Origin of the sequence: Arthrobacter sp. AG367, from assembly GCF_007828995.1 — a bacterium.
GTDB lineage: Bacteria > Actinomycetota > Actinomycetes > Actinomycetales > Micrococcaceae > Arthrobacter.
Map to the genome: position 1 here is coordinate 1 of NZ_VIVE01000004.1, position 55,825 is coordinate 55,825.

Here is a 55,825-nt window from a genome sequence, read left to right on the forward strand (position 1 = left end):
AGCAGTTCCGGATCAATCCGCAGCTCGTCCAGGGTCAGCTTGCCCTTGATGTCCGAACGTCCCAGCAGGGTCTGCGCCACGGCGTCGGGCTGGTCGTGGATTTCCTTCTCCATGAAGGAGGAGAAGCCGCCCTTTTCCGCGGAGGCCGGGTCCCAGTCCACGTGGTATTCCTTGCCCTGGGCCGGGTTGCCGTAGAAATCGGTGATCTCCACCGTGTCTGCGGTGATGGTCACGATCTGGTCCTGGCCCAGCTCCACCGCGCGGCGGGTGTAGTCGATGAACCCGGACACGTCCGAGCCCAGGAAGTTCTCCCCCTCGCCCAGGCCCACCACCAGCGGTGAGTTGCGGCGGGCGGCCACGACGACGTCGGGCTGGTCCGCGTGCACGGCCAGCAGGGTGAAGGCGCCCTCCAGGCGCTGGCAGGCCAGCTCCATGGCGCGGGTCAGGCCACCGTTCGCGGTGTCCCCGCCCAGCTTGTTCCGGAGGATGTCGGCCAGCAGCGCGGCAGCGACCTCGGTGTCCGTCTCGGACAGGAACGTGGCGCCCTTTTCAAGCAGCTCGAGCTTGAGCTCGGCGAAGTTTTCGATGATGCCGTTGTGGATCACGGCCAGCTTGCCGCCGTCAGCCAGGTGCGGGTGCGCGTTGCGGTCCGTCGGGCCGCCGTGCGTGGCCCAGCGGGTGTGTCCGATCCCGGTCACCGTCTCAGGCAACGGGCGGGCCTCCAGCTCGGCAATCAGGTTGCTCAGCTTCCCTGACTTCTTCCGCGACTCAATGGCGCCCTTGGACACCACTGCCACGCCGGCAGAGTCATAACCGCGGTACTCCAGGCGGCGCAGTCCTTCAAGGACAACATCCAGGGCACTGTGACCGTTAATTGCACCGTCAACCGGACGGCCTACGTATCCCACGATTCCACACATAGGCACAAGACTATCGGCAGCGTGCCTGTTGCTCTAAACCGGCGGCCCACCCGGCGGGGCTTTTACGGGGGCCTGCGTGACGGGCTCCGCCGCGCTGAGCAGGGCGCTCATTTCGTGATGGGCCGGGCGCGGGGCAGAATCTTTAGCGTGACTTCGCAACGCAATGAAGCGAACGGGGAGGGTGCCTCGCCGTTCGTGGAGCTGGACCGGCAAACCTGGTCCCGGCTCGCAGCCCAGATGGAACAGCCCCTTAATGAAGAGGATGTGCTGCGCCTTCGCGGGCTCGGTGACCCCCTGGACATCAATGAAGTCAGGGATGTCTACCTGCCGCTGTCACGGCTGCTGCACCTGTACGTTGAGGCGGCGGGGCAGCTGCACGCGGCCACTACCACGTTCCTGGGCGAGCAGACCCAGCGCACCCCGTTCGTGATCGGCGTGGCCGGTTCGGTTGCCGTGGGCAAGTCCACCATCGCCCGCGTGCTGCGTGAGATGCTCCGCCGCTGGCCGGGCACCCCCAACGTGGAACTCATCACCACCGATGGCTTCCTCTACCCCCTGGCCGAACTCAAGCGCCGGCAGCTGCTAGACCGGAAGGGCTTCCCGGAGTCCTACGACCGGCGGGCGCTGCTGCGCTTCGTGAGCGAGATCAAGGGCGGCGCCGAGGAAGTGCGCGCGCCCTGGTACTCCCACGTCACGTACGACATCGTGCCCGGCAAGGAAGTTGTGGTCCGCCGCCCGGACGTGCTCATCGTGGAGGGCCTGAACGTCCTGGCTCCGGCACGGCCCCGGCATGACGGCCGCCAGGGGCTGGCACTGAGCGACTTCTTTGACTTCTCCATCTATGTCGATGCCAAGACCTCCTACATTGAGGAGTGGTACGTGGACCGGTTCCGGAAGCTGCGCAGCACCGCGTTCGCGCAGCCGGAGTCCTACTTCCACCGCTACGCCACGCTGTCCGACGAGGAAGCCGAAACCACGGCACGCGACATCTGGAAGCGGATCAACGAGCCCAACCTGGAGGAGAATGTCCTTCCCACGCGGGGGCGGGCGCAGCTGGTGCTGACCAAAGAAGCGGACCACTCCATTCGCCGCATGCTCCTCCGGAAGGTGTAGCACAGGTGTGCTACCAATGCGGGTCCCCCAGCCGGCGCAGCTTCACCCGGTTCCTCGCAGCGGGGGCCGGGCTGACTGTCCTGGCAGCGTGCACACCTGAGGCACCCAAGTCCGTGCCGCCGTCGTCCGCTGCCGCTTCGGCGTCCCCCTCCCCTGTTGCCGTCACCGCTTCAGCGGGCCCGACGGCGGAAGCCGCCACGGTGGGCCAGTCACCGGAGGTGCCGTCCCCCGCACCGTCACCGTCGCCGTCGGCGGCCCCGGCGCGTCAGTTTTCGCTTGATGACCCGGCCAGCCAATGGGTCATCGTCAACAAGCACCGGCCCCTGAAGCCGGCGGACTTTGTGCCGGCGGACCTGGTGCGTCCCGCCGTCGCCATTTCCGCCGCGGGCGAGGCGGCGCTGTTGAACAGCACGACGGCGGCGGCGGCCGAAGCGATGTTCGCGGCCGCCGCGCAGGATGGCGTGGCTTTGGTCCTGGCCAGCGGCTACCGCTCGTACAGCACGCAGGTGACCACCTACAACGGGTACGTCGCGGCGCGCGGTCAAGCCGATGCCGACACGGCCAGTGCCCGGCCCGGCCACTCGGAGCACCAGACGGGGTGGGCGTTCGACATCGCGGACGGCGGGGGCGCCTGCAGCTTCCAGCCGTGCTTTGCCGACCAGCCAGCGGCGTCCTGGGCGAAAGCCAACGGCCACCGCTTCGGATTCGTGGTGCGGTATCCCTGGATGCTGCACCCCATCACGGGGTATTACTACGAGCCGTGGCACCTGCGGTACGTGGGCGTGGAGGCGGCCACGGACATGCTGAACCGGGGCATTGGCACGCTGGAGGAATACTTCGGCCTGGAGGCGGCACCGGCGTACCTGTAATGCCGGTGCGCTAGGTTGGTTTCCATGCTTAGTGGATTCAAAAACTTCATTATGAAGGGCAACGTGGTTGACCTTGCGGTCGCCGTCGTCATAGGTACTGCTTTCGGCGCCGTGGTGACGGCGCTGGTCAACAAAGTGCTGATGCCCTTCGTCTCAGGCCTGGTGGGTGCACCCAACTTCGACAGCTTTGGAAGGGTGGAGCTGAACGGCAACGCCATCGAGTTCGGGGTGCTGCTGACCGCGGTGGTGAACTTCCTGCTGATTGCGGCGGCCATCTATTTTGTGGTGGTGATGCCGATGAACATCATGATTGAGCGCCGCAACCGCCGGCTTGGGATCAACAAGGATGTGAAGAAGGACGCTGCAGAGGATCCGCAGGTTGCGCTCCTGACCGAGATCCGGGATGCATTGAAGGACCGGGTCTAAGCCTTTCCAACCGCAAAGTGGCCCGTCTCCCTGTTGGGAGGCGGGCCACTCTTTTTGCTGCGGTTGTTTTGAGCCGCGCCGGCTAGTTGGAGGCGAGCTCCAGCGCGAGTTCGGTGCGGACCACCTGGGCCAGGTGTTCGGCGATGGACTGGGCCGTCTCCTCGTCGGCGGCCTCCACCATGACGCGGACCACGGGCTCTGTGCCGGATGGGCGGAGCAGGACGCGGCCGGTTTCCCCAAGCGCTGCTTCCGCCGATGCCACGGCCTGGGCCAGGACATCGCTGCTGCCCACGCGGGTGCGGTCCACGCCCTTGACGTTGATGAGGACCTGCGGGAGCTTGGTCATTACGGTGGCGAGTTCCTTGAGCGGTTTCCCGGTCAGGGCCACCTGTGCGGCGAGCTGCAGGCCGGTGAGGAGGCCGTCGCCGGTGGTTGCGTGATCGGCGAAGATGACGTGGCCGGACTGTTCGCCGCCCAGGTTGTAGCCGCCGTCGCGCATGCCCTCCAGCACGTAGCGGTCCCCCACCGCGGTTTCCACGATGGTGATGCCGGCGTCGCGGAGGGCGATCTTCAGGCCGAGATTGCTCATGACGGTGGCTACCAGGACGTCATCCTTGAGCTTGCCGGAGTTCTTGAGCGCAACGGCGAGGATGGCCATGATCTGGTCGCCGTCAACCTCGTTGCCCTCGTGGTCCACGGCCAGGCAGCGGTCGGCATCGCCGTCGTGGGCGATTCCCAGGTTGGCACCGTACTTGATCACGGCTTCCTTGAGCGGGCCGAGATGGGTGGAGCCGACGCCGTCGTTGATGTTGAGTCCGTCCGGATCGGCGCCGATGACGACCACGTCAGCTCCGGCGTCCTTGAAGAGCTGGGGCGAGCAGCCGCTGGCCGCACCGTTGGCGCAGTCAAGGACCACGGTGAGGCCATCGAGGCGGTGCGGGAGGGTGCGGAGCAGGTGGACGATGTAGCGGTCCTCTGCGTCGGAGAAGCGCTGGATGCGGCCTACGTCGGCGCCGGTGGGCCGGACGGCTTCCTTGCCCATCTGGGCTTCGATGGCGTCCTCCACCTCGTCGGGCAGCTTCTGGCCGCCGCGGGCGAAGAACTTGATGCCGTTATCCGGTGCCGGGTTGTGGGAGGCGGAGATCATGACGCCGAAATCCGCGTCCAGGTCCGCCACCAGGTAAGCGGCCGCGGGGGTGGGCAACACCCCTGCGTCATAGACGTCGATGCCTGAGCTGGAGAGCCCGGCTTCCACGGCTGCGGCGATGAATTCGCCGCTGGCGCGCGGGTCGCGGGCCAGCACGGCGCGGGGCCGGGAGCCGTTGGAGTTGCGGTCGTGGCCGAGCACGACGGCGGCCGCCTGGGCCAACTGCAGGGCCAGTTCTGCTGTCAGCAGGCCGTTGGCCAGCCCCCGGACACCATCAGTTCCAAATAATCTAGACACCGGTCAAGTGTAGAGGATGGGTGTGGGGGGAAATGGAAACCGCTGCTTCCCAGGCACGCATTGCCGATCTTCAACCTGAATCAGAAGGCGCCCCAGCGCAATCGCAGGCATCGGGCCGACGATCTCCCGGCCGCTTAATTCCTGGATGGCTCCTTGTTTTGGATGCGGCTTTCCCGGCCCTGACTCCATAGACGTGGACGCCAGCTTGTCTTGTCGACCAGATCACCCACGGTTGACGCCAATCGAAGACTGGGTCGCTCCACCAAGGCGCTGAAAGCCACGGCCAAGGCGATAGAAAGCGGTACGGCGATGAGCCCGACTACAACGGGCTCATCAGAATGTGTCACAAGGGCGACGGACACAACCACGGGTTCGTGAGTCAAGTAAAGGCTAAAGGACAGTTTGCCCAGCCATTGGAGAGCCGGAGCACTCCCAATCATGCTGGTCCCCTTCGACCCGACGAACATGAACAGAAGAAGTACTCCGCCGACTGCAGACAGTGCATTGGCTGCAGGAATGCCAGGCAGAATCCAGCGCGACAACAAGAAGATGAGTGTGACGGTGAGAAGCCCACACCACGTGCTGGAACGGAACTTTGCCGCCCACGCGCTGAGAACCTCCACATGCGATGCCATGAGAACGCCGAGTCCAAACATGGGGAGGAATACCAGTACGTCCTCTTCCAGGATGTCTCCTAGGCCGATTGTCATGAGAAGGCCCGCCATGCGCAGCATCCAGGCTTGCCTGAATCGACAGACACCTATGCAAAACATCGGGAGCAACAATGAAAACAGAACTTCCCACCTCAGAGACCAGAGAGGTGAGTTCAAGCTACTTGCGCCGAAAAGCAAGGCTCCATCAATGAAGGCATTTGTGGGTTCTTGATGCTTATTGACCCAAGAACTTAGGTCAGGGTCTGCGATCCTGGGTGCAATCCAGACGGTAATGACAGCGAGACCGAGCGACGCCCACACGGGCGGAAAGATTCGAGCTATTCGCTTACAGTAATAAGCCGGCCAACTCTGAGGACGGCCTCGCAGCCGTGGCAGCGTGAGGACGAACCCGGACAGGATAAAAAACACAAAGACCGCCTCTTGGCCTGCCCAGAAAAGGTGAAGGGGCGAAAAGACGGTCCACCATGTCCACGGTTCGAAGGTGCCGCGTCCGTTGCTGTCCACCGCTTCCGCCAGCTCCGGGGAGACCAGGCAACAGTGATGAATCAGGACCACGCATGCGGCGATGCCCCTCAACCCATCGAGGGCTTGGTACCGCGCCACGCCTATCCCTTGCATGCGTCAAAGGTATGTAGCCGGCCCGGTCCTGCGCCTCAGTAGCAACTACCTGATTTCGCCGTCGCACCTCCCACACGGCCCGGAACCTAGTGGCTATCCGGGCTTTTCAGGCGGAACGGTGATTGGAGCTCCCTTTTGCAGCAAGAAGGCTTCCAACCGGCTACTTGGTCTTCCATCGCGATTACCTGCCTCAGCGAGAGTGCGGGACTTCCTGGCTACTTAGATCACGGTCCGGGTACCTGTCTTTACCTCAAACCCTCGCCGTGCCTACTTCGTGAACCCTACGATCCATGCATGACACCTAGCTATGGGGGCTTGGCGCTCGAAATTGTAGTACCGGTCTACAACGAAGAAGCGGTACTCGAAAACAGCATCACAAGGCTCGCCGATTATCTGACGCATGAAATGCCGTCGACGTGGAAAATTACCATCGCCGATAATGCAAGCACCGACGGGACACCGGTGATTGCCGCTCGACTCAGTGAGCAACATGAAAACATCGAATACCGACGCCTTGAAGCCAAAGGACGCGGCTTGGCACTGAGAGATGCCTGGACCGCTTCCGAAGCAAAAGTCCTCGCCTACTTGGACGTGGATCTATCCACCGATCTTGCGGCGCTTCCGCCCCTTGTCGCCCCCTTGCTGTCTGGTCATTCGGATATTTCGATAGGCACACGGTTGGGTCAGACCTCACGGGTGAGCCGTGGTCCGAAGCGCGAATTCATTTCCCGGTCCTACAACTTCCTGTTGCGTCGCACAATGCACGTGAGGTTCTCCGACGCACAGTGCGGGTTCAAGGCACTTCGGGCCGACGTAGCGAAACGCCTGCTCCCCCATATCGAGGACAACGGCTGGTTTTTTGACACAGAGTTGCTGATCATCGCTGAACGCTCCGGGCTCCGCATTCACGAAATTCCAGTCGATTGGGTGGATGATCCCGACAGCCGGGTCGATATCAAGCAGACTGCTCTGGATGACCTCAGGGGGATGGTGCGGGTAGCCACCTCCTTATTAAAGGGCGTGATTCCTGTTCAGGCAATCTACGCTGAACTCGGACGCCGGCCGATCGCGCCTCTGAACCGGCCAAGCTTCTTTGGGCAGGTACTCCGCTTTGGACTCGTGGGGGCGGCCTCGACTCTGGCGTTCGCTCTGCTGTACCTAATGATGCAGGGACCCCTTGGCTCTCAGGAAGCCAACTTCGTTGCACTACTGCTTACGGCGGTAGGAAATACCGCAGCAAACCGCAGATACACATTCGGTATAAGCGGGCCAGAGAAATTGTTCACCCAACAATTCCAAGGTTTCTTGGTCTTCTTGTTGGCCTGGGCTATCACGTCATCGTGTTTGCTGGTGCTCCACTCGGTGCATCCCGACGCTGCACCCAGAGTGGAACTTCTAGTTCTGACTGCTGCGAACGTCGTTGCGACATTGCTGCGATTCGTGCTCCTCCGCCTCTGGGTCTTCAGAGGCGGCCGTACTTCGGGCAGTGCGACAAGCATGCAAGTTGCGCATGCCGGAAAGTCTGGCCTGTGAAAGTCGCGGAAGAGCAGCGGGGCACTGCGGTCCTGAACGACCAGGTCCCTGTTCACCGGCACAGGGAAAAATGGGCTCTTGGTGCCCTAATGCTCGCGGCGGGGCTCGTGTACGTCTGGGCAGTTGACAGAAATGGCTGGGCAAATGCCTATTACTCTGCTGCGATACAGGCCGGACAGTACAACCTTGAAGCATTTCTTTTCGCTTCGGCTGATTGGGGCAACTTCATCACGGTCGACAAGCCCCCGCTAAGCCTTTGGATTATGGGAATCTCTGTTCGGATTTTTGGCCTCAACTCTTGGTCCATAATGGTTCCACAGGCAGTCATGACATTGGCCAGCACTTACATGGCGTTTCGGCTTTTGAGGCGGTGTTTTCCTTTCTCAACCGCCCTCCTCGCAGGAATCGCCTATGCTTTCGCCCCCATCACAGTCCTGATGGCTCGCTACAACAACCCAGACCCTCTTATGGTTCTTTTGATGGTCGCCGCCCTCTACGCAGGTGTTCGCGCATCCGAGAGCGGTCACTTCAGGTATATGCTCCTGGCGACCGTCTTCCTTATCCTGGGGTTTCTAACTAAGCAACTGCAGGCCTTCCTTGTACTTCCGGCAGTTGCTGCATCGTATTTACTCTACGCACCACTTGGGTGGCGCAGGCGATTCGTTTCCTTGGGTGCCGCGGGCCTCGTGCTAGGGATTGGTTCACTCGCGTGGCCACTTTTCGTGGACTCGCGATTCAATTCAAGTCGCCCTTACATCGGGGGCTCGACCACTAACAGCATGATTGAGCTCACATTGGGGTACAACGGACTGGATCGCGTCCTGCAGCACGACGACTCCCCATCTGCCGCCCTTATACCCGTCCAATTCCGCACGGTGGAATCAGATGCTGGATTGCTTCGACTGTTCAATGCAAACTACGGCCAAGAACTAGGTTGGCTTCTGCTGCCAGCCTTACTTTCCTGCATAGGGTTGATCATTCTCCTAGCGAAAAATAGCTATTCTCGCCGACAGTCAATTCTTATTTGTGGGTCGGTGGCATGGACAGCTACCACCTATATGGTGCTCAGCTTTATGGGAAGTAACTTTCATTCCTACTACACTGCATCTCTGGCACTTCCCATGGCTCTATGCCTCGGCCTAGGGACTGACTTGATGAGAAAATCAGTGAACACACGTTCGGGGCGCATTACCCTGGCACTCTCCTTGGTGGTGGCCACGGTGTTCGCGCACGGGATGTGGCAATTGAGCAGCGCCTATCCAGACTGGTTGGGGACTAGCCTCCTACTCCTCGGCGTTTGCGCAGCTGCAGTTCTGGCAGTCCGGGCACCCCGGCAGTGGATACCTCGCACTGCTGGCTCTCTTGCGGTCGGTGTACTCCTTGTAGGCCCCCTTTCCTGCTCCGCATTCACGCTGCAGTCGCCGCAGGAGGGATCAAATCCCATGTCAGGTGCGCTGACAAACAACCCGAATACACTGAGTCGGTTTCTACAAGGGGTAAAGCAGCAAGAGCCAGCGTGGGCCACAGGCATAGCGATTGGTATTAAACCAAGCCCCGCCATGGTCAACCTTGTTCGGCAGGCCCCAGACAGCTGCACATGGGCCGCTGCAACATATCCCGGCCAAACCGCCGCCCAATATCAACTTGCAACAGGACGCGCGGTTATGTCGATTGGGGGATTCGCGGCGGTGGACCCCACACCGACCCTCGAACAATTTCAAACGGCAGTATCCTCCGGTCAGGTCTGCTATGTGATCGAGCAGCAAGAGCAACTGAGGGTGCCGGGCAACAGCAAGGATCTCATTGCCCTACAGGATTGGGTCAAAGCAAACTTTGAAGCGGAGAAGATAGATGGCACTAACGTCTACAACGTCGGCGCTCGATGAACGAAGCGCAGGTAAACCGAAAGCGCCTTGGCCTGACAGATGGACGAGACATTGGCCCGAAGCAGCGCTCTATTCCATAGCCGGACTGGTCTACTTGTGGAACCTAACGATAAATGGATGGGGAAATCCCTATTACGCCTCTGCGGCGCAAGTAGGCGCCGCAGATTTGCAAGGCCTGTTCTACGGTTCTGCCGATGCAGGAAACGGTCTAACAGTAGATAAGCCGCCGGCGCATTTGTGGATAATGGCATTGTCCATAAGGCTATTCGGCCTAAATTCATTGAGCGTCCTCGTCCCTCAAGCATTGATGGGGATTGCAACAGTAGGCATGGTCTACCGCACCACGCTTTGCTGGTCTAGTCGGCGTCAAGCTCTTATTACCGGGCTGTTTGTGGTACTCATTCCTGTGACATCCATTATTTTTAGGTTCAATAATCCGGACGCCTTGCTACTGTTTCTGTGGTCTTTGGCCGTATTTTTCGCCGTGAAGTCAGCAGAAAAGCACCAACCGAGGTATATCTACGCAGCCTCGTTTATCCTGGGCATTGCCTTCCTATGTAAGCAGTTCCAGAGTTGGATTCTGGTACCAGCTCTCGGACTTGCGTTCTTGATCTTCGGCGACGGCCGAATGCGTGCGAGGCTTGGCCATCTTTTTACCGCCGCAGTGGTCACACTTATTCCGGCTTCATTGTGGATTGCGATCGTTGAACTGACGCCGCCCTCGAAAAGACCCTGGATAGGTGGAACAACGACAAACAGCTTTGTCGACCTTACTTTTGGATACAACGGGCTCGGCCGGTTGACCGGCAAGACGGACCTAGGCGCCGTTAATCCAAAAGACTTTTCAGGGGTAGTTGGATATGACGCAAGTCCAATCCGTCTCTTCACCATCAATTACGCTCCCGAGGTGGCATGGCTGCTACCTGTTGCCTTCGTGGGCACAGCTCTGATGGTGATCAGAATCTGCCGCCGCAGCCCGTCCCGTTTGGGGTCCTACGCTATGGCACTATTGGTCATGTGGTTTTTGACCACCTTTGCAGTGCTTAGCTTCATGACCGGTGATATCCACCCGTACTACACCTCGATGCTGGCACTACCAATGGCATCGATGGCTGGCACCGCGTTCGAAGCCTTCTGGGTGAACAGAAATAGGATGATCTATGTGCGGGGGGCAGCGGTTGTCACGCTCCTCTGCGCTGTACTCACGTCCGGTATCCTCACGTGGTTTCAGGACTGGCAGCCTTGGGCAGTATTCGGAATGAAAGTCGGAGCGCTTGCGTCTGCAGTCGCCCTACTACTTCCCCTTACGGCCAAACGACATCAAGTCGCTTCGATAGCGCTCTTACTAGCAGGGACGACAATAGCCATAATCCCTGCGTTGTTCGTCATCGAGTCCATATCGACTTCCCAGCAAGGATCGTTTCCGATTTCCGGACCTGTTCCGACTGCCGAGAGTTGGCACAAACGCGACGCCGAACAATTGAGGCTGGATGAGAAGAGCAAGTACGCACTCTCTCGAGGAGAGCCTGTGGTCGCAGAAATTGCAGCATACATTGAGGGGACATCTTCTGGCGCGCGTTGGGCGGCTGCGACGACGGGAAGCGAAAATGCGGCCCTTTACCAACTGGCTACGAAGCGTCCGGTGATGTCCGTTGGCGGTTTCTCTGCTCTGGATTCTTACCCGTCACTGAACTCCTTTAAGGACTATCTACACGCAGGAGAAGTGCACTACTACATCCACCAGCCGGGTATCCTAAGTTGGTCTGCCAGCCCGAACACACTGTCGGTTGTCGCTTGGATCCAAGACCACTACCCATACCGGGAATTCGCCGGTGTTCGTCTGTATGATCTGACGCAGCAACTACCAGACTGAAGCGACAGAAGCCCGCCCCGCTGGATAGCGGGGCGGGCTTCTGTGCAAGCGGATTTAGCGCTTGGAGTACTGCTGAGCCTTACGGGCCTTCTTGAGACCAGCCTTCTTACGCTCGATGACACGGGCGTCGCGGGACAGGTAACCGGCCTTCTTCAGGGTCGCGCGGTTGTTCTCGACGTCGATCTCGTTCAGGGAACGGGCGATGCCAAGACGCAGGGCGCCTGCCTGGCCGGAGATGCCGCCGCCGTGGATGCGGGCGATGACGTCGTAGGCACCTTCGAGATCGAGGATCTTGAAGGGCTCGTTGACGTCCTGCTGGTGCAGCTTGTTGGGGAAGTAGTTCGCCAGCTCGCGGCCGTTGATGGTCCACTTGCCGGAGCCGGGCACAACGCGGACGCGTGCAACGGCTTCCTTGCGGCGGCCAACAGCTGCGCCGGCAACGGTCAGGGCCGGGCGCTCCTTCTTGGGAGCAGCTTCAGCAGCTGAGCTCTCAGAGGTGTAGCTGGTCAGGTTTTCCTCGGCCTCGACGACCTCGGTGGTCTCTTCGTTCTGAGCCACGATTCTCCTTGTATAGATAAGTTGTTTGGTGGCCAGGACTACTGGGCGACCTGGGTGATTTCGAAAGTCTTGGGCTGCTGGGCGGCGTGCGGGTGCTCGGCACCGCGGTACACCTTCAGCTTGCCGAGCTGCTGGGCAGCCAGGGAGTTCTTGGGGAGCATGCCCTTGATGGCCTTCTCAACGGCGCGGACCGGGTTCGATTCCAGCAGTTCCGCGTAGTTGACGGAGGTCAGGCCGCCCGGGTAGCCGGAGTGGCGGTATGCGCGCTTCTGCTCCAGCTTGGCACCGGTCAGGGCTACCTTCTCGGCGTTGATGATGATGACAAAGTCGCCCATGTCCATGTGGGATGCGAAAGTGGCCTTGTGCTTGCCGCGCAGCAGGATTGCGGTCTGGCTTGCAAGACGACCAAGGACAACGTCGGTGGCGTCAATGACGTGCCACTGGCGGTTGATATCGCCGGGCTTCGGGGTGTACGTACGCACGGTGTTTGCCTCGTTCTTGTTCTGGCGTTCTTGTTTAGGTGTCGCTAGCTCGCGCACCTACTGTCTGCGCGCTACCGGAACAGAGGTGAGGGCTCCATGTAACCAGTCATCCTGAAGTTCCGAATGTGCACGTTGAGTAGTTATCCTGCAACCGGATTCTCAAGCGGGCACGCACCATCGGAATAGGACACGCACAACGACTACCAAGATTAGCGCGTCAAGGGGTTCAGGGTCAAAATGGGGTAGCCGGCGGTGGGTACATCCCGCGCCGGCCCAAGCTACTTAGGGGGCCGCAGTGGTATCAGCAGGGGGCAACGGTCCGACCGCTGGTCTCATGGTCGTTGCCATCGGCCTCCTGGGGCTCTTCCTCTCCCCCGTGGCCGAGCTCTTGATTTCGCGACTGCTCCCGCGGCTGGGTGGCCTTCCTACTTTGCGGGTTCGGATTACGACGGCGGCAATCACCGGCGCCGCCTGTGTCGCCCTCGTTGTGCGTTTCGGAAATACTGCGGCACTGCCCGCATTGATACTCCTGGCCGTGCTTGGTGTGCAGCTTGCCAGGGTGGATATTGCGCTGCATTTATTGCCCAACCAGCTGGTCATAATTTTGCTAGTAGCCGGCGTTCTCTTGTTGGCAGCACCCCTGATATTTGGTCAGCAGGCTGATGACTTTCTGCGCGCACTTCTCAGCGCCGCGATTTTGTTCGCCATCTACGTTCTTTTGGCTTTGATTTCGCCTGGTGCCATCGGTATGGGTGATGTAAAGCTGGCGGCACCTATCGGCCTTTATCTGGGGTACCTAGGTTGGAGCCAACTGCTGTATGGCGGCCTTCTGGGCTTCATTGTGAACGGGATCAGCACAGCCATAATCGTCGGTGGAAAACGCCGGAATAAGGCCAAGGAAGTGGCACATGGCCCCGCTATGCTGGGCGCCCTGGCCATCACAGCACTGCTCATCCCGTAGCCGGAACACTCCCTTCCGGACGCCTCCCGCTCGTGGTGAAGCGCACCCATCCAAGTAGTAAAGAGAACACGCGGATCTCACCCTAGGTACCTTTCCGAGTATTCGAGTACGTCAGTTCAGCATGCCACGAAAAATTCGAGTACTACTACGCATTGTTGCCCGTTGGCTTGAATGACAATCTCTTCTTAGCGAAGTCCAGCCGCTAAGGATTTATGGGGGCAGCTGGAAATTCGTTGAAATACAAATCACTTCAATTTCACCGAATTAAGGAAAATACAATGACTTCTCTCATGGTCTCGATGATGGCTTTCGTCACCGGTGTCAAGGAGCGTTTCTCCTCGGAAAAGGGAGCGACGGCCACCGAGTACTCCCTGCTGGTAGGCCTCATCGCACTGGTGATCGTCGCGGGCGTAACGCTCTTCGGCGGCAACCTCAACACCTTCTTCAACGGACTCGCTGGCAAGGTTGGCGCCTGGTAGAAGCCAACGTCAACGAGGGAGTGTCGACAAAATGTCAAACATTAATGCCTTTGTTCGAGAACTGGCGGTTGCCATCCGGACAATCTTCACCAGCGAAAAGGGCGCAACGGCCACTGAATACTCACTGCTCGTTGGACTTATTGCCTTGGTTATCGTCGCAGGGGTAACTCTCTTCGGCACTAACCTGAATGCCTTCTTCAATGGTCTAGCCGGCACTGTCGGCGCTTGGTAGTTATCCGGAATCGGTGTGCCGTGCTCCCGAGCACGGCACACCGACCCTTTTCAAGCTGCAACCGTCCAGGGGGACCCTTTGAAACGCAGCAACAGAACTTCTGATAACGGTGAACGGGGTGCCGTTGCAGTCGAATTCGCGTTAGTCGCCCCGATTCTGGTCGCTTTGATCATAGCCATCGTCGAGTTCTCAAATGCATACAACATTCAAGTCTCTGTCACACAGGCATCACGCGAAGCTGCCCGGACGATGGCCATCACCAAGGACGCGACGAAAGCAACGGCAGCTGGCAAGGCCGGCGCACCTTCAATTAACTCCTCTCTGCTCACCTTCGACTTCTCGTCAGCGACCTGCCCGGCAGCGACGCCAGCATCGACTGCAGTAGTAACGGTCAAATACAGCGGCTCTTCTCTAACAGGGTTTTTCGGCCCGAGCCTCACAGTCACAGGTAAAGGGGCTATGCAATGTGGCGGTTAGTCAAAAAGGCAAGGGGTGAAAACGAAGGTGAACGCGGAGCAGCCGGTGTGACAGTCGCTGTCATGATGCTCGTCCTCATAGGCGCGGGTGCAATGGCGGTCGATGTCGGGCAGATCTATGCCGAGCGCGCGCAACTGCAAAATGGCGCCGACGCAAGCGCCCTAGCCGTTGCTCTAAGTTGCCAGGCCGGCACCTGTACTCCTGCCCTTGCGAATGACTTGGCAAATTCAAACTCCAACGATGGCGCCAGCACGGCTTCCGTTGATCTTTCGACACCCGGTCAAGTGACAGTCACTACGTCCACGAAAAATGGTTCGTCCAGTTTTCTGACGAACCTATTCGCAAATGCAATTAACGCTGGCCCGGTAACGGTTGGTGCCCAAGCTGTAGCAGCTGCGGGCCCCCCTGGTGGCGGCTCCGGATTCCCGCTGGCTTTGTCTAACAACTGTTACAACCTGGCTTCAGGGAGCCAGACGGCGGAAGTTCAGAAGATGTCATACAAACCGGGAGGGACATGCACGGGCCCCTCCGGAACACAGATTCCAGGCGGTTGGGGCTGGCTTGACCAGGACTCCCCCTGTGTCGCTGACACACAAGTGGGAACAAATGATATGGGATCGGACCCCGGCAATAACCCTCCAAGTGGCTGCGCAACAATTCTCGGTACCTGGAAAACCACGATCGAAGCAGGAGGAGAAGTCAAAGTCGAATTCCCCGTGTTCGACACGTCCTCTGGCACTGGGCAGGGTGGTTCGTTCCACATTATTGGTTACGCAACATTCAAAATCTGGGGCTGGAAGTTCGGCAACAACGGAGTTTACGAGTTCCGCAACACCGCCAGTGACCCCGGAATGACAAGCTCCCTAGCTTGCTCAGGCGGAAACGACCGCTGTGTCATCGGCCAGTTCGTCAAATACTCGGTTATCGGCTCCGGTGGCTACATTCCTGGAGGCCAAAATCTGGGCACGTCGGAAATCCGGCTCATCAAATAGTTCCAACTAAGGGGAAAGTAATGAAAACACGCCTACTGGGAGGCATAGCCGCACTGGTGGTAGCAGTTCTTGGCACAGTCCTTCTCTTCAATTACGTCCAAGGAGCGGATCGACGCGCCTTGGCAAACACCGAAACAGAGGACGTACTGGTCGTCAAACAGAACGTCCCGGCCGGAACGCCGGCCAGCCAACTCTCGCAGTACGTTACTACTAAAGCAGTGCCACGCACCGCCGTGGCAGTCGATGGAGTCCACGATCTGGCCTCGTTGGGATCGACAGTCACCGCAGTCGCGCTGGTGCCTGGCGAGCAGCTCCTCAGCAGCCGCCTCGTAGACGCAAATGCCTACCTCGGCCCGTCACGGGTTGCGGTGCCACCCGGGCTCCAGGAAATCACTCTTCGCCTGGGGATTGAGCGGGTCGTCGGCGGCAAGATCCAGGCCGGCGACACAGTAGGCGTGTTCATCTCCATGACAGATCCTTCGGGCGTCGGCAACGGAACCCAGCTCACGTTCCACAAGGTTCTAGTCACTGCCGTTCAGTTCAGTTCGGGAGCCGCAGCCCAAACGCAGGCGCAATCAACTCAAGGGAGCTCATCGGGTGCCCTCAACGCGGCTAGCGAGAACAAGCCAGCTACAAGCGATTCGTACCTGATCACGTTCGCCCGGAATGCAGTCGACACCGAAAAGCTCGTTTATGCCGCTGAATTCGGGAAGGTCTACCTCTCGAAAGAACCGGCCGACGCCACTGAAGGCACCAACGGTGTAGTCAACCAAACAAAGGTATTCAAATGAGCCGGTTCATTCTGATATCGCCATCCCTTGACTACGAGCGCAAGGTTCGGGCATCTGTAGCCCCGTTGAGCGGATCATTGCAGTTTTTCCAAGCCGCTTACCTTCCCGAGTCCCCTGAAGATCTCCTTCGGCAGCAAGCAGGCGAACCTCCAGAGGTGCTCATTCTTGGCCCCGGGCTTCCGCAGGAGGAAGCCCTGAAATTCGCCGCGGTCATGGACCTGCAATATCCCGAAATCAGCATCGTGCTGGCGGCAGAGGACGACGGCGATCTTGCCTTGAATGCAATGCGTTCCGGTATTCGTGATCTGATCCCGCCCGCAGCAGATCTAGACCAGGTTCGAGCACTGGTGGAACGGGCGAGCCTTGCGGCCGCCGGACGCCGGCGGGGTTTGGCACCAAACACTGCCGAGCGTCCGGCCGCTGAAGGAGGCCGGGTCATCGCCGTCATGTCTCCCAAAGGCGGGGTGGGTAAGACGACGGTGGCCAGCAACCTTGCGATCGGCTTGGGACAGGTTTCACCCATGAGCGTCGTGGTTGTCGACCTGGATCTCCAGTTCGGGGACATAGCAAGCGGCCTGATGCTTGAGCCTGAATTCACGATCACGGAGGCTGTGGTGGGTGCCGCGAGCCAGGATGCAATGGTACTCAAGACCTATTTGTCTCTCCACCCAGGCAACATTTACGTCCTGTGCGCGCCCCGGAATCCTATCGATATGGACCGGATATCCGGCGAAAATATAAGCCACTTACTTCGCCAACTGAGGGCAGAGTTCCAATATGTGGTGGTCGATACCGCACCCGGCCTTGGCGAGCACGTGCTGGCCACTCTGGAGCAGGCCACGGACGCTGTTTGGGTATGCGGAATGGATGTCCCGAGTATTCGTGGGTTGCGAACGGGGTTCCAGATCCTTTCGGAACTCGATCTGCTCCCTGATAACCGGCACGTGGTGCTAAACATGGCGGATCGGCGGACGGGCCTGACAGTTCAAGACGTTGAGGCCACCATTGGCGCGCCTGTAGATGTCGTTCTTCCCAAGTCCCGCGCGGTCCCATTCTCGACGAACAAGGGCGTCCCGCTGCTTCAGGATGGCAGCCGGGATGGAGCAGCCAAGGGGCTGCGCAAGTTGGTCGAGCGGTTCAAACCTAATTGGGAAGCGCCACGCAAGAAGGTCCACAGAAGGGCGGTAGTTCAGTGAGTCTCTCCAACCGTTTTGCAAAGTTGCGTGGCGAGTCCGATGCTCCCACTTCCGAAGCTGCCCCATACCTCGCATCTACCTTGGGTTCTATTCAACTGGCTCAAGCAGCTGAGCAGGCCCAAGCCCCGGTGACGATAGAAGTAACCGGTGGAACTGCGAGCGAGGCACTCACAGGCCTCAAGGAACGGGCCAGTCAGGCACTCTACGAGAGGCTGGGCTCCCGGATCACGGACTCATCCCTTGAGGAGGCTGAGCTCCATCAGTTTGTAAAGGATGAGCTGAAGGCAGTTGTTGATGAGGAACAGGTCCCTCTGTCACAGGGTGAGCGACAGCGCCTCACACGGGAGATCATCGACGATGTCCTCGGACATGGACCGCTGCAGCGGTACCTGGACGACCCGTCAGTCACAGAAATTATGGTGAACAGGGCGGACCAGATATACGTCGAGCGAAATGGGCACCTTTTCCTCACCGACACCAAGTTCAGTAATGAGGATGCTCTTCGTAGGGTCATTGAGCGGATCGTCACCCGGATTGGGCGCCGAATCGATGAATCGTCCCCACTTGTGGATGCTCGCTTGGCCGATGGATCCCGTGTAAACGCGATCATCCCTCCGTTGGCGGTGAACGGCGCGTCGCTGACAATCCGTAAGTTCGGGCGCGAGGCGCTGACGGTACAAAAACTGGTCAGCTTCGGAAGCCTGTCCCCCGAAATGGCCGAGTTGCTCCAGGCATGCGTATTGGCAAGGATGAACATCATCGTTTCCGGTGGTACGGGCACCGGCAAGACGACGATGTTGAACGTGCTTTCCTCCTTCATCCCCGCTACGGACCGCATCGTGACCATCGAGGATGCCGTCGAACTGCAGCTTCAGCAGGACCACGTGGTCAGACTCGAAAGCCGGCCAGCGAATATTGAAGGCAAGGGCGAGGTCTCTATTCGTGATCTGGTCCGCAACTCTCTTCGTATGAGGCCTGACCGCATTGTTGTCGGTGAGGTCCGTGGCGGCGAATCACTCGATATGCTCCAGGCGATGAACACCGGCCACGACGGCTCGATCTCGACCGTCCACGCCAACTCGCCTCGTGACGCAGTGGCCCGCCTGGAAACACTTGTCCTCATGGCAGGGATGGACCTACCGCTCAGGGCAATCCGGGAGCAGATTGCGTCCGCGGTAAACCTGATCGTGCATATCTCGCGGCTCAGGGACGGATCACGGCGGGTGACACACATAACTGAAGTGCAGGGCATGGAAGGAGACATCGTCACGCTTCAGGATGCCTTCGTCTTCGACTATTCCGCGGGCATTGACGCGAACGGCCGATTCCTTGGGAAGCCTATTCCTACCGGAGTCCGGCCCCGGTTCACGGACAGGTTCGAGGAACTGGGAATCAAAATCTCCCCTGCTGTTTTTGGTGCGCAAGGGCCAAGGAGTCGATAGATGGAAACTCCAGAAGCTCCGGTCATGATGTTGGTTGCGGGGGTGCTAATGATCTTCACGTCGATCATTGTCACTTTCATTGTCGTACTGAAACCCCGTCATGCGATTCCGCTCTCACGGCGCCGGCCGGATGTGCCCGCAGGTGCTTCCAGGCTGACTGTCCTCACCGATACTGCAGTTGGCGCCATCAACAAACGTATGAAAGGAAGAAAAGACTTTCTGGTTAGCCGCGAAAAGCTGGAACAGGCCGGGTTAAAGACCCAGCCAGCCGACTTCCTGCTCATGATGGGCGCGGGCGCGCTGGCGGGAAGCGTCTTCGGTTTCCTGCTTGGGGGGCTCTTCTTCGCGATCATTCTGCTCGCAGTTGTTCCGGCCGGAATGCTCGCCTATCTTTCGGTACTAACTTCCAGACGGAAGGGCAAGTTCGATGAGCAACTGCCGGACACCCTGCAAATGCTCACCGGAAGCATGCGTGCTGGTCATTCCCTCTTGCGAGCTATCGACGCGTCAGCACGTGAAAGTGACGCACCCATGTCGGAAGAACTGAGCAGGATCGTCAATGAAACTAGGATCGGCCGCGACCTTGGGGATTCAATGAACGAGGTTTCTTCTCGCACCGGCAGCGAAGACTTCAGTTGGATCTCCCAAGCCATTGAGATCCACCGTGAGGTGGGCGGAGATTTGGCGGAAGTGCTCGACCACGTCGGCGAAACCATCCGTGACCGTAACCAGATACGCCGCCAGGTAAAGGCGCTTAGTGCCGAAGGCAAGATGTCGGCTGCCGTGCTCATGGGACTGCCAGTTGTTTTGTTCTTCGCCCTGATCCTGATCAACGGTCAATATGCGAAAACGTTTACGAGCACCGTTCCTGGTTACCTGATGCTGAGCGCTGCGGCTGTAATGCTCACTGCCGGTGGCTTCTGGCTCAGCCGGCTTATCAAGCCAAAGTATTAGGAGAGCAACATGTCACCCATTGCACTCGGAGCCATACTTGCCATCGTTTTGCCTGTCACATACCTCGTGTGGTCGGTAGCAGCCGTAGATAGGCTCGCCCTTCGAAACATCCAAACGAACCTCGGTCAACGGGCCAGGAACGCAGCTCCGCAAAGCTTAACCCTGGAATTCAGCGCCGTGGCCCGCAAAGTGACTCCAGTTCGCTACGTCGCTTGGCTGGACAAACAGCTCGCTGCCCTGGGACGCCCCAAGGAGTGGCCCCTTGAACGACTCCTGGTGACGAAACCGCTACTGGCTCTCGGTGCCGGACTTCTGGCTCTTTTCTACTTCCTCGCCTCGCCTGAGCCGGCACGGTTCGCGTTCCTCATTGCCGCTCTTGCGTTTGGCTATTTCGCACCGGACCTGCTGATTCGCAGTAAGGCTGAGAAGAGGAGAGACAAGATTCGGCTGGAGTTGCCGAACACCCTGGACCAGATGTTGATCTCTGTCCAAGCAGGTCTTGGGTTTGAAGCCGCTATGGCGCGCACAGCGCAAAATGGGGGCGGCCCACTGGCTGACGAAATGATGCGAACGCTGCAGGACATGCAAGTGGGGCGTTCCCGAAAGGAAGCCTATTTGGCTATGTCTGACCGAGTTGACGTCCCCGACCTGCGCTCATTCATCCGCGCGATTGTTCAAGCGGATGCATACGGAATTGCCATCGCCAAGGTGCTGAAAGTCCAGGCCCACGAAATGCGGATGAAGCGCCGACAGCGTGCCGAGGAACACGCCATGAAGATACCAGTGAAGATTCTCTTTCCACTAATTTTCTTCATCTTCCCGACCCTCTTCATCATCCTGCTGGGGCCGGCAGTCATGAACATCATCGCCGCGTTCTCCTAGGAGGAGTCATGAGGAATCCTGCACAGTCCCTATTCCTGATCCGTAATTTCGCACGGCGAATAAGGTGCGAGGAAGACGGCGCCACCGCAACAGAATATGGAATCACCGTTGGTTTCGTTGCTGTCGTCATCGTGGCCGGAGTCGGCTTATTTGGGTTCTCACTTAACGGCTTCTTTGACCATCTCACCTCCGGGATCAAGACTGCGCTCGGCATCCCCTAGCAGCGGCCGTAAGCCCGGCGCCTCTGGCGCCCCATAGACCGGACCCCCTCGGCACCCAGAACCGAGGGGGTCCGTTGTTGCCGTCCAAAGAGGCCAGCCGAGTCGGTGAAACGAGCAGCTGGCTTACCGACAGAAACCATAGGAGGGCGGTTTCCTCTTCGGATCGTTTCCATGGAGATCGCGGACTAGAGGTCGCAGCCCACGAATCTATACAAGATGGCGGAGCCTTGTTGGTCGACTTTGACGAATGCCGACGAATCCGGGGGAACGCTAATGCCTGGAAAATCATTCACCTCGGTGCGCAGCGGATCAATGTAGTGCTCGCCAAAATCAAGGAGGAATCCAACATTCTCCCTCTTTGCAGCCGCACAAGCCTCTGAGCCGGCCGTGGCTTGATTTAGTGTCTTGGCCACCAGCAAACGGTCCGGATTCGAACCTGTGTATGCGTGCGGGAAGAGTACCCGGCGGTTCGCGATGGCGAAGGCTGTGGAACTACCATCCCACGGGTTGTTGGCCATCACCGCACCCTCCGGGACTTCGGCACTAAGACGGCGCAGCAATTCAAGTTCATCGGGGCTCAGCAAGGGTGAGTCTGCTGTAAGAGCGTAGGTTCGTTCCCTCCCCGGCGTGGTTTGAGAATTTGTTGGCCACATCACGGTAGTAGCGGCCGCGGCTGCGATGCCAGCGGCAACAAACCATCTGACACGGTAGCTGGAGGCGATGTCTTCAAAGAGCCACGTCGCTGCCAGACCGACAAACACAGCCCAGAACATCGGCAGAAGGGCAGCGAGCCGGGGTGGGTCCCCGTACCACGCACCAATAATGATTTGCCTCGCGAGCGGCTGTGGTAGTGAGGCCGCCACCAGGTAAAGCGTGACGGCGCCTCCGTACGCGGCCAGAAACCACCGTCCGGTTGGGCGTCTGAACATGATGGCGGTTCCCAGCAGTGTGACCACCGCAAGGCTCCAGCTGACGTCCCCGTGAGTAGGAGCCACTACGAGGACACTGCCTATGGCCGCCGCAGGGGTGTCAATCGGATCCCAGGTGGTGGTCCACGGCCTCACCACGGCCCAGACCACCAGGCCAAGGGAAAATACGGTCGTCCAAAGTGCTGTCCATTGGAGGTAGGCAAGAGGATCGGACTTCCTCTGTTTGAGTTGCCGGAACGAACGTACGGTGGCCATGGCAGCGAAACCCGATGTAAGCCCAACAAGGGCTACCAGCGCCGACATGTGTGTGACCACAAGACCGGGCATTCCGGCCACCAGTGTCGTGAGGCCTAGCGGCCAAGGCATCGGTGTCCGGCCGAACCCAAGTAACGAGGCCGATACCGTCAGCAGGGGAGCCAGGAAAGTGACAGCGAGCATATACGGGAACAGCGGACCGAAGTCGCTCTTTTGGCTCTGCATGATAGTAAAAGGAAAAGCGAAAAATCCTGCGCTCGCAGTACCGGCAGCCAGCAAGGCGATCATCTTAGGTCCAACCACGACGTGGACCAGGAGAAGTACACCGATCGGCCATGCCAAGGCTACGACGGCGAAGTTTAGAGCATTCGATGCCTCGACCACGGGCAACCCTGTCGCCTCTGCCACAAGGGCAGCAAGCGCGTGCCATATTTGAGGGTAAAAACCGCCTCCTTCCCCCATCAGCTCCCTCACAGAGAAGGGTGAACCGTCTTGGGAATCAATGATCTGCTGGACGAGGTTAAGGTGAAATGGCGTGTCTATGCCTTGGTTGATGTTGGCCGGATCCTCGACAATCTGGGCATAGCGCAGGGTCAGAAGGATCCCGCTGGCGAGTAAGGCAAGCCAGTATGCAGCGCCTGCCGAGTTCTCTGCGGGATCCCAATTAAAGTACTTCGGCCAAAGCCTGGCCGCTACACGGACCAGGACAAGCGCAACTCCGGCGCACACCACTACGGATACGGTGAACACGCCCAACTGCCAGTCAATGTTCACCCACCAGCAAACCAAGGTGGAGACTGCAACAAGTGACGCAGTCAGGACCGGCGCAAGTGACATCATCCAAATACGCCGCAACCCCAGCGTCCAGCCGAGAAGCAGCCCGGGCAACAAGAGCACCGCCGCCGCCATTCCAAAGCCCGGCAGAGCAGTAAGCCAAGAGTTCAAGGATTCCCCAAGTAGTTCATCAGTATTCCCCAAGTTTCGACATTCTGCCCGGAAGCCCTCCCTGTGCGCCTATAGCATACCTAACATGAAACTTAGCCACGGGGGCCTGGCGCTTGAAATTGTTGTACCGGTTTTCAATGAGGAAGCCGTACTCGAAAAGAGCATCACTAAACTCGCAAATTATCTGCGTAACGAAATGTCAGTGACGTGGCAGATTACCATCGCCGACAACGCAAGCACTGACGAGACACCAGTCATTGCGGCTGGCCTGGCCGCCAGTATGTCAAATGTCGCTTACCGGCGGCTTGATGTGAAGGGCCGCGGATGGGCGCTCCGTGATGCCTGGACTTCTTCCGCCGCGGAAGTCCTGGCGTATGTAGACGTCGACCTCTCCACGGACCTCGCGGCACTGCCGCCGCTTGTCGCCCCGTTGCTGTCAGGCCACTCCGATATCTCCATTGGCACGAGGCTTGGCCAGAGCTCCCGCGTAAGCCGCGGGCCGCAGCGTGAGTTCATTTCGCGCTCATACAACTTTCTGCTTAAACGCACTATGCAGGTTCGTTTCTCCGATGCCCAGTGCGGTTTCAAGGCCGTCCGGGCTGAAGTCGCCAAGAAACTCCTTCCCCATATTGAGGACAACGGATGGTTTTTTGACACGGAACTGCTGATAATTGCGGAGCGCTCGGGCCTTCGGATCCACGAGATCCCAGTGGACTGGGTCGACGACCCGGACAGTCGGGTTGACATCATGCAGACAGCAGCTGACGACATTCGCGGACTGGTCCGCGTTGCTGGCTCCCTTGTGAAAGGGTCCATTCCCGTCCAAGCGATATATGCCGAGCTGGGGCGGCGCCCCATGGTCGCACAGTCGAGGCCCAGCTTTTTTGGGCAAGTTATCCGGTTCGGCATTGTCGGAGCCATATCCACTGTGGCCTTTGCACTGCTCTATGTGCTGTTCCAGGAGCCTCTTGGCCCCCAACCCGCCAACTTTCTCGCCCTCCTCCTGACGGCGGTGGGTAATACAGCCGCTAATCGCCGTTTTACGTTCGGCATGAACGGCCCGGACAGGCTCTTTACCCAGCAGTTTCAGGGACTTGTTGTTTTTACGCTGGCCTGGTCAATAACATCATCGTCGCTGCTGGTATTGCACACTTCTGCACCGCACGCTTCCCCTACCATGGAGCTCGTGACACTGACAGGGGCTAATATCCTCGCGACCCTCATGCGCTTCGTCATGTTGCGCGTCTGGGTTTTCCGTGTTCCCGGCACTGATCCAGCCCGCCGCGTTGTGGCATCCAGCGCGCAAGCGGTACGCGCCTCTTGACGGCGTTGACACCCGACCCGTCGGACCCCGCTGAGCTTCGAGCGCAGGTGCTTCAATCACGCCAAACCCCCCTTGCGGCACATCGGGCATCCTCGGGGCGCCGGAGGGAGACTTGGATGCTGTGGGCCCTCCTGGCCCTGACAGCGGTGCTCTACCTTTGGGGCCTGGACCGCAACGGATGGGCGAATTCGTACTATTCAGCGGCTGCCATGGCAGGCTCACAGGATTGGACGGCATTCTTCTTTTCATCCTCGGATCCTGGCAACGCCATTAGCGTCGATAAACCTCCTCTCAGCCTCTGGTTAATGTCGGCTTCCGTCTGGGCCTTCGGTCTGAATCCCTGGAGCATCTTGGTGCCGCAGGCATTGATGGGCGTCGCGAGCGTCTTCCTGATGTACCGCATGGTCCGCACTTATGTCGGAAGCACCGCGGGGTTTCTCGCAGCGACATTCTTCGCCATAACCCCGGTTGCAGTGGTGATGTTCCGCTATAACAATCCGGATGCATTGCTCACCTTGCTGATGATCGGCGTGGCCTATGCTGCGTTGGAGTCTATCCGCAGCGACAAGGTTCGGTGGCTGATATTGGCTGGTGGCCTCACCGGTGCTGCTTTACTGACGAAGCAGCTTCAAATCGCACTGGTCCTGCCTGCGGTTGCTGTTACCTATCTCGCTTTTGCCACCGGTCCACTTGTGAAACGCGTGCTGCACGTCGCGGCTGCCCTGTTAACAGCAGTGGTTACGGGCGGCTGGTGGTTTGTCCTTGTGCAGATGGTCCCGGCGGCCAGCCGCCCCTTCGTCGGAGGATCCCGTCTTAACAGCGCGGTGGAATTGAGCTTGGGCTACAACGGCCTGGACCGCCTGACCGGTGAGGACGCCAGCCGGACTATGTCTCCCAGCACCGCCAGCCTGGCGGAAAAACTGGATCCAGGATTTCAGCGTTTCCTGCAACCGCAATTCTCTGGCCAGTTCGGCTGGTTCCTGCCTCTGGCCGTAGCAGGCATGTGCATTGCCATCTGGCACATCAAGCGGCGGAGCGGTAGCCGGCGATATCGGGCGTTCCTCAGTCTGTGCGTTCTCTGGTTTCTCTGCGCCTCAACGGTGTTGGCATTCATGTCAGGTATTGTCCATCCGTATTACTGCCTAACTGTTGTACCACCGTTGTGCTGCCTCGCAGGGACGGGTCTGCTGCACTTGTACCGGCTTCGTGACCAGCGAAACGCACGCTGGGTGCTGGCCGGGACGCTCCTGGCAACGATGGTTCTGGCCTTCCTCTCGGCGAATCGTTCAACCGCTGATTTTCCGCTAGGTCCTCTTGTGGCGCTCCTGGTCTGGTCGTTGGCCATCACCCTTCTGGCGGTCCCGCCCCCGTTTCCAGCCCTCCGGAACGTGCCAGCGAGCCTCTTGGCTGTCGCGCTATTGGCCGGTCCTTCCGTTTGGTCCCTCAATACAGTCCTGAGTCCCCACGAGGGTGCAGGCGTCGTGGCTGGCCCCAGTATCCTCGGCGTGCGCACCGACCACCCCGACCGTCAGCAGATGGGTTCGGACGTGCCACCCAGTTTCATGGCTGTCATGTTCGGAAACCTGCCAGAATCCGGAATCGTTTCGCGCCTCCGTGCCACGCCGGCCACCAGCAAATGGTCGGCGGCCATGGTGGGCTCCGAGACAGCGGCTAACTATCAGCTGGCAAGCTTACGCTCCGTGCTGCCGCTTGGCGGTTTCGATGGTACTGATCCCTTCCCGACCCTGGAACAGTTTCAGCGTATGGTCACCGACCACCAGGTGGCGTCCGTAGTCATACAGGACCTGCCACCATTGACCCTTGAGGGCCGCGGAGAGTCGGCAAGAATCGTGGACTGGGTGAGAGGCCATTACCGGGCCGAACAAATCGGGAGTGCCCAGTTTTACAAGTTGCTGCCGTAACGGCGGACAGTGGCCGCACAGCTTCTGTCCTTTTCGGAACTGGGCCATCCTTCCGATATCGCAGGGTTTGCCGGGTGATTGCGCACCAAACATGCACTTTGAAAAGCCTTTGCGAATACGCCAGCCACCCCGTCGAAATGACTCAAGCGGAGAATCTGTCGCGTTGACCACCTGTACTTGCGCAGGACTTTCACCGTGGAAACAGCTCGGGTTCCACGACGGACACCGTCCAGGCGACGGCTCCTCATGGCGAACGCCGGTGTGACCCAACAACACCGAATACAGCAAACAACACATCCATTCCTGGTGCCAGCTTCGCCTTCGCAGTCTGCAAGCCTTCCAGTTCCGCAAGGTTTTCCACGCAATTGCGCAGGAAAGGTACACCTTGAAAAGCCTTTGCACAGGATCCTGCAAGACCCGGTCAACACCGCATCAAGGCTTGCTAACTTCGTCTTAGTGCTGGTGCAGGGCCAGCCAAACCTACTCGCTCAGGAGTTCATAATGCTTTCTCTCATCGCCACCCTTCAGACCCTCGGCTTCAACATCAAGAACCGCCTCCACGACGAAAAGGGCGCAACAGCTGTCGAATACGGCATCATGGTCGGCCTCATCGCAGTCGTCATCATCGTCGCTGTAACCACCTTGGGCGGCCAGTTGAACACCATGTTCACCAGCGTCACGGCCAAGCTCTAGCTGGGACGAAAAGAGCTCGGGTTCCTGCGACGAACACCGTCCGGGCCACGGCTCCTCATGGCGAACGCCGGCGTGACCGCAAACAACAGCGGGTTCGGCAAAATACAGAATCCTGCAAGACCCGGTCAACCGTTTCAAGCCTTGCTATAACTTCGTCCTAATGCTGGTGCAGGGCCAGCCAAACCCACTCGCTCAGGAGTTCACAATGCGGTCTCTCATCGCCACCCTTCAGACCCTCGGCTTCAACATCAAGAACCGTCTCCACGAAGAAGAGGGCGCAACAGCTGTCGAATACGGCATCATGGTCGGACTCATTGCAGTCGTCATCATCGTCGCAGTAACCACCTTGGGTGGCCAGCTCAACTCGATGTTTACAAATGTGACTGCCAATCTCTAAAACCCGGCCCCTACAGCAAGACCCGAGGCCCAGCGCGCCCGGCTATTGTGCGGTGCAGCTCAACTGCACCGCACAAGCTGTTTCACGTGTACAAATCCACTCATCGCAACACAGACTCGAGAGGAACGCAGCAGATGCTGAGGCCATCAGAACGCGGGGCGGCGGCCGTTGAGTTCGCCATCGTCGTGCCTGTCCTCATCAGTTTGCTCCTTGGCATCATGGAATTCAGCCGGGCCTACAACGCCCAGGCATCGCTTTCGGCCGCGGCCCGCGAGGGGGTCCGGGTAATGGCCATCACCAATGATCCGGCGGCGTCTCGGACGGCAGCCGAAAACACGGCTGTCTCCCTAAATCCCCTTCTCGCTGATTCAAACATCACCTTCAAGAACCTCGACACGGGCACTACAACCTGCTCATCGGGCAACCGCATTGCGGTCACAATCACATATACACTCTCCACGCTGACTGGTATCGCCGGACCATTCACTATGACTGGCCAAGGAGCCATGTTGTGCGGCGGCTGAAGAATATCAGCAGAAATTCCCGCTCCGAACAGGGCGCCGTGAGTGTCATCGTGGCAATAATGATGGTGGCTCTGCTTGGTTTCGCCGCCGTGGCGGTTGATGTCTCGATGATGTACTCAGAACGTACCCAGGTTCGGAACGGCGCTGACGCGGCTGCGCTTGCCATCGCTCAGAAGTGCGCTAAGAGTACCGCTGACCCGGACTGCACGGGCACCTCCCCGCTCGCCGCCAGCCTAGCGAATAGCAACGCCACCGACGGGCTGAGTAACATCAAGTCCGCCACGCCCAATACGGCCAGTCAGACTGTAACCGTTACGGCGGGATCACAGCAGACGGGGAATAGCCCAAACCAGGTCACCCTCTTTTTCGCTCAAATATTCGGAATCTCTTCGGCAGAAGTAACCGCTGCCGCTTCGGCGCAATGGGGTACCCCGTCCAAGGGGCCCGCTATTCTTCCCTTGGCCATTGCTTACTGCAAACTGGACATTCCACCAGCCGGAAGCCAAGGCGCCGTACAGGTTCTCGAGCAGGCGGTGAATGGTTGTGGTGGCTTGCCGGGCGGGTTCGGGTGGATCACCACCTCGGGAACAAAATGCTCCGTCACGATGACGGCCGGCCAGTCCGACAATGCGGGTATCTGGTTTGCGAGCGATCCCGGGGCCAGCGCCCCAACGATCTGTAGCGCTGCCGATTTCAACCAGATGAACGACCAGACAGTTCTACTCCCTCTCTATGACGTGGCCACCGGTACGGGTTCCTCCGGCAAGTACTACGTCAAAGGCTTTGCGGCATTTCATGTAACTGGCTACCACTTTGCCGACATTTCCTGGAGCACGGGCGGAAACGTCCAAAACAAGACGATTCGTGGATACTTCGTAAAATTCGTATCCCTCGCCCAAGCATTTGAACTTGGTAACGTCCCAAACTTTGGGGCCTCAGTTGTGCGCCTCACCCCATAGCTAAAAGCAACAGGAGCAGTCATTGAAGTCACGTATGTTGGCCGGTGTATCAGCAGTGGTGCTGGCCATCATTGGGGCGCTTCTCATCGTCGCCTACGCCCAGGGTGCCGACCAGCGCGCCATGAAGGACTTGGATCCCATCGGGGTACTCGTGGTGACCAAGGCCGTACCGGCAGGCGCTTCCCTCGACATCGTAAAGGCGTCCGTTACTGAACAGCAGGTGCCAGCAACCGCTGTTTCAAAGACCGCTCTGAAAACCCTTGAGGCCTCCGCCGGCAAAGTCGCCGCAGTGGACCTCGTCCCCGGCGAGCAACTTCTCGCCGAACGGTTGGTTGACCCGGTGGACGCCAAGTCCAGTGGTGCCATCAAAGTGCCTATAGGGATGCAGGAAGTAACCTTCGAGCTCGAACCCAAGCGTGTGGTGGGCGGCAGGATTGACGCCGGCGACCATGTGGGCATCGGGTTCAGCTTCGCTGCGGAAAAAGCAAAAGCAGGCGAGCCAACCACCCAACTCACCCTCCGAAAGGTTTTGGTTACCGCCGTCCAGCGGGCCCCGCAGGCACTACCAAGCGCGAAGCCCACGGACGGCACCAATCCCCAGGACACAACGCTTCCGCAAGGTTCGCTCATGGTCACGGTTGCCGTGAACGACATCGACGCAACCAAGATCATCTACTCCTCAAACAACGGCGATCTCTGGCTCACCAAAGAACCCCTCGACGCCAAGGACAACGGCGGCTTCATCGCCAAGAAGGACACGGTGTATAAGTGAGCCGCTTCGTCCTCCTTTCCCCCAACGGCGACTTCGACCTGAAGCTGCGTTCCGCCGTCGCCAACGGCCTGCGCGGCAGCGTCCAGACCATCGCCTCGGACATCCTCCCGGCGGGCCCCGCGGAACTCTTCGCCCTCCTCAACCAGGAGCAGCCGGAGGTGCTGATCATCGGCCCGGACGTCCCCTACGAGGAAGCACTCCGGTTCGCCAAGGTCTTCGATGTCCAACTGCCCGGCCTCAGCCTGGTCCTGGTCAGTGACATTGACCCCGGTGGCTTGTTGCACGCTATGCGCGCGGGCATCCGGGACATCCTCAGCCCCCAGGCGGACGCCGCCGAAATCCGGGTGCTGCTGGAACGCGCCTGCCAGTCCTTCGCCACCCGGCACCGCGGCCCCGAGGCACAACAGTCGGGGAACGGCAAGGGCCTGGTCATCGGCGTGTTCTCCCCCAAGGGCGGCGTGGGCAAAACCACACTGGCCACGAACATCGCCATTGGACTCGGGCGGATCGCCCCCATGAGCGTGGTCATCGTGGACCTGGACCTCCAGTTCGGGGACGTCGCCTCCGGCCTCTACCTCAACCCCGAACACACGGTCACGGACGCCGTCACCCCCGCCGCCGCCCAGGACTCCCTGGTCCTCAAGGCCTTCCTTACCGTGCATCCGGCCGGCATCTACGCCCTGTGCGCACCGCCCAACCCGGTGGACGCGGACCACATCACCCCGGACCAGGTCAGCCGGCTGCTGGAGCAACTGGCCCAGGAGTTCCAGTACGTGGTCATCGACACCGCCCCCGGCATGCCGGAAATCGGACTCGCCGCAATGGAGAAATGCACCGATGTGGTCTGGGTGAGCGCCATGGACATCCCCAGCCTGCGCGGACTCCGCTCCGGCCTGGAAGTCCTCCGCCAACTCGAAATCATGCCGGAATCCCGGCACGTGGTCCTGAACATGGCGGACGCCAAGGCAGGCCTGAACGTGCAGGACGTCGAATCCACCATCGGCGCCCCGGTTGACGTCAGCATCCCCAGGTCGCGCGCGGTGGCCCTGTCCACGAACCGTGGCATCCCTGTCCTGCAGGACTCGAAGAAGGACCCCGCCGTCAAAAGCCTCCGCCAGCTTGTGGAGCGCTTCAATCCGGCCTGGCGAGCACAAGCACAGCGGAAGCTTCACCGAAGGGTGGTTATCTGATGAAACTCTCCGAGCGCATCAACGCGGTCCAAGGCCGCAACGTATCCTCCACCAGCCCGGGATCCGTACCCGGCACCGCGCTGCTCGAGCAGCCGCGTCCTGCGACCGCGCCTTCCCCGTCCCCCGCCGAACGTGCGGAAGCTCGCTCTCCCGGCATCACCGCCGTCGCGCATCCAACGCACGAGGCCGGCACTTCCTTTGTGCCTAAGGCACCGGGCGTGGATGTCTTCGCAGCAATGAAGCTCAGGGCCGCAACCGCACTTTTCGAGCGGATGGGCACCCGGTTCAATGATGGTGCAGTCACTGAGCAGGAACTCCGGAGCACAGCCAAAGAGGAGCTTACCCGGATCATTGACGCGGAACAGGTACCGCTGACGCCGGAGGAGCGGACCAGGCTGGTCCAGGACGTCGCAGACGACGTGCTGGGCTACGGCCCCCTCCAGCGGCTGCTGGACGATCCCGCAGTCACCGAAATCATGGTTAACCGCATGGACCAGATTTACGTGGAACGCAAAGGGAAGCTGGTTCTCACTGAGTCCCGGTTCAGTTCCGAAGAGCACCTGCGCAAGGTCATCGAACGCATCGTGTCCAAGGTAGGCCGCCGCATCGACGAGTCCTCGCCGCTTGTGGACGCCCGGTTGGAGGATGGCTCGCGTGTCAACGCCGTCATTCCGCCCCTTGCCGTGGGGGGCTCCTCGTTGACCATCCGTAAGTTCAGCAAAACTCCGCTGACCGTTCAAAACCTCATAAACTTTGGCACCCTGACGCCGGAGATGGCGGAGCTGCTAAACGCCTGTGTCAAGGCCAAGCTCAACATTATAGTTTCCGGCGGTACCGGAACCGGCAAGACGACGTTGCTGAACGTGCTGTCATCCTTCCTGCCGGCTGACGAACGCATCGTGACTATCGAGGACGCCGTGGAACTACAGATCCAACAGGAGCACGTCGTTCGGCTCGAAAGCCGTCCGCCCAACACCGAAGGCAAAGGCGCGGTGACCATCCGTGAGCTCCTCCGCAACTCGCTTCGTATGCGTCCTGACCGAATTGTGGTTGGTGAGGTCCGTGGCGGCGAATCACTGGACATGCTCCAGGCCATGAATACCGGCCACGACGGCTCCCTGTCCACGGTTCACTCCAACTCCCCCCGCGACGCCGTGGCCCGCCTTGAAACCCTGGTGCTGATGGCTGGCATGGACCTCCCGCTGCGGGCCATCCGCGAACAGATCGCCTCCGCGGTGAATCTGATCGTGCAGATCTCCAGGCTCCGTGACGGGTCCCGCCGGATCACCCACGTCACCGAGGTCCAGGGGATGGAAGGCGACATTGTCACCCTCCAGGACGCGTTCGTCTTCGATTACTCGGCCGGCGTGGACGCCCAGGGGCGGTTCCTCGGGAGGCCCGTGGCCACCGGCATCCGGCCCCGGTTCATTGACCGTTTCGAGGACTTGGGAATCCACGTATCGCCGGGCGTCTTTGCCGGTCCGCTGTCCCCGGGCGCCAAGTAGGGACGCGGCCATGATCATCGCCATTGGAAGCGTCTTTCTCCTGGCTGCTATCTGCCTCCTCGGCGTGGCCATCCTTCTGCCAAGCGCCCCTACAGTGCCGCTGGACCGCCGTCGTCCGTTTGAACCGGAACCGCCATCCTCCCTGTCCCGGCTGGCACTGTCAGGCGTCAGGTCCTTCGAACGGCTGCTCGGTGGCCGCAACGTCAGGCTATTCTCCCGCGCGGAGCTGGAGAATGCGGGCCTGCGCCAAAGCCAGGCCGAATTCTTCCTGCTGGTGGGCATCGGCGCGTGCGTCGGGATGCTGGTGGGAGCCGTGATTGTGGGCCCACTGCTCGGATTGCTGCTCGCGCTGCTCGCTCCGTTCGTGGGGAAGCTTGTCCTCGGCTTCCTGAGCGGCAGGCGTCGTGCAGCGTTCGACGGCCAACTCGGCGACACCTTGCAACTGCTCTCCGGCGGCCTCCGTGCCGGCCACAGCATCCTGCGCGCCATCGATGCCGCCGCCGTGGAATCGCAGAAGCCAACGTCGGAAGAGATGCGCCGTGTAATCACCGAAACCAGCCTGGGCCGCGACCTGCTGGCCGCCCTCAACGACACCGCCGAGCGGATGAAGAACGAGGACTTCGTGTGGATCTCGCAGGCCATCCAAATCAACCGGGAGGTCGGCGGCAACCTGGCCGAGGTGCTGGACCAGGTGAACGAGACCATCCGCGAGCGTGGGGAGATCAAAGGCCACATTAAGGCACTCGCCGCCGAGGGCAAGTTCTCGGCTTACATCCTAATAGCCATGCCGTTCGGTATCGTTGCCATGCTGCTTTCCGTCAGCCCCAACTACATGAATTCGATGTTCACCCATCCCCTGGGCTGGGTGATGATCGGAGCCTCGTTCGTCCTGATGACCATCGGCGCGCTCTGGATGCGCAAGATCATCGACCTGAAGTTCTGAGGACACATGAACCTGACCATCCTGCTCTCAGTCCTTCTGGTCTGCCTGCCCCTTGCGGGGCTTGCCTGGTCTGTCCTGACCGTGGACAAGCAGGGCCGGACCTCCGCCGCCGAGCTACTCTCGCGCGGCGCACCGGCAGTCACCGCTGCACCAGTGGGAGCACCGGGGCTACTCGAAACCTTGGGCAGGCGCGTGACTCCCCCGGCCTATGTCGCATTCCTGGACCGGCTGCTGTCCCTCGCCGGCAGGCCCGTTACGATGCCGCTGGGCAAGGTGCTTGGGTCCAAGCTGGGCCTCGGCCTGGTCGGGGTGGCCCTGGGCGGCTACTTGGCGGCGGTGGGAAGCAGCCCGATGATGAAACTCGCGGGACTCTTCGTCCTCTTCCTTGGTTACTTCATCCCGGACCTCCTGCTATACAGCAAGGGCAAGGAACGGCAGAAGGCCATGCAGCTGGAACTCGCCAACACCCTGGACCAGATGCTCATTTCGGTTGAGGCTGGGCTGGGCTTTGAAGGCGCCATGGCCCGGGCAGGCGAGAACGGCAAGGGCCCCCTTGCAGAGGAGCTGGTCCGCACCCTGCAGGACATGCAGGTGGGACGCAGCCGCCGCGAGTCCTACATCGCCCTGGCCGAGAGGACCAGCATCCCGGAGCTGCGCAGCTTTGTGCAGGCCGTGGTGCAGGCGGACACGTACGGAATCGCCATCAGCCGGGTCCTGCGCGTCCAGGCGAAGGTCATGCGGGTCAAACGGCGCCAGCGGGCCGAGGAAAAGGCCATGAAGCTGCCCGTCATGATCCTTTTCCCGCTGCTGTTCTTTATTTTTCCGGTCCTCTTCATTGCCATTCTGGGGCCGGCCGTAATCAATACAGTGGTGACCTTCAGCGGCCAGTAAAGATGCTCAGCGCGGCGGCAAGGTTGTCTCAAGGTTTACACAGAATGATGAAAAACAGGACCCCGAAGCATTTCCAGGAAGTAGCCTTGAACAATGAACAGTCCCGATCCCGGTTCCAGCGGAAAGAGCCCCGCTGCGGACTTCCCGCTGTCCGGGGTCGGTTTTCCTCCCGCTCCCGCTCCCGCCGGCGTGGACCCCTCACTGGAAGCGGCCGCTCTCTTGCCGTTGGTTGATGCCGCAGTGCTGGCGGAACTCGAAGATGAGCTGGCCGGGTCCGGACTGGCGCAGCGCTTCGCCAGGGACTACGCGGCCATGTGGGACGTGCGGCTGGCCCGGCTGGGGACAGCGGTGCTGAGCCGGGACGGGGACTCTGCCCTGGACGCGGTCATCAGCCTCAAAATCAGTTCCGCCATGGTGGGTGGGGTACGGCTGGCAAAGCTCGCCGAACTCCTGGAGGGCCTGATCCGGCAGGGTGACTTTGTCCAAGGGCAGGCGATGATGGCAGGCGTGGCCCAGGACGGGGCACGCACCGTATCCGAACTGCAGTCAACCTACATCATGGAAAACGGCTAGCAGTCAGGCATCGTCCGGCCGCTTCGGCGCCAGCCGGTAACCCACCCCACGGACTGTCTGCAGCCAACGAGGGGACAACTGGTCCTCTTTCAGCTTGCGCCGCAGGTTTCCCACGTGGACCTCCACCGCCCGTTCGTCCGCTTCGCTGATGTACGTATCCCGATCATAGAAATCGCCCCGCACCGCCCGCACCAGGTCCGCCCTGGTGCACACGGCACCACCGCCCTTCAGAAGCACGTGGAGCAGGTCGAACTCGCTGCGGGTCAAGCCCAGCGGCTCACCCTTGACCTCCACGGTGCGCGTCCGGTGGTTCAACAGGAGTCCGTTGTGCCGCAGGACCCCAGGCTCGGACTGCGTGGCGGCAGGAACCGGTGCCTGGCCCCCGTGTGACGCGGATTCATGCTGCTCGTTCACCTCGTGGCGCGGCCTGCGCATCATGGCTGCCACCCTTGCCCGGAGTTCCCTGGGCCTGAACGGCTTGGCGATATAGTCATCCGCGCCCGCATTCAGTGCTGACAGCAGGTCCGGTTCGTCGGTCCGGCCAGTCAGCATGACCACGTACGCGTTGCTGAAATTCCGGATTCGCCGCAAAACCTCGAACCCGTCGATATCCGGCAGGCCGATATCCAGCGTCACAACGTTGGCCTGCTTGGTGCGGACCACCTCAACCCCGGCCCGTCCGTCAGCCGCCGTATGAACTTCGAAGCCCGCCTGGGTCAAGACACCTTCGAGGAGGTTGCGTACGTCGTCGTCGTCCTCGATAACCACCGCTACACCAAGATCGTCCATTAATACCCCTGCGCCAGGCGGAGATGGCCCCCCATTGGCCCAGCGCCAATGCCATTCCCGCTCCAACAATTTATACGCTACTAGTAAGCCCGGCTGTGCACATCCGAATCGACACTGAAAATTGAAAAGTCAATTACTATGACAAGACATGTGCATTATCCAAGGGAAAGGGTGCTGGCCAAGGTAACTGGGGGGAATTGCTACATCTTGGCGGCGCCTGCTTTCCGGACCTAAAGGGGTACGAGTCAGAAACATGGCCGAGCCGTTGTTCCAGCGTGGACCCGGACGCATCTTCCGGCGGCTGGGAACCCGCGCCCAGGTGGCGCTGTGCCAGCTCCCCCTTACCTTCCTTGTGCTTGTCATTGCCGTGGCCACCCCCTTCGCCTGGCCCTCACTCATGCACTCCCCCTTGTACGTGGCCGGCCTTGCCCTGAACGCGGTTTTGTTCCTGGGCTGCTTCCTGGTTCCCTGGGAACGCCTGGCGCACCGCCCATACCTGCTGATCCCCGTGCTGGACTTCGCGCTGATCGGGTTCCTGCGCAACGGCGCCGCTCCGCTCCTGCCGGGCCTCGCGGTACTGGTGGTCTTCCCAGTCATCTGGCTTTCCGCCTCCGGCATGCTGGCGCGCAGCAGCCTGGTGCTCAGTTTTGCGGGGCCCTTCCTGATCATGGTTCCATCTGCCGTGGGCCATTTCCCCACCGTCACGGCCTCGGACCTCACCACCGTCCTGCTCTTTCCCGTGATGATGCTCGCTGTATCCCTGGCCATCCGCTTCGCGAGCGTAAGCCTCCGGCAGCAGCAGCGTGAACTGGCGGACAAGGACCGTGAACTCCGCGAACTGCTGGCCGCAAGCCGGGAACGGGAGAAGCTGCTCGAAACTGTATTGGAGGCCACCGACGTCGGAATTGCCGCCGTCGACCGCTCCGGCCACTTCCTGGTGTCCAACAGCCGCCAGCGCAACTTCCGCCGTGTCACGGGCGCTGACGACGCCCTCCCCGGCCAGGGGCACCAGCTCATCTTTGGACAGGACCGGCGCACACTGCTCCCCCGGGACCGGCGGCCCATCAACAGGGCCATGGCGGGTGAGTCCTTCGCCGACTACCTGGTGTGGGCCGGCGAAGGCCCGGAGCAGCGCGCCATATCCACCGCCGCCCGCCCGCTGGTCGGCGAGGACGGCCGGCTGACCGGGGCAGTGGTGGTCTACACGGACGTCACCGGCTGGGTGGAGTCTCTGGCCGCGAACCAGGAGCTGGTGTCCAACGTCTCGCACGAGTTCAAGAACCCACTGAACTCGATTCTGGGCAACGTGGACCTGGTCCTGGACGACGCCGACAGCCTGCCCCGGCAGGTGGCCCAGCGCCTGCTCGTGGTGCAGCGCAACGCGGAACGGCTGCTGGACCTGGTGGCCGACCTGACGGCCTCCGCCTCCACCACCTTGAACGTCCACCCCAAGCGGACCGATCTGGCCAGCCTGGTGGAGACCAGCCTTGGTTCCGCCCAGGCCCTGGCGCAACGCTCCCACGTGGAGATCGCCGCCGACGTCCCCTCGCCGCTGTGGGCCTACGCGGATCCGCTCAGGATCGGACAGGTGCTGGACAACCTCGTGTCCAACGCCATCAAGTACTCGCCCGACGGCGGCAAGGTCAGCATCAGCGCGGACGCGGACCGGCAGTGGGTCCGGCTGAGCGTCACGGACACCGGGATGGGCATGTCCAGCGAGGACGCGGCGAGGGCTTTCAACCGGTTCTTCCGCGCCGAGACCGCCCGGAAGGCCGCCATCCCGGGCGCAGGTCTGGGTCTGTCAATCACCCGAATGATTGTGGAGCGGCACGGCGGGACGATCGCCTGCGAGAGCGGCGAGGGCCAGGGCAGCACGTTTACGGTGACGCTGCCGGCCGAGGGTCCACCCCCGGCATTCTAGTCAGGGCTCGCGGAGCGCCCGGGTCTGTTCGGCGCGGGCCAGGAGTTCGCTGTCCGAGGGGTAGGCCACTTCCTCAAGCACCAACGGATGCGGGGCGGCCAGGACCGACTTGGCGTCCCGCTTCTGCAGCAGCAGCCGTTCGTGCAGCCAGCCCGGCTCCACAACGCCTTCACCCACGTACAGCGCGGAGCCGATGAGGGCGCGCACCATGTTGTGGCAGAACGCATCCGCCTGGACGGTGGCCACAATGACGCCGTCCTCGCCGCGCCTGAACTCAAACCGCTGGAGTTCCCGGATGGTGGTGGCGCCTTCGCGCGGCTTGCAGAAAGACAGGAAGTTCTGCAGGCCCAGCAGCTGTGAGGCGCCCTCGTTCAGCAGTCCCACGTCCAGCGGATTCCTGTGCCACAACGTGAAATACCGCTCCAACGGATCCCACAGGGCGGGCCCGTCTGCGATCCGGTAGCTGTAGCGGCGCCAGAGAGCCGAGAAGCGGGCGTCAAAGCCCACAGGTGCCAACGAGATGTCATGCACTTCCACGGCCCCGTGAAGATCGCCCAGGGCCCGGTTCAATGCCCCGCGGAGCCTGCGCAGCATGGCGACGGCGGGATCCAGTTCGTGCCCGCGCGGCAGGTTCTGCCACTCGTCTTCGGTGAGGTCCAGGTGGACCACCTGGCCGCGGGCGTGCACGCCGGCGTCGGTCCGTCCCGCCACGGTGACACGCACCGGACGGCGTACCAACAGGGCGATCGCCTCTTCCAGGACGCCCTGGATGGTACGCCGTCCCGGTTGCAGCGCCCAACCGCTGAACGGGCCGCCGTCGTACGAAAGGTCAAGCCGGATACGCAAAAACCCGCCGCCCCCTGGAACGGGGGCCGCGGGTTTTTGGTGGTTCACAGACCTAAGTCTATGCGAAGAGAATCAGCGAATTACTTCGCGTCCTTCTCTTCGGCGGCGGGAGCCTCGGGAGCTTCCTCAGCGGCGGGAGCCTCTTCGGTTGCAGCCTCTTCAGCCGGAGCCTCAGCAGCTTCGGGCTCCACGGCCTCAGCCTCGGGAGCTTCTTCTGCAACGGGTGCAGCAGCAGCTTCCTTCTTGTCGGCATCGCGCTTGGCAGCGGAGGTAGCCTCGGCTACGACGGCCTGCTTGGCGGAAACCGGCTCGAGGACCAGTTCGATGACAGCCATGGGAGCGTTGTCGCCCTTACGGTTGCCGATCTTGGTGATGCGGGTGTAGCCGCCATCGCGGTTCTCCACAGCCTGGGCGATGTCGGTGAACAGCTCGTGGACGATGCCCTTGTTGCTGATCAGGCCGAGAACGCGGCGGCGGGAAGCGAGGTCGCCACGCTTGGCGAAGGTCACCAGGCGCTCTGCGTACGGCTTCAGGCGCTTGGCCTTGGTCACCGTGGTGGTGATCCGCTTGTGCTCGAACAGGGATGCTGCCAGGTTCGCGAGCATGAGGCGCTCGTGAGCCGGGCCGCCTCCGAGGCGCGGACCCTTAGTGGGGGTAGGCATAATTGTTTCTCCTCATGTGGAAGCCGTGGGCGGCACACCGTGGTGCTGCCCTCCGGCCAAGGTCTGGTTTAGAGTTCGTCGTCGCCGAAGGCGGCGTCGTCCTCTTCGATTGCTGCGGCGCGTGCTGCGAGGTCAAAACCGGGAGGCGAGTCCTTGAGGGACAGGCCCAGTTCAACCAGCTTTGCCTTGACCTCGTCAATGGACTTTGCACCGAAGTTGCGGATGTCCATCAGGTCAGCCTCGGAGCGGGCAACGAGTTCACCCACGGTGTGGATGCCCTCACGCTTGAGGCAGTTGTAGGAACGGACGGTGAGGTCCAGATCCTCGATCGGCAGTGCCATGTCGGCTGCCAGGGCAGCGTCGGTGGGCGACGGGCCGATCTCGATACCTTCAGCTGCGGTGTTCAGCTCACGGGCCAGACCGAACAGTTCCACCAGGGTGGTGCCTGCGGAAGCGACGGCATCGCGCGGGGCGATGGCCTGCTTGGTCTCGACGTCGACAATCAGCTTGTCGAAGTCGGTGCGCTGCTCAACACGGGTTGCTTCCACGCGGAAAGTAACCTTCAGCACCGGCGAGTAGATGGAGTCGACCGGGATACGGCCGATCTCTGCATCGCCGGACTTGTTCTGAGCTGCCGAAACGTAGCCGCGGCCGCGCTCGATGGTCAGTTCGAGTTCGAACTTGCCCTTCGAGTTCAGCGTGGCGATGTGCAGATCCGGGTTGTGGAATTCGACGCCGGCCGGCGGAGCGATGTCCGCGGCGGTGACGACTCCGGGGCCCTGCTTGCGCAGGTAAGCCACGACGGGCTCGTCGTGCTCGGAGGAAACCGACAGGCTCTTGATGTTAAGGATGATCTCGGTGACATCTTCCTTGACACCCGGAACCGTGGTGAACTCGTGCAGCACACCATCGATCCGGATGCTGGTTACGGCAGCACCGGGGATGGAGGAGAGCAGGGTACGGCGGAGGGAGTTTCCGAGGGTGTAGCCGAAGCCCGGTTCCAGCGGTTCGATGATGAAACGCGAACGGTTTTCGGAGACTACCTCTTCGGAGAGGGTGGGGCGCTGTGCAATGAGCACTTAGGTTTCCTTTCGGCGAGCATCCGCTATATGACGCAACACAGGTGGTGGAAATTCGGTCTGAAGACTTAACGCGCTGGGCTTGCCCGGACCATCGCTGGTCCGGGCAAGCTCCTGCTGCGGAAAAGAATTAGACGCGGCGGCGCTTCGGCGGGCGGCAGCCGTTGTGGGCTGCGGGGGTGACGTCCTGGATGGAGCCAACCTCGAGGCCTGCGGCCTGCAGCGAACGGATTGCCGTCTCGCGACCGGAACCCGGTCCCTTGACGAAAACGTCTACCTTGCGCATGCCGTGCTCCTGCGCACGCTTGGCAGCGGCTTCGGCAGCCATCTGTGCAGCGAACGGGGTGGACTTGCGCGAGCCCTTGAAGCCAACCTCACCGGAGGAAGCCCAGGAAATAACAGCGCCGTTCGGATCCGTGATGGAAACGATGGTGTTGTTAAAGGTGCTCTTGATGTGCGCCTGGCCAAGCGCGATATTCTTCTTGTCCTTCTTACGCGGCTTGCGAACCGCGCCACGAGTCTTCGGGGGCATTTTTTCTCCTACAGAAAGTTATTGGGGAAAGTCCGTAAATCCCGAGCGGGGATTTTAACGGGCCTTCTTCTTGCCGGCGACGGTACGCTTCGGGCCCTTGCGGGTACGTGCGTTGGTCTTCGTACGCTGACCGCGTACGGGCAGGCCCTTGCGGTGGCGCAGGCCTTCGTAGCTGCCGATTTCAACCTTGCGGCGGATATCTGCTGCTACTTCGCGGCGAAGGTCACCCTCAACCTTGTAGTTGCCTTCAATGTAGTCACGCAGCTCAACCAACTGGGCGTCAGTCAGGTCCTTGACGCGAACGTCAGCGCTGATGCCCGTGGCAGCCAGGGTTTCGTGTGCACGGGTCTTGCCCACGCCGTAGATGTAAGTAAGCGCAATTTCCAGCCGCTTTTCGCGGGGAATGTCTACGCCAGCGAGACGAGCCATAGTGGCAGTACTCCTTGATAAACCGGAGGTCGTAGGCAGTACACCCGCATGTTCCATGCGGCCCCAGCCTCCGACCGGGGGTTAGCTGTCCGGACTCTTTCGAGCTCAATGTTCCAGATCAGCTTGTGCTGCCTTTATTTACTTGCGTGGGTTAGCAACCCAGGATTTCCTTCAGGGAAGGAAATTAGCCCTGGCGCTGCTTGTGGCGCGGGTTCTCGCAGATCACCATGACCCGGCCATTACGGCGGATCACTTTGCACTTTTCGCAGATCTGCTTGACGCTCGGCTTGACCTTCATGGCGTTCCTTTGCGTGTAGCAGTGTGGTCAACTGGAGCAGCGGTCAGCTTGTGCTGAAGCCGCCCAGCAATTTACTTGTAGCGGTAGACGATACGACCACGGGTGAGGTCGTACGGGCTCAGCTCCACCACTACGCGGTCCTCGGGGAGGATTCGGATGTAGTGCTGACGCATCTTTCCAGAGATGTGTGCCAGAACGATGTGCTTGTTGGTGAGCTCAACGCGAAACATCGCGTTAGGCAGCGCCTCGGTCACAACGCCTTCGATCTCAATGACCCCGTCCTTCTTGGCCATACCCTCCGCTAACTGTTGTTGCCGCAGTCCCGCCGGAATGCACCGGGCATGACCACGAACGTTTTTGTTGGATCGATTGCCGCCTCCAGGCCCAAAAGGGCGTGGCAGTCCAGACAACCAACAAACAACACTACCCTGTTGGCCGGTAAAAGTTAAATCGGCCATAGTAGCCTACGCCGGGCGGTACGCACCATATTCGCCTGCTGGAGTGCTGACGCCTGCAGCGCTGGCCACGCCGTCCAGGATGGCCAGGCGGACGACGTCGGCTGCCGCACTCTGCAGCGTAATAAGGCTGACCTGCCGGGCAGCTTCGTCCGAGCGGTCCAGTGCCACGGCACCGGTCGCCAGGCAAAAAACGGTGTCCCCGTCGGCGAGGGTGTGGCTGGGATTCAAGGCACGGGCAATCCCCGCGTGCGAGGCAGCCGCCGTGCGCTTGCACTCGGCCGCATCAAGGACGGCATTCGTGGCCACCACGGCAAGGGTGGTGTTCGTCGTGGTCGCTGCTTTGATTGGCGCTGGAAAGCCAGGTTTGGTCTGGTCGAACGGGAGCCCGAGTGCGTTGACTATGGCCAGCGCGCCGACCACTACCCCGTTCTCCAGCGTGACCGACGCCGTGCCAACTCCCCCTTTGTATTGCCCCCTGCCAATAAGTGCCCCGGTTCCGGCACCCACGTTGCCGCGTTCGACGTCGTGCCCTTCCTTCTGTGCTGCCGCGGCGGCCGTTGCGGCGTAGCCCATGTCCGGCGTCGGCCGTGCCTTGAAGTCGCCGCCCCTGCCAAGGTCGAAGATCGCGGCAGCGGGGACGATGGGCACGACGCCCCCGGGAACGGCGAACCCCCGCCCATTCTCCTCGCACCAGCGCTGGGCACCGGCCGCGGACGCCAGCCCGTAGGCGCTGCCGCCGGTCAGCACCACGGCGTCCACCGCCCTGACCAGGGTGGTGGGGTCAAGGGCGTCCGTTTCATGTGTGGCAGGGCCGCCGCCCTGGACCTCCACCGAACCCACGCAGCCCGGCGGCGGCAGGACCACGGTGACGCCGGTCAGCCAGCCCCCGCTGTCCTTGTGGACCTGGCCTACCCGGATGCCCGGCACGTCGGTGATGGTTCCCATTCCCCTATTCTCCCCTCTGTGAGCGCGCCCCTGCCGCATCGCGGGACTTTGTGCGAGACTGCATTCAACACAGCGTTAACGGGCGACGAAGCCTTGGATAACAGTCCCCTGACAAGGGCATATGCGGGTTTCAGCCCCCTGACGGTCTGGTGTAGTAGTCCCTAGATCAAGCCAGGGCCGGCCACGAGCAGGCTCCCAACCCGGGAGAGACACGCATGACCCGTCAACTCGCCCCCCACCCCGCCGCCAAACCCAAGAGGCCTCCGGGGCGGTCCGCGAAAATCCCTAAGCGCCGGTGGACTGCACGGACCCGCAGGGACTTCTTTGTCTTCCTGGCCATGGCGCTGCCCAACCTGGTGCTGATCGCCGTCTTCACCTACCGGCCGCTGTTCAGCAATATCTATTACTCCACCCTCGACTGGACCCTTGGCTCCCCCACGGCCACCGTGGTTGGCCTCAGCAACTACGTCACCTTCTTCACCAGCAATGATGCGCCGAAAGTCCTGGGGACCACGGCTGTGTTCACCGTGGTCACGGTGGGCGGCTCCATGGTGCTGGGCCTGCTGGTGGCGCTGGCACTGAACGCGAAGGTGCGCGGCACCACCTTCGCCCGTTCGGCCGTCTTTGCCCCGTACGTACTCTCCGGCGTCGGCGTGGGCCTGGTGTGGCTGTTCATCTTCGACCCCGGCTACGGCGTCCTGGCCTGGCTGCTGCGCGGCATCGGGCAGCAGAGCCCGCAGTGGATCAACGACCCCCAACTCTCGCTGGTCATGGTGATCCTGGTCTACGTCTGGAAAAACCTGGGCTACTGCGCCGTGGTGTACCTTGCGGGGCTCCAGTCCCTCCCGGCGGATGTCATGGAAGCCGCGTCCCTGGACGGCGCCAACGGATTCCGCCGCTTTGTCAGCATCTCGCTGCCGCTGCTGTCCCCCACCACGTTTTTCCTCCTGATCACCACCATGCTCAGCTCGCTGCAGGCCTTCGACCTCATCCGGATCATGACGCCGCTGGGCACCGGCACCAGCACCCTGATCTACGAGGCCTACCTGCAGGCCTTCGGGGCGTACAACAGGGCCGGCTACTCGGCAGCCATTTCCGTGGTCCTGTTCGCAATCCTCCTGGTGATCACCGTGCTGCAGCTGCGGTTCGTGGAACGAAAGGTGCATTACTCGTGACTTCCCTTTCCCCGGTCAGCCCCGACCCCGCAGCTCCCGCCATTGCCGGACCGGAGCCAAGCCTCCACCGTGACCGGCCGTTCTCCCGCCGCAACCTCATCCGGACCGTGGTGGCCGGCTACCTGCCGCTGCTCGTGGCCACCCTGGTGGTGTTCCTGCCCCTCCTGTGGATGGTCCTGAGCTCCTTCAAGACGTCCGGCGAGATCGTCACCACGGACCTGAAGATCCTCCCTGAAAGCCTGGACCTGCAGAACTACCGGACCGCCATGACCACGGTGCCGTTTGGGCAGTTCTTCCTGAACAGCGCCATCGTTACCCTGGCCGGGGCCACCATCAAGGTGCTGCTGGCGATCCTGACGGCCTATGCCCTGGTGTTTGTCCGCTTCCCGTTCCGGAACTTCATCTTCCTGCTGATCCTGGTGGCTCTCATGGTGCCGCCGCAGGTGTCCATCCTGCCCAACTTCATCCTGATCGCCGGCATCGGCGGGAAGAACACGCTGTGGGGCATCATCCTCCCCGGCCTTGGCACCGCGTTCGGAACGTTCCTGCTCCGCCAGCACTTCCGCACGCTTCCCGCCTCCATCCTGGAATCGGCCGAGGTGGACGGTGCCGGCCACTGGCGCCGGCTCTGGCAGATCGTGGTTCCCGTCTCGGTCCCGTCCATCGCCACCGTGGCGCTGGTGACGATCGTGACCGAATGGAATGACTACATCTGGCCCCTCATCATCACGGACCGCCCCGAAACCATGACCCTGCCCGTGGGTCTCACCCTGCTGCAGAACAACGAAAGCAACGCCGCTGGCTGGGGCGTCCTCATGGCCGGGGCGGTCCTGGTCATCGTTCCCATCCTGATCATCTTCGCGGCCCTCCAGCGCTACATCGTTGCGGGCCTCACCCAGGGCAGCGTAACCGGCTAAGCTGCCGGCCGCCGTCGTACTTTCCAACCTTTACCAAGGCAACAACCGAAAGGAACCGTCATGACACTGCACCTGGACCGGAGGCATTTCCTGGGCCTGGCAGGGGTATCCGCCTCTGCAGCTGCCCTGGCCGCATGCGGCGGACCATCAACAACCGGCGGCGGCCAGGCTACCTCCCAGGCAGCCGAGATCGACTTCAACGGCGTGAAGCCCGCCGCCAAGATCGACTTCTGGTCCAGCCACCCTGGCCAGTCCCAGGAGGTGGAGAAGAGCCTGATCGACAAATTCCACGCCAAGAACCCGGACATCACCGTCAACCTGGTCACCGCCGGTGCCAACTACGAGGAAATTGCCCAGAAGTTCCAGACCGCCCAGGCCGCTAAGTCTGGCCTGCCGGGCGTGGTGGTCCTGTCCGATGTCTGGTGGTTCCGCTACTACACCAACGGCAGCATCATTCCGGTTGACGGCCTTATCAAGCAGCTGGACATGAAGATGGACGACTTCCAGCAGTCGCTGGTCAATGACTACAAATACGACGGCAAGCAGTGGGCACTGCCGTACGGCCGGTCAACGCCGCTGTTCTACTACAACAAGGACCACTTTGCGGCGGCTGGAATTCCCGACCGTGCCCCGAAGACCTGGGACGAGTTCAGTCAGTGGGCACCCAAGCTGAAGGCAAGCTCGGGCGCGCAGTACGCCTACATCTACCCCGCCCTCGCCGGGTACGCGGGCTGGACGCTGCAGAACATGCTGTGGGGCTGGGGCGGCGGCTGGTCCAAGGAATGGAACATCACGTGCGACTCCACCGATTCCGTGGCGGCCCTGCAGTGGGCGCAGGACTCCATCTACAAGGACAAGTGGGCCGGTGTTTCGTCCAAGGAAGCGGCGGATGACTTCTCGGCCGGGCTGACCTCCACCACCATTTCGTCCACCGGTTCGCTGCTGGGGATCCTGAAGTCGGCCAAGTTCAACGTTGGTGTTGGCTTCCTGCCGGGCGGTCCCAAATCCCAGTCGAACGTGTGCCCCACGGGCGGCGCCGGCCTGGGCATCCCCAGCGGGATCACCAAGGAGGAACAGCTGGCCGCCGGCAAGTTCCTGGACTTCGTCACCCAGCCGGAGAGCACGGCGGAGTTCTCGGCAGCCACCGGCTACATGCCCACCCGCAAGTCCGCGGACATGGCGGCCGTCTTGGCCAAGACGCCACAGATCAAGACCGCCATGGACCAGCTGGCGGTGACCAAAGTCCAGGACAACGCCCGGGTGTTCCTGCCGGGCGCCGACCAGGAAATGGCCAAGGCCGCCGCCAAGATCCTCACCCAGCAGGGCGACGTCAAGTCCACCATGACGGACCTGAAGAACACGCTGCAGAGCATCTACGACCGCGACGTGAAGCCGAAACTGAAGTCGTAGCACCTGGCCGACGCGCAAAAGCCCTGGCGACACCCACTTACAGGTGTCGCCAGGGCTTTTGCGTGTCGTGCCTGAAGGCGCGCGTCGCTTACGGAATCGGCGCGTCGCCTACGGGATCGGCACGGGGGTGACGCCGAGGGGCAACAGGTGCTCCGCGCCGCCGTCGGGAGCTGAAAGCACCCAGATGCCTTTTTCGTGCACGGCCACGGAGTGCTCCCACTGGCAGGAACGCTTGGCGTCGGTGGTGACCACCGTCCAGTCGTCATCCAGGACTGCCGTGTCAATGCTGCCGCGGACCAGCATGGGCTCGATGGCCAGGCACAGGCCCGGTTTGATCTTGGGCCCGCGGTGGTTGGTGCGGTAGTTCAGGACGTCCGGTGCCATGTGCATCTCGGAGCCGATGCCGTGGCCCACGTAGTCCTCCAGGATGCCAAGCGGTTTGCCCGGCACAGATGAAACGTAGTCGTCGATGGCGGCTCCGATGTCCCCCACATGCGTGCCGGTTGCCAGTGCCGCGATCCCCCGCCACATCGCTGCATGGGTGACGTCGGACAGCCGCTGGTCCTCGGGGTCCGCGTTTCCCACGATCACAGTGCGGGCGGAGTCCGAATGCCAGCCGTTGACGATCGCGCCGCCGTCGATGGAGATGATGTCGCCGTCCTGCAGGACGCGGCTGCCGGGGATGCCGTGCACCACTTCCTCATTGACGGACGTGCAGATGGTAGCGGGGAAGCCGTGGTAGCCCAGGAAGTTGGACTTGGCACCTGCCTCGTTGAGGACTGCGGCGAAGACGTCATCCAGGTGCTTGGTGGTGACCCCCGGCACCGCGGCGGCAACGGCGGCATCCAGTGCACGGCTGAGGACCAGGCCGGCCTCATGCATGGTGCGCATCTGGGCGTTGTTCTTGAATTCGATGCGGGGCTGGCCGAAGGCCATGGTGTGTCCTTTCAAATGGCTGAGGCTCCTCCCGGATGCCGGGAGGAGCCTCGATAAACCGGGCGCCTGGGGTCAGGCTGCCTGTGCGGCCTTGATGGCCTGCATGACGCGGTTGGTGACTTCGTCGATGGGACCGATCCCGTCAACCTGGGTGAGGATGCCGCGCTCGGCGTACTTTGCCACCACGGCTTCGGTCTGCTCGTGGTACAGGTCAAGGCGGTGGCGGATGACGGCTTCGTTGTCGTCGCTCCGGCCCGTTTCCTTGGCCCGGCCCAGGAGGCGGTGGACCAGTTCCTCGTCATCGGCGGTCAGCTGCAGGACCACGTCGAGCTTCTCGTCGCCGTCGGCGAGGATCTCGTCCAGGTAGTCCACCTGCGCGGTGGTGCGCGGGTAGCCGTCAAGCAGGAAGCCGTTCTCGACGTCGGACTCGCCCAGGCGGTCGCGGACCATCTTGTTGGTCACGCTGTCCGGAACAAAGTCACCGTTGTCCATGTACTTCTTGGCCTCGATGCCCAGAGGGGTTTCACCCTTCACGTTGGCCCGGAAGATGTCACCGGTGGAGATGGCCACAACGCCGAGGCGTTCTGAGATCCGCTCCGCCTGCGTTCCTTTTCCGGAACCGGGAGGTCCAATAATCAGCATTCTCGTCATCGCAAAAGCCCTTCGTAGTGACGTTGTTGTAGCTGCGCATCAATTTGCTTTACGGTCTCCAACCCAACGCCCACCATGATCAGGATCGAGGTGCCACCGAACGGGAAGTTCTGGTTTGCGTTGATCAGTACCAGTGCAACCAACGGGATCAGCGCCACGAAGCCCAGGTAGAGGGCGCCGGGCAGGGTGATCCGAGAGAGCACGTACTGCAGGTAATCAGCGGTCGGCCTGCCGGCGCGGATACCTGGGATGAAGCCGCCGTACTTCTTCATGTTGTCTGAGACTTCTTCAGGGTTGAAGGTAATCGCGACGTAGAAGTAGGTGAAGAACACGATCAGGACGAAGTAAACCGCCATATAGATCGGGTGGTCACCGCGGGTGAGGTTGTTGTTGATCCATTCAACCCACGGTTGCATCGACTCGCCGTTCCGGGGCTGGTTGAACTGTGCGATCAGCCCTGGAATGTAGAGCATGGAGGAGGCGAAGATCACCGGAATGACACCGGCCATGTTCACCTTGATGGGAATGTAGGTGCTGGTGCCGCCCACGGTGCGCCGGCCGATCATACGTTTGGCGTACTGGACCGGAACGCGCCGCTGGGACTGTTCCACGAAGACCACCAGCGCGACGGTGAGCAGGCCAACGGCCAGGACAATGAAGAAGGTCCCGGGGCCCTGCGAGGTCCAGATGGCACCCAGCGAGGTGGGGAACTGCGCAGCGATGGACGTGAAGATGAGCAGCGACATGCCGTTGCCCACGCCCTTCTCGGTGACGAGCTCACCCATCCACATGATCAGGCCGGTGCCGGCCGTCAGCGTGATGATGATCAGGATGGTGGTGATGATGCTGTTGTCCGGGATCACCGGCAGCTGGCAGCCGGGAAGCAGCTGCCCGGAGCGGGCCAGGGACACCAGCGTGGTGGCGTTGAGCAGGCCCAGCGCGATGGTGAGGTAGCGGGTGTACTGGGTCAGCTTGGACTGTCCCGACGCGCCCTCGTCGTAAAGCTGCTGGAACCGGGGAATGACCACCCGGAGCAGCTGGACGATGATGCTGGCCGTGATGTAGGGCATGATGCCCAGGGCGAAGATGGACACCTGGAGCAGCGCACCGCCGCTGAAGAGGTTAACGAGCTGGTACAGCCCGCCGGCGGTCTGACCGTTTTGCAAGCATTGCTGGACATTCTGGTAGTTCACACCTGGCGAGGGAATGAAAGCACCCAAGCGGAATATGGTGATGATTCCCAGCGTGAACAACAACTTGCGTCGCAGATCAGGCGTGCGAAAGGCCCGGCCAAATGCGCTAAGCAAGCGTCCTCCTGTGGTGTCAATAAGAGTGGGGGTGCGGAACTTGATAAATCCCGACAACCGAGTCTAACGGTTGAATGTGCCGTGCGAACAATCCGCGCCAGCGCGCATGCGCCGGATGGCGGGAAAATATCGCCCGGCGGATGTGAAAAACTCCCGGTATCCGGGGCCGAAGCCCGCGGATACCGGGAGTTCAACAGCTGGCGCCGTCCCTTAGAGGGCGGTGGTGCTTCCGCCTGCTGCAGCAATCTTTTCAGCGGCACTGGCCGAGAATGCGTGGGCGGTGACGTCAACCTTGACGGTGATGTCGCCGGTGCCCAGCACCTTGACGGGCTGGTTCTTGCGAACTGCGCCCTTTTCGACCAGGTTCTCCACGGTGACTGCGCCACCTTCCGGGAACAGCTCGTTGAGCTTGTCCAGGTTTACAACCTGGAACTCAACCCGGAACGGGTTCTTGAAGCCACGCAGCTTCGGCAGGCGCATGTGCAGCGGCAACTGGCCGCCGGCAAAGCCAGCCTTCACCTGGTAGCGGGCAGCCGTACCCTTGGTACCACGGCCGGCAGTCTTACCCTTGGATGCCTCGCCACGACCAACACGGGTCTTGGCGGTCTTGGCACCCGGCGCGGGACGCAGGTGGTGAACCTTCAGGGCGTTCTGCTTCTCAGCAGCCTGTGCCTTATCAGCAGTGTTCTCTGCCATTTACTTCGCCTCCTCTACCTTTACCAGGTGCGGAACCGTGTTGAGCATTCCAACGGTCACGGCATCGGCGGTGCGGACAACGGTGTGTCCGATCCGCTTCAGGCCGAGGGACCGAAGGGTGTCGCGCTGGTTCTGCTTGCCGCCAATGGCGGACTTGATCTGAGTGATCTCCAACTGAGCGTCGGAGGGGACCAGGTTCTTAGCCATGACTAAACACCTGCCTTAGGGGCGAGGAGGGCCTTCACCAGTGCCGCCGGAGCGATCTCGTCGAGGGGCAGGCCGCGGCGTGCTGCCACTGCTGCCGGCTCTTCGAGGCGCTTCAGGGCATCAACAGTCGCGTGAACGATGTTGATGGCGTTGGAGGAACCGAGCGACTTGGAGAGGATGTCGTGGATACCCACGCACTCCAGTACTGCACGGACCGGACCACCGGCGATAACACCGGTACCGGCGGAGGCCGGACGCAGCATTACAACGCCTGCAGCGGCTTCACCCTGAACGCGGTGCGGGATGGTGCTGCCAACGCGGGGAACGCGGAAGAAGGACTTCTTGGCCTCTTCAACGCCCTTGGCGATAGCAGCGGGAACTTCCTTGGCCTTGCCGTAGCCCACGCCGACCATGCCGTTACCGTCACCAACGACGACGAGTGCGGTGAAGCTGAAGCGACGACCACCCTTGACGACCTTGGAAACGCGGTTGATGGTGACAACGCGCTCTACGAACTGGTTCTTCTCGGCTTCACGGCCACCGTCGCGGCCGCCACGGCCACCGCGGTCGCCGCGGCCCTGGCCGCGGTCGCCACGCTCGCCGCGACGGGCGCCACCACGGCGGTCCTCGGCAGCGGGGGCAGTGGTCTCAGCAGCTGCGGCTTCGGGCGCCTTCTGATCTGCAGACACAGTGTCCTTTTCCTTGTTTGCTTCGGTCACAGTGACAGCCCACCTTCGCGTGCACCGTCAGCGACGGCGGCAATGCGGCCGTGGTACTTGTTACCACCACGGTCGAACACGACAGCCTCGACGCCGGCAGCCTTGGCACGTTCGGCAACGAGCTCGCCGACGCGCTTGGCCTTGGCAGTCTTGTCACCGTCGAATGCACGGAGGTCAGCTTCCAGGGTGGACGCGCTTGCTACGGTCTGGCCAATGCTGTCATCGACAACCTGGACAAATACGTGGCGTGCGGAGCGGTTGACCACCAGGCGGGGGCGGGCAGCCGTACCGGCAATGCGCTTGCGGATACGAAGCTGGCGGCGGCTGCGGGCGGCAGCCTTGCTCTTGTTCGTACGCTTCTTGTTAATGGAGATGGCCATGGTTACTTACCAGCCTTTCCGACCTTGCGGCGGATGACTTCGCCGGCGTAACGGATGCCCTTGCCCTTGTAGGGGTCCGGCTTCCGCAGCTTACGAATGTTGGCAGCAACTTCGCCGACCTGCTGCTTATTGATACCTGAGACAGAGAGCTTGGTCGGTCCCTCTACTGCAAAGGTGATGCCGGCCGGAGCGGAAACGCTGACCGGGTGGCTGTAGCCGAGAGCGAACTCAAGGTCAGATCCCTTGGCCTGAACGCGGTAACCGGTACCGACGATTTCAAGCTTCTTCTCGTAGCCTGCGGTGACGCCCTGGATCATGTTGGCGATCAGGGTGCGGGTCAGGCCGTGGAGCGAACGGGAGGCGCGCTCGTCGTTCGGGCGGCTGACGGTCAGGGTGTTCTCGTCCAGGGCAACCTCGATGGGGCTGGCCACAGTGTGGGTCAGCTCCCCCTTGGAACCCTTGACGCTGACGACAGAGCCGTCAACCTTGACCTCAACGCCGGCAGGAACGGTGATGGGGAGACGTCCAATACGTGACATTATTCTCTTCCTTTCCCGTTACCAGACGTACGCGAGGACTTCGCCGCCCACGCCCTTCTTGCCGGCCTGCTTGTCAGTCAGGAGGCCGGAAGAGGTGGACAGGATTGCGATACCCAGGCCACCGAGCACGTGAGGCAGGTTGGTGGACTTCGCGTAAACACGGAGACCCGGCTTGGAGATGCGGCGTACACCGGCGATGGAACGCTCGCGGTTCGGACCGAACTTGAGTTCGAGGGTCAGCTTCTTGCCAACCTCAGCGTCCTCTTCCTTCCAGCCGGCGATGAAACCTTCGGCCTTGAGGATGTCGGCAACGCGTGCCTTGAGCTTGCTGTAAGGCATAGACACGGAGTCGTGGTATGCCGAGTTTGCGTTACGCAGGCGCGTAAGCATATCTGCGACAGGATCTGTCATTGTCATGTGGGCTCATGCCCTTCCTCGTAACGGTTTCCGCCGTTCCCTCCTTGATGGAGCGGAGCGGCCGGACCTTTTACGTAGTTAATTAAGCTTCGGTTTTGAACGGGAAACCAAGCGCCTTGAGCAGCGCGCGGCCTTCGTCATCGGTCTTGGCGGTGGTCACAACCGTGATGTCCATACCGCGGACGCGGTCGATCTTGTCCTGGTCGATTTCGTGGAACATAACCTGCTCGGTCAGACCGAAGGTGTAGTTGCCGTTGCCATCGAACTGCTTGCCGCTGAGGCCGCGGAAGTCGCGGATACGGGGCAGGGCCAGGGTGACCAGGCGGTCCACGAATTCCCACATGCGGTCGCCACGCAGGGTTGCGTGTGCACCGATGGGCATGCCTTCGCGCAGCTTGAACTGTGCGATCGACTTGCGGGCCTTGGTAACCTGCGGCTTCTGGCCGGTGATCTGGGTGAGGTCGCGGACAGCGCCGTCGATCAGCTTGGAGTCCTTGGCGGCATCTCCAACACCCATGTTCACAACAACCTTCACCAGGCGGGGTACCTGGTTCACGTTCTCGTACTTGAATTCATCCTGGAGCGTTGCCTTGATGGATTCGGCGTACTTGGTCTTCAGACGAGGAACGATCTTCGTTGCCGGAGTCTCGAGAGTCTCAGTCATTAGATGTCCTTCCCGGAGCTCTTGGACACGCGGATGCGGACGGTCTTCTTGACACCGTTCTTCTCCACCGTGTCGAGGCGGAAGCCCACGCGGGTCGGCTTCTTGGTCGACGGGTCAACCAGGGCCACGTTGGAAATGTGGATCGGGGCCTCTACGACCTCGATGCCACCGGTCTTGGTGCCGCGCTGCGACTGTCCAACCCGGGTGTGCTTGGTGACGCGGTTGATACCCTCAACCAGCACGCGGTTGGTGTCGGTGAATACGCGCAGAACCTTGCCCTGCTTGCCGCGGTCGCCGCCGCGCTCAGCCTTGGCGCCAGTGATGACCTGAACCAGGTCACCCTTCTTGATCTTTGCAGCCATGGACTAGAGCACCTCCGGAGCCAGAGAAACGATCTTCATGAACTTCTTGTCACGCAGTTCACGACCAACCGGTCCGAAGATACGGGTACCGCGGGGGTCACCGTCGTTCTTCAGGATCACAGCTGCGTTCTCGTCAAACTTGATGTAGGAACCATCCGCACGGCGGCGTTCCTTCTTGGTACGGACGATGACGGCCTTGACCACATCGCCCTTCTTTACGTTGCCGCCCGGGATTGCATCCTTGACGGTGGCGACAATGACGTCACCGATGCCTGCGTAGCGACGGCCGGATCCACCGAGAACGCGAATGGTAAGGATTTCCTTAGCACCCGTGTTGTCGGCGACCTTGAGTCGCGACTCCTGCTGAATCACTATTTACTCCTTGCGTCGCGCCGGTTCTCAGGCCGTGATCTTGCTACGGAATGAGCCTTGCGGAACGGTTGATCGGGGTGTCTCTTGACCTGCCTGGATTTTGCCAGACCAGGCCTAAACGCCCGTGCCAGAAGCAGTTGCTCCCATCCGGTCCGGGACGGATCCCGGGCGCACAGGGGCACTATGCTGTGGCACGCTTGTTTACGAGGTTGATGACGGCGCGCGAAAGGCGCCATACAAACTCAATATCCTAGCACATTTTCCGCCGGTCCCCATATCACCACCGCCCACCACCCCGCAAGACGGACGACGGCGTCACGCAGGGCAGCCTTTCGGCCCACCAAAGGTGCCACTCCCCCGCCAGTCCAGGCGCCGCCGTCGTCCGGCAGTCCACTACGCCCCATCACTACCTGCAGGAAATCCTCCAACGCGCCATCACCTCCCGCTGGTACGTTTCGGCAAGTGATGTGGCGTTTCCGAAAAGCGTGCAGGAACTGATGGGGCGCTTCGGGAAAAGATGCAGGAAGTGATGGGGCGTCTGTGTGGGACGGACGGCCACGCCCGCTGCCCGTTAAACGAGGAAGCCCCCGCTCCCGGGAGGGAGCAGGGGCAACAGCTAAGCAGCAGGTGCTACTTGGCCTTCTCGAGGATTTCCACGAGCCGCCAGTTCTTGGTGGCGGACAGCGGACGGGTCTCGGCGATGACTACGAGGTCGCCGATGCCGGCGGTGTTCTCTTCGTCGTGTGCCTTGACCTTGGAAGTGCGGCGGATGACCTTGCCGTACAGTGCGTGCTTCACGCGGTCTTCAACCTCGACGACGATGGTCTTTTCCATCTTGTCAGAGACCACGTAGCCGCGACGGGTCTTGCGGTAACCGCGCTGCCCAGCCTTGGCTGCGGTAGCAGTTTCGGTCACGTTCTGGTCCTTTTCACTCACTTGGCGTCCTCCTCGGTCTCAGCCTTTTCAGCCTTGTCGGCCTTCTTGGTTGAAGCCTTCTTGGACTTCTTCTCTTCCTTGGCTTCCACAACCGGTGCGGCAACCTCGGCACGAATGCCCAGCTCGCGTTCGCGGAGAACGGTGTAGATGCGGGCGATGTCCTTCTTTACCGCGCGCAGGCGACCGTGGTTCTCCAGCTGTCCGGTGGCGGACTGGAAACGCAGGTTGAACAGCTCTTCCTTGGCCTTGCGGAGTTCTTCAACGAGACGCTCGTTGTCGAAACCGTCCAGCTGTGCGGGAGCCAGATCCTTGGATCCTACTGCCATTTCTACTCACCACCTTCGCGACGCACAATGCGTGCCTTCAACGGCAGCTTGTGGATTGCCAGGCGCAGGGCCTCGCGAGCTACCTCTTCATTGACACCGGAGAGTTCGAAAAGAACCCGGCCCGGCTTGACGTTGGCGACCCACCATTCCGGTGAACCCTTACCGGAACCCATGCGGGTTTCGGCCGGCTTCTTGGTCAGGGGACGGTCCGGGTAGATGTTGATCCAGACCTTACCGCCACGCTTGATGTGGCGGGTCATCGCAATACGGGCAGATTCGATCTGGCGGTTGGTGACGTATGCCGGGCTCAGCGCCTGGATACCCCACTCACCGAACGAGACCTCGGTGCCGCCCGTGGCAGCGCCGGAACGACCCGGGTGGTGCTGCTTACGGTGCTTGACTCGACGTGGGATAAGCATTTAAGCCTGTCCTCCTTCTACAGCAGCAGGTGCTGCTTCAACTGCCGGTGCTTCGGCAGCAGGAGCTGCGTCAGCGGCCGGGCGGTCGGTGCGACGGCGGCGGTCACCACGGTCAGCGCCACCCGGGCGGCCGGGACGGTCGCCACGGTTACCGCGGGACGGAGCTGCAGCAGCCTGTGCTGCCAGTTCCTTGGCGGTGACGTCACCCTTGTAGATCCAGACCTTCACGCCGATACGGCCGAAGGTGGTCTTGGCTTCGTAGAAGCCGTAGTCGATGTTCGCGCGGAGGGTGTGCAGGGGCACACGGCCTTCGCGGTAGAACTCCGAGCGGGACATTTCAGCGCCACCCAGGCGGCCCGAGCAGGCGATACGGATGCCCTTGGCACCTGCACGCTGAGCGGACTGCATGGCCTTCTTCATCGCACGGCGGAATGCCACGCGGGAAGTCAGCTGCTCTGCAACGCCCTGGGCAACAAGCTGGGCTTCCATCTCGGGGTTCTTGACCTCGAGGATGTTCAGCTGGACCTGCTTGCCGGTGAGCTTTTCGAGCTCGCCGCGGATGCGGTCTGCTTCTGCTCCACGGCGGCC

The 55,825-nt window shown here is 61.2% G+C and carries 63 protein-coding genes and 1 pseudogene (1 of these 64 cut by a window edge); 33 read left to right on the top strand and 31 right to left on the bottom strand.

Going from position 1 to position 55,825, the window contains the following annotated elements:
• Positions 1-920, bottom strand: a pseudogene (locus FB478_RS12310) (class II glutamine amidotransferase); the annotation flags it as partial.
• 117 nt (positions 921-1,037) lie between these two features.
• Between FB478_RS12310 and coaA the strand changes: the two are divergent.
• Genes coaA through mscL form a run of 3 tightly spaced genes read left to right on the top strand, consistent with a single transcriptional unit; the run spans position 1,038 to position 3,328 of the window.
• Positions 1,038-2,033 (top strand): type I pantothenate kinase, encoded by a 996-nt coding sequence (coaA, locus tag FB478_RS12315; RefSeq protein WP_186447803.1) that lies wholly within the window; start codon positions 1,038-1,040, stop codon positions 2,031-2,033.
• A gap of 5 nt (positions 2,034-2,038) precedes the next feature.
• On the top strand, positions 2,039-2,902 hold the full coding sequence (locus FB478_RS12320; protein ID WP_144600717.1) for a D-alanyl-D-alanine carboxypeptidase family protein: 864 nt from the start codon (positions 2,039-2,041) through the stop codon (positions 2,900-2,902).
• 24 nt (positions 2,903-2,926) lie between these two features.
• On the top strand, positions 2,927-3,328 hold the full coding sequence (gene mscL / locus FB478_RS12325) for a large conductance mechanosensitive channel protein MscL (protein ID WP_144600719.1): 402 nt from the start codon (positions 2,927-2,929) through the stop codon (positions 3,326-3,328).
• 82 nt (positions 3,329-3,410) lie between these two features.
• Here mscL and glmM read toward each other — a convergent pair whose 3' ends face one another.
• On the bottom strand, positions 3,411-4,772 hold the full coding sequence (gene glmM, locus FB478_RS12330) for a phosphoglucosamine mutase (protein ID WP_134163723.1): 1,362 nt from the start codon (positions 4,770-4,772) through the stop codon (positions 3,411-3,413).
• 134 nt (positions 4,773-4,906) lie between these two features.
• A complete protein-coding gene (locus FB478_RS12335) occupies positions 4,907-6,064 on the bottom strand; it encodes an acyltransferase (RefSeq protein WP_056389020.1) in 1,158 nt (385 codons plus the stop codon).
• Between the two features lie 294 nt (positions 6,065-6,358).
• On the opposite strand from FB478_RS12335, the gene FB478_RS12340 reads away from it, so the two are divergent.
• The 3 genes from FB478_RS12340 to FB478_RS12350 are packed head-to-tail and all read left to right on the top strand — an operon-like array spanning position 6,359 to position 11,356.
• Positions 6,359-7,597 carry a bifunctional glycosyltransferase family 2/GtrA family protein gene (locus tag FB478_RS12340; RefSeq protein WP_056389017.1) on the top strand — a complete coding sequence of 413 codons (1,239 nt, stop codon included), beginning with the start codon at positions 6,359-6,361 and terminating at the stop codon, positions 7,595-7,597.
• The gene (locus FB478_RS12345) at positions 7,594-9,483 is read left to right on the top strand and encodes a glycosyltransferase family 39 protein (RefSeq protein ID WP_144600721.1); all 1,890 of its coding nucleotides are present in this window, start codon (positions 7,594-7,596) and stop codon (positions 9,481-9,483) included. The genes FB478_RS12340 and FB478_RS12345 overlap by 4 nt, the downstream gene beginning before the upstream one ends.
• Positions 9,449-11,356 (top strand): glycosyltransferase family 39 protein, encoded by a 1,908-nt coding sequence (locus tag FB478_RS12350; protein ID WP_144600723.1) that lies wholly within the window; start codon positions 9,449-9,451, stop codon positions 11,354-11,356. The genes FB478_RS12345 and FB478_RS12350 overlap by 35 nt, the downstream gene beginning before the upstream one ends.
• Before the next feature lie 54 nt (positions 11,357-11,410).
• Here the strand turns inward: FB478_RS12350 and rpsI are convergent, their stop codons facing one another.
• Entirely contained in the window at positions 11,411-11,914 is a 504-nt protein-coding gene (gene rpsI / locus FB478_RS12355) for a 30S ribosomal protein S9 (protein ID WP_018769171.1), read from the bottom strand.
• A gap of 38 nt (positions 11,915-11,952) precedes the next feature.
• Positions 11,953-12,396, bottom strand: coding sequence for a 50S ribosomal protein L13 (gene rplM, locus FB478_RS12360; RefSeq protein ID WP_015937805.1), 444 nt, complete (start codon positions 12,394-12,396; stop codon positions 11,953-11,955).
• A gap of 334 nt (positions 12,397-12,730) precedes the next feature.
• Between rplM and FB478_RS12365 the strand changes: the two genes are divergently transcribed.
• From FB478_RS12365 to FB478_RS12415, 11 genes are all read left to right on the top strand, one after another.
• Positions 12,731-13,357 (top strand): prepilin peptidase, encoded by a 627-nt coding sequence (locus FB478_RS12365; RefSeq protein WP_144600725.1) that lies wholly within the window; start codon positions 12,731-12,733, stop codon positions 13,355-13,357.
• A gap of 278 nt (positions 13,358-13,635) precedes the next feature.
• Positions 13,636-13,836, top strand: coding sequence for a Flp family type IVb pilin (locus tag FB478_RS12370; RefSeq protein WP_056389004.1), 201 nt, complete (start codon positions 13,636-13,638; stop codon positions 13,834-13,836).
• 31 nt (positions 13,837-13,867) lie between these two features.
• On the top strand, positions 13,868-14,068 hold the full coding sequence (locus tag FB478_RS12375; RefSeq protein ID WP_082581683.1) for a Flp family type IVb pilin: 201 nt from the start codon (positions 13,868-13,870) through the stop codon (positions 14,066-14,068).
• 78 nt (positions 14,069-14,146) lie between these two features.
• On the top strand, positions 14,147-14,545 hold the full coding sequence (locus FB478_RS12380; protein ID WP_082581682.1) for a TadE family protein: 399 nt from the start codon (positions 14,147-14,149) through the stop codon (positions 14,543-14,545).
• Positions 14,533-15,537, top strand: coding sequence for a TadE/TadG family type IV pilus assembly protein (locus FB478_RS12385; RefSeq protein ID WP_144600727.1), 1,005 nt, complete (start codon positions 14,533-14,535; stop codon positions 15,535-15,537). The genes FB478_RS12380 and FB478_RS12385 overlap by 13 nt, the downstream gene beginning before the upstream one ends.
• A 20-nt stretch (positions 15,538-15,557) precedes the next feature.
• The gene (locus tag FB478_RS12390) at positions 15,558-16,328 is read left to right on the top strand and encodes a Flp pilus assembly protein CpaB (RefSeq protein WP_056388998.1); all 771 of its coding nucleotides are present in this window, start codon (positions 15,558-15,560) and stop codon (positions 16,326-16,328) included.
• Entirely contained in the window at positions 16,325-17,524 is a 1,200-nt protein-coding gene (locus FB478_RS12395) for an AAA family ATPase (RefSeq protein ID WP_144600729.1), read from the top strand. Before FB478_RS12390 ends, FB478_RS12395 begins: the two co-directional genes overlap by 4 nt.
• Positions 17,521-18,966, top strand: coding sequence for a CpaF family protein (locus tag FB478_RS12400; protein WP_056388991.1), 1,446 nt, complete (start codon positions 17,521-17,523; stop codon positions 18,964-18,966). Before FB478_RS12395 ends, FB478_RS12400 begins: the two co-directional genes overlap by 4 nt.
• A complete protein-coding gene (locus FB478_RS12405; protein ID WP_056388988.1) occupies positions 18,967-19,920 on the top strand; it encodes a type II secretion system F family protein in 954 nt (317 codons plus the stop codon).
• Positions 19,921-19,929: 9 nt separating this feature from the next.
• A complete protein-coding gene (locus FB478_RS12410) occupies positions 19,930-20,802 on the top strand; it encodes a type II secretion system F family protein (protein ID WP_056388985.1) in 873 nt (290 codons plus the stop codon).
• A gap of 8 nt (positions 20,803-20,810) precedes the next feature.
• Positions 20,811-21,023, top strand: coding sequence for a Flp family type IVb pilin (locus FB478_RS12415; protein WP_056388982.1), 213 nt, complete (start codon positions 20,811-20,813; stop codon positions 21,021-21,023).
• Between the two features lie 185 nt (positions 21,024-21,208).
• Here FB478_RS12415 and FB478_RS12420 read toward each other — a convergent pair whose 3' ends face one another.
• Positions 21,209-23,185 carry a DUF6541 family protein gene (locus FB478_RS12420; RefSeq protein WP_144600731.1) on the bottom strand — a complete coding sequence of 659 codons (1,977 nt, stop codon included), beginning with the start codon at positions 23,183-23,185 and terminating at the stop codon, positions 21,209-21,211.
• Positions 23,186-23,237: 52 nt separating this feature from the next.
• Here FB478_RS12420 and FB478_RS12425 point away from each other — a divergent pair, with 52 nt between their 5' ends.
• The 12 genes from FB478_RS12425 (at position 23,238) to FB478_RS12480 (ending at position 34,845) form a co-directional block, all read left to right on the top strand.
• Positions 23,238-24,476, top strand: a complete 1,239-nt coding sequence (locus FB478_RS12425) for a bifunctional glycosyltransferase family 2/GtrA family protein (protein ID WP_144600733.1) — start codon at positions 23,238-23,240, stop codon at positions 24,474-24,476.
• Between the two features lie 116 nt (positions 24,477-24,592).
• The gene (locus FB478_RS12430) at positions 24,593-26,398 is read left to right on the top strand and encodes a glycosyltransferase family 39 protein (RefSeq protein WP_144600735.1); all 1,806 of its coding nucleotides are present in this window, start codon (positions 24,593-24,595) and stop codon (positions 26,396-26,398) included.
• A 501-nt stretch (positions 26,399-26,899) separates the two neighbouring features.
• Positions 26,900-27,091, top strand: coding sequence for a Flp family type IVb pilin (locus FB478_RS12435; protein ID WP_056388971.1), 192 nt, complete (start codon positions 26,900-26,902; stop codon positions 27,089-27,091).
• Positions 27,092-27,296: 205 nt separating this feature from the next.
• Positions 27,297-27,488: a Flp family type IVb pilin gene (locus FB478_RS12440; RefSeq protein WP_056388968.1), complete on the top strand. Its 192-nt coding sequence runs from the start codon at positions 27,297-27,299 to the stop codon at positions 27,486-27,488.
• A gap of 134 nt (positions 27,489-27,622) precedes the next feature.
• Positions 27,623-28,012 carry a TadE/TadG family type IV pilus assembly protein gene (locus FB478_RS12445; RefSeq protein ID WP_056388966.1) on the top strand — a complete coding sequence of 130 codons (390 nt, stop codon included), beginning with the start codon at positions 27,623-27,625 and terminating at the stop codon, positions 28,010-28,012.
• On the top strand, positions 28,000-28,971 hold the full coding sequence (locus tag FB478_RS12450; protein ID WP_082581681.1) for a pilus assembly protein TadG-related protein: 972 nt from the start codon (positions 28,000-28,002) through the stop codon (positions 28,969-28,971). Before FB478_RS12445 ends, FB478_RS12450 begins: the two co-directional genes overlap by 13 nt.
• Before the next feature lie 22 nt (positions 28,972-28,993).
• Positions 28,994-29,743 carry a Flp pilus assembly protein CpaB gene (locus FB478_RS12455; RefSeq protein ID WP_235509740.1) on the top strand — a complete coding sequence of 250 codons (750 nt, stop codon included), beginning with the start codon at positions 28,994-28,996 and terminating at the stop codon, positions 29,741-29,743.
• Entirely contained in the window at positions 29,740-30,933 is a 1,194-nt protein-coding gene (locus tag FB478_RS12460) for an AAA family ATPase (protein WP_056388961.1), read from the top strand. Before FB478_RS12455 ends, FB478_RS12460 begins: the two co-directional genes overlap by 4 nt.
• Complete coding sequence (locus FB478_RS12465) at positions 30,933-32,438, top strand: CpaF family protein (RefSeq protein ID WP_056388956.1); 1,506 nt, start codon at positions 30,933-30,935, stop codon at positions 32,436-32,438. The genes FB478_RS12460 and FB478_RS12465 overlap by 1 nt, the downstream gene beginning before the upstream one ends.
• 10 nt (positions 32,439-32,448) lie before the next feature.
• A complete protein-coding gene (locus tag FB478_RS12470; RefSeq protein WP_056388953.1) occupies positions 32,449-33,381 on the top strand; it encodes a type II secretion system F family protein in 933 nt (310 codons plus the stop codon).
• Positions 33,382-33,387: 6 nt separating this feature from the next.
• Positions 33,388-34,272, top strand: a complete 885-nt coding sequence (locus tag FB478_RS12475; RefSeq protein ID WP_056388950.1) for a type II secretion system F family protein — start codon at positions 33,388-33,390, stop codon at positions 34,270-34,272.
• A 93-nt stretch (positions 34,273-34,365) separates the two neighbouring features.
• Entirely contained in the window at positions 34,366-34,845 is a 480-nt protein-coding gene (locus tag FB478_RS12480; RefSeq protein WP_056388947.1) for a hypothetical protein, read from the top strand.
• Positions 34,846-34,848: 3 nt separating this feature from the next.
• Here FB478_RS12480 and FB478_RS12485 read toward each other — a convergent pair whose 3' ends face one another.
• Positions 34,849-35,634 carry a response regulator transcription factor gene (locus tag FB478_RS12485; RefSeq protein ID WP_144600737.1) on the bottom strand — a complete coding sequence of 262 codons (786 nt, stop codon included), beginning with the start codon at positions 35,632-35,634 and terminating at the stop codon, positions 34,849-34,851.
• 253 nt (positions 35,635-35,887) lie between these two features.
• Here FB478_RS12485 and FB478_RS12490 point away from each other — a divergent pair, with 253 nt between their 5' ends.
• Entirely contained in the window at positions 35,888-37,555 is a 1,668-nt protein-coding gene (locus tag FB478_RS12490) for a cell wall metabolism sensor histidine kinase WalK (protein ID WP_056388943.1), read from the top strand.
• Here FB478_RS12490 and FB478_RS12495 read toward each other — a convergent pair whose 3' ends face one another.
• From FB478_RS12495 to FB478_RS12530, 8 genes are all read right to left on the bottom strand, one after another.
• Positions 37,556-38,449, bottom strand: a complete 894-nt coding sequence (locus FB478_RS12495; protein WP_144600739.1) for a tRNA pseudouridine(38-40) synthase TruA — start codon at positions 38,447-38,449, stop codon at positions 37,556-37,558.
• A 32-nt stretch (positions 38,450-38,481) separates the two neighbouring features.
• On the bottom strand, positions 38,482-39,063 hold the full coding sequence (gene rplQ / locus FB478_RS12500) for a 50S ribosomal protein L17 (RefSeq protein WP_056388937.1): 582 nt from the start codon (positions 39,061-39,063) through the stop codon (positions 38,482-38,484).
• A gap of 68 nt (positions 39,064-39,131) precedes the next feature.
• Positions 39,132-40,142: a DNA-directed RNA polymerase subunit alpha gene (locus FB478_RS12505; protein ID WP_013601812.1), complete on the bottom strand. Its 1,011-nt coding sequence runs from the start codon at positions 40,140-40,142 to the stop codon at positions 39,132-39,134.
• Positions 40,143-40,272: 130 nt separating this feature from the next.
• Positions 40,273-40,674 carry a 30S ribosomal protein S11 gene (rpsK, locus tag FB478_RS12510; RefSeq protein WP_018769149.1) on the bottom strand — a complete coding sequence of 134 codons (402 nt, stop codon included), beginning with the start codon at positions 40,672-40,674 and terminating at the stop codon, positions 40,273-40,275.
• A 54-nt stretch (positions 40,675-40,728) separates the two neighbouring features.
• Entirely contained in the window at positions 40,729-41,103 is a 375-nt protein-coding gene (gene rpsM, locus FB478_RS12515) for a 30S ribosomal protein S13 (protein WP_003803743.1), read from the bottom strand.
• A 184-nt stretch (positions 41,104-41,287) separates the two neighbouring features.
• Positions 41,288-41,401, bottom strand: a complete 114-nt coding sequence (rpmJ, locus tag FB478_RS12520) for a 50S ribosomal protein L36 (RefSeq protein WP_009358722.1) — start codon at positions 41,399-41,401, stop codon at positions 41,288-41,290.
• A gap of 71 nt (positions 41,402-41,472) precedes the next feature.
• The gene (gene infA / locus FB478_RS12525) at positions 41,473-41,694 is read right to left on the bottom strand and encodes a translation initiation factor IF-1 (RefSeq protein WP_009358723.1); all 222 of its coding nucleotides are present in this window, start codon (positions 41,692-41,694) and stop codon (positions 41,473-41,475) included.
• 171 nt (positions 41,695-41,865) lie between these two features.
• Entirely contained in the window at positions 41,866-42,804 is a 939-nt protein-coding gene (locus tag FB478_RS12530; RefSeq protein ID WP_144600741.1) for a P1 family peptidase, read from the bottom strand.
• A 215-nt stretch (positions 42,805-43,019) separates the two neighbouring features.
• Between FB478_RS12530 and FB478_RS12535 the strand changes: the two genes are divergently transcribed.
• Genes FB478_RS12535 through FB478_RS12545 form a run of 3 tightly spaced genes read left to right on the top strand, consistent with a single transcriptional unit; the run spans position 43,020 to position 46,306 of the window.
• A complete protein-coding gene (locus FB478_RS12535) occupies positions 43,020-43,979 on the top strand; it encodes a carbohydrate ABC transporter permease (RefSeq protein ID WP_026265743.1) in 960 nt (319 codons plus the stop codon).
• Positions 43,976-44,896 (top strand): carbohydrate ABC transporter permease, encoded by a 921-nt coding sequence (locus FB478_RS12540; RefSeq protein ID WP_144600743.1) that lies wholly within the window; start codon positions 43,976-43,978, stop codon positions 44,894-44,896. Before FB478_RS12535 ends, FB478_RS12540 begins: the two co-directional genes overlap by 4 nt.
• Before the next feature lie 60 nt (positions 44,897-44,956).
• On the top strand, positions 44,957-46,306 hold the full coding sequence (locus tag FB478_RS12545) for an ABC transporter substrate-binding protein (protein ID WP_018769145.1): 1,350 nt from the start codon (positions 44,957-44,959) through the stop codon (positions 46,304-46,306).
• Positions 46,307-46,414: 108 nt separating this feature from the next.
• On the opposite strand, the gene map is transcribed toward FB478_RS12545, so the two are convergent.
• From map to rpsC, 16 genes are all read right to left on the bottom strand, one after another.
• Positions 46,415-47,242 (bottom strand): type I methionyl aminopeptidase, encoded by an 828-nt coding sequence (gene map / locus FB478_RS12550; RefSeq protein ID WP_144600745.1) that lies wholly within the window; start codon positions 47,240-47,242, stop codon positions 46,415-46,417.
• Positions 47,243-47,314: 72 nt separating this feature from the next.
• Positions 47,315-47,884: an adenylate kinase gene (locus FB478_RS12555; protein ID WP_018760442.1), complete on the bottom strand. Its 570-nt coding sequence runs from the start codon at positions 47,882-47,884 to the stop codon at positions 47,315-47,317.
• 5 nt (positions 47,885-47,889) lie between these two features.
• Complete coding sequence (secY, locus tag FB478_RS12560) at positions 47,890-49,200, bottom strand: preprotein translocase subunit SecY (RefSeq protein ID WP_026265742.1); 1,311 nt, start codon at positions 49,198-49,200, stop codon at positions 47,890-47,892.
• 210 nt (positions 49,201-49,410) lie between these two features.
• Positions 49,411-49,896 carry a 50S ribosomal protein L15 gene (gene rplO, locus FB478_RS12565; RefSeq protein ID WP_013601817.1) on the bottom strand — a complete coding sequence of 162 codons (486 nt, stop codon included), beginning with the start codon at positions 49,894-49,896 and terminating at the stop codon, positions 49,411-49,413.
• On the bottom strand, positions 49,897-50,103 hold the full coding sequence (gene rpmD, locus FB478_RS12570) for a 50S ribosomal protein L30 (RefSeq protein WP_009358731.1): 207 nt from the start codon (positions 50,101-50,103) through the stop codon (positions 49,897-49,899).
• 2 nt (positions 50,104-50,105) lie between these two features.
• Positions 50,106-50,822: a 30S ribosomal protein S5 gene (gene rpsE, locus FB478_RS12575; RefSeq protein ID WP_018769142.1), complete on the bottom strand. Its 717-nt coding sequence runs from the start codon at positions 50,820-50,822 to the stop codon at positions 50,106-50,108.
• A complete protein-coding gene (gene rplR / locus FB478_RS12580) occupies positions 50,819-51,202 on the bottom strand; it encodes a 50S ribosomal protein L18 (protein WP_018769141.1) in 384 nt (127 codons plus the stop codon). The genes rpsE and rplR overlap by 4 nt, the downstream gene beginning before the upstream one ends.
• A 2-nt stretch (positions 51,203-51,204) precedes the next feature.
• Positions 51,205-51,741, bottom strand: a complete 537-nt coding sequence (rplF, locus tag FB478_RS12585) for a 50S ribosomal protein L6 (protein WP_018769140.1) — start codon at positions 51,739-51,741, stop codon at positions 51,205-51,207.
• Between the two features lie 18 nt (positions 51,742-51,759).
• Complete coding sequence (gene rpsH / locus FB478_RS12590) at positions 51,760-52,158, bottom strand: 30S ribosomal protein S8 (RefSeq protein ID WP_018769139.1); 399 nt, start codon at positions 52,156-52,158, stop codon at positions 51,760-51,762.
• A gap of 82 nt (positions 52,159-52,240) precedes the next feature.
• Entirely contained in the window at positions 52,241-52,822 is a 582-nt protein-coding gene (rplE, locus tag FB478_RS12595; RefSeq protein ID WP_018769138.1) for a 50S ribosomal protein L5, read from the bottom strand.
• A complete protein-coding gene (rplX, locus tag FB478_RS12600; RefSeq protein ID WP_015937845.1) occupies positions 52,822-53,184 on the bottom strand; it encodes a 50S ribosomal protein L24 in 363 nt (120 codons plus the stop codon). The genes rplE and rplX overlap by 1 nt, the downstream gene beginning before the upstream one ends.
• Positions 53,185-53,187: 3 nt before the next feature.
• Positions 53,188-53,556, bottom strand: coding sequence for a 50S ribosomal protein L14 (rplN, locus tag FB478_RS12605; protein ID WP_003803789.1), 369 nt, complete (start codon positions 53,554-53,556; stop codon positions 53,188-53,190).
• Positions 53,557-54,186: 630 nt separating this feature from the next.
• Positions 54,187-54,492 carry a 30S ribosomal protein S17 gene (rpsQ, locus tag FB478_RS12610; RefSeq protein ID WP_018769137.1) on the bottom strand — a complete coding sequence of 102 codons (306 nt, stop codon included), beginning with the start codon at positions 54,490-54,492 and terminating at the stop codon, positions 54,187-54,189.
• Positions 54,489-54,818, bottom strand: a complete 330-nt coding sequence (rpmC, locus tag FB478_RS21485; protein ID WP_018769136.1) for a 50S ribosomal protein L29 — start codon at positions 54,816-54,818, stop codon at positions 54,489-54,491. The genes rpsQ and rpmC overlap by 4 nt, the downstream gene beginning before the upstream one ends.
• A gap of 2 nt (positions 54,819-54,820) precedes the next feature.
• Positions 54,821-55,237, bottom strand: a complete 417-nt coding sequence (rplP, locus tag FB478_RS12620) for a 50S ribosomal protein L16 (RefSeq protein ID WP_015937848.1) — start codon at positions 55,235-55,237, stop codon at positions 54,821-54,823.
• Positions 55,238-55,825, bottom strand: partial view of a 30S ribosomal protein S3 gene (rpsC, locus tag FB478_RS12625; RefSeq protein WP_018769135.1) — the 3' portion only. The gene runs 243 nt beyond the window's last position; the window shows 588 of its 831 coding nt (coding positions 244-831); its start codon lies beyond the right edge, outside the window; it ends in the stop codon at positions 55,238-55,240.

Bases quoted from the DNA above. Each gene is read 5' to 3' on its own strand.
- coaA (WP_186447803.1), top strand. From the start codon at position 1,038: ATGGGCCGGGCGCGGGGCAGAATCTTTAGCGTGACTTCGCAACGCAAT.
- mscL (WP_144600719.1), top strand. From the start codon at position 2,927: ATGCTTAGTGGATTCAAAAACTTCATTATGAAGGGCAACGTGGTTGAC.
- FB478_RS12335 (WP_056389020.1), bottom strand. From the start codon at position 6,064: ATGCAAGGGATAGGCGTGGCGCGGTACCAAGCCCTCGATGGGTTGAGG.
- FB478_RS12340 (WP_056389017.1), top strand. From the start codon at position 6,359: ATGACACCTAGCTATGGGGGCTTGGCGCTCGAAATTGTAGTACCGGTC.
- FB478_RS12350 (WP_144600723.1), top strand. From the start codon at position 9,449: ATGGCACTAACGTCTACAACGTCGGCGCTCGATGAACGAAGCGCAGGT.
- FB478_RS12365 (WP_144600725.1), top strand. From the start codon at position 12,731: ATGGTCGTTGCCATCGGCCTCCTGGGGCTCTTCCTCTCCCCCGTGGCC.
- FB478_RS12370 (WP_056389004.1), top strand. From the start codon at position 13,636: ATGACTTCTCTCATGGTCTCGATGATGGCTTTCGTCACCGGTGTCAAG.
- FB478_RS12375 (WP_082581683.1), top strand. From the start codon at position 13,868: ATGTCAAACATTAATGCCTTTGTTCGAGAACTGGCGGTTGCCATCCGG.
- FB478_RS12385 (WP_144600727.1), top strand. From the start codon at position 14,533: ATGTGGCGGTTAGTCAAAAAGGCAAGGGGTGAAAACGAAGGTGAACGC.
- FB478_RS12390 (WP_056388998.1), top strand. From the start codon at position 15,558: ATGAAAACACGCCTACTGGGAGGCATAGCCGCACTGGTGGTAGCAGTT.
- FB478_RS12395 (WP_144600729.1), top strand. From the start codon at position 16,325: ATGAGCCGGTTCATTCTGATATCGCCATCCCTTGACTACGAGCGCAAG.
- FB478_RS12405 (WP_056388988.1), top strand. From the start codon at position 18,967: ATGGAAACTCCAGAAGCTCCGGTCATGATGTTGGTTGCGGGGGTGCTA.
- FB478_RS12410 (WP_056388985.1), top strand. From the start codon at position 19,930: ATGTCACCCATTGCACTCGGAGCCATACTTGCCATCGTTTTGCCTGTC.
- FB478_RS12415 (WP_056388982.1), top strand. From the start codon at position 20,811: ATGAGGAATCCTGCACAGTCCCTATTCCTGATCCGTAATTTCGCACGG.
- FB478_RS12425 (WP_144600733.1), top strand. From the start codon at position 23,238: ATGAAACTTAGCCACGGGGGCCTGGCGCTTGAAATTGTTGTACCGGTT.
- FB478_RS12430 (WP_144600735.1), top strand. From the start codon at position 24,593: ATGCTGTGGGCCCTCCTGGCCCTGACAGCGGTGCTCTACCTTTGGGGC.
- FB478_RS12435 (WP_056388971.1), top strand. From the start codon at position 26,900: ATGCTTTCTCTCATCGCCACCCTTCAGACCCTCGGCTTCAACATCAAG.
- FB478_RS12440 (WP_056388968.1), top strand. From the start codon at position 27,297: ATGCGGTCTCTCATCGCCACCCTTCAGACCCTCGGCTTCAACATCAAG.
- FB478_RS12445 (WP_056388966.1), top strand. From the start codon at position 27,623: ATGCTGAGGCCATCAGAACGCGGGGCGGCGGCCGTTGAGTTCGCCATC.
- FB478_RS12465 (WP_056388956.1), top strand. From the start codon at position 30,933: ATGAAACTCTCCGAGCGCATCAACGCGGTCCAAGGCCGCAACGTATCC.
- FB478_RS12470 (WP_056388953.1), top strand. From the start codon at position 32,449: ATGATCATCGCCATTGGAAGCGTCTTTCTCCTGGCTGCTATCTGCCTC.
- FB478_RS12475 (WP_056388950.1), top strand. From the start codon at position 33,388: ATGAACCTGACCATCCTGCTCTCAGTCCTTCTGGTCTGCCTGCCCCTT.
- FB478_RS12480 (WP_056388947.1), top strand. From the start codon at position 34,366: ATGAACAGTCCCGATCCCGGTTCCAGCGGAAAGAGCCCCGCTGCGGAC.
- FB478_RS12485 (WP_144600737.1), bottom strand. From the start codon at position 35,634: ATGGACGATCTTGGTGTAGCGGTGGTTATCGAGGACGACGACGACGTA.
- FB478_RS12490 (WP_056388943.1), top strand. From the start codon at position 35,888: ATGGCCGAGCCGTTGTTCCAGCGTGGACCCGGACGCATCTTCCGGCGG.
- rplQ (WP_056388937.1), bottom strand. From the start codon at position 39,063: ATGCCTACCCCCACTAAGGGTCCGCGCCTCGGAGGCGGCCCGGCTCAC.
- rpsK (WP_018769149.1), bottom strand. From the start codon at position 40,674: ATGCCCCCGAAGACTCGTGGCGCGGTTCGCAAGCCGCGTAAGAAGGAC.
- rpsM (WP_003803743.1), bottom strand. From the start codon at position 41,103: ATGGCTCGTCTCGCTGGCGTAGACATTCCCCGCGAAAAGCGGCTGGAA.
- rpmJ (WP_009358722.1), bottom strand. From the start codon at position 41,401: ATGAAGGTCAAGCCGAGCGTCAAGCAGATCTGCGAAAAGTGCAAAGTG.
- infA (WP_009358723.1), bottom strand. From the start codon at position 41,694: ATGGCCAAGAAGGACGGGGTCATTGAGATCGAAGGCGTTGTGACCGAG.
- FB478_RS12530 (WP_144600741.1), bottom strand. From the start codon at position 42,804: ATGGGAACCATCACCGACGTGCCGGGCATCCGGGTAGGCCAGGTCCAC.
- FB478_RS12535 (WP_026265743.1), top strand. From the start codon at position 43,020: ATGACCCGTCAACTCGCCCCCCACCCCGCCGCCAAACCCAAGAGGCCT.
- FB478_RS12545 (WP_018769145.1), top strand. From the start codon at position 44,957: ATGACACTGCACCTGGACCGGAGGCATTTCCTGGGCCTGGCAGGGGTA.
- map (WP_144600745.1), bottom strand. From the start codon at position 47,242: ATGGCCTTCGGCCAGCCCCGCATCGAATTCAAGAACAACGCCCAGATG.
- FB478_RS12555 (WP_018760442.1), bottom strand. From the start codon at position 47,884: ATGCTGATTATTGGACCTCCCGGTTCCGGAAAAGGAACGCAGGCGGAG.
- rplO (WP_013601817.1), bottom strand. From the start codon at position 49,896: ATGGCAGAGAACACTGCTGATAAGGCACAGGCTGCTGAGAAGCAGAAC.
- rpmD (WP_009358731.1), bottom strand. From the start codon at position 50,103: ATGGCTAAGAACCTGGTCCCCTCCGACGCTCAGTTGGAGATCACTCAG.
- rplR (WP_018769141.1), bottom strand. From the start codon at position 51,202: ATGGCCATCTCCATTAACAAGAAGCGTACGAACAAGAGCAAGGCTGCC.
- rplF (WP_018769140.1), bottom strand. From the start codon at position 51,741: ATGTCACGTATTGGACGTCTCCCCATCACCGTTCCTGCCGGCGTTGAG.
- rpsH (WP_018769139.1), bottom strand. From the start codon at position 52,158: ATGACAATGACAGATCCTGTCGCAGATATGCTTACGCGCCTGCGTAAC.
- rplE (WP_018769138.1), bottom strand. From the start codon at position 52,822: ATGACTGAGACTCTCGAGACTCCGGCAACGAAGATCGTTCCTCGTCTG.
- rplX (WP_015937845.1), bottom strand. From the start codon at position 53,184: ATGGCTGCAAAGATCAAGAAGGGTGACCTGGTTCAGGTCATCACTGGC.
- rpmC (WP_018769136.1), bottom strand. From the start codon at position 54,818: ATGGCAGTAGGATCCAAGGATCTGGCTCCCGCACAGCTGGACGGTTTC.
- rplP (WP_015937848.1), bottom strand. From the start codon at position 55,237: ATGCTTATCCCACGTCGAGTCAAGCACCGTAAGCAGCACCACCCGGGT.